Source organism: Brevundimonas vesicularis NBRC 12165, assembly GCF_001592205.1.
GTDB lineage: Bacteria > Pseudomonadota > Alphaproteobacteria > Caulobacterales > Caulobacteraceae > Brevundimonas > Brevundimonas vesicularis.
In genome coordinates this window covers 1-47,265 of sequence record NZ_BCWM01000024.1, presented here as the reverse complement: position 1 = coordinate 47,265, position 47,265 = coordinate 1, and the positions used below count along the sequence as shown (strand labels likewise).

General features: G+C 67.6%; 46 protein-coding genes. 25 read left to right on the top strand and 21 right to left on the bottom strand.

The features are described 5' to 3' along the window. Together BVE01S_RS17490 and BVE01S_RS15525 are read right to left on the bottom strand one after the other, a co-directional pair. Positions 1–95 (bottom strand): hypothetical protein (locus BVE01S_RS17490; RefSeq protein WP_370667879.1); only part of this gene is annotated, 95 nt, incomplete at its 3' end. 4 nt (positions 96–99) lie between these two features. Beyond that, a complete protein-coding gene (locus BVE01S_RS15525; protein ID WP_066629518.1) occupies positions 100–438 on the bottom strand; it encodes a DMT family transporter in 339 nt (112 codons plus the stop codon). A gap of 174 nt (positions 439–612) precedes the next feature. On the opposite strand from BVE01S_RS15525, the gene BVE01S_RS15520 reads away from it, so the two are divergent. The 3 genes from BVE01S_RS15520 to BVE01S_RS15510 all read left to right on the top strand — a co-directional run bounded on the left by BVE01S_RS15520 (position 613) and on the right by BVE01S_RS15510 (position 4,487). After that, positions 613–2,430, top strand: a complete 1,818-nt coding sequence (locus BVE01S_RS15520; RefSeq protein ID WP_066629508.1) for an ABC-F family ATP-binding cassette domain-containing protein — start codon at positions 613–615, stop codon at positions 2,428–2,430. 63 nt (positions 2,431–2,493) lie between these two features. Beyond that, entirely contained in the window at positions 2,494–3,384 is an 891-nt protein-coding gene (locus BVE01S_RS15515) for a hypothetical protein (RefSeq protein WP_066629497.1), read from the top strand. A gap of 134 nt (positions 3,385–3,518) precedes the next feature. Next, the gene (locus BVE01S_RS15510; protein WP_066629494.1) at positions 3,519–4,487 is read left to right on the top strand and encodes an alpha/beta hydrolase; all 969 of its coding nucleotides are present in this window, start codon (positions 3,519–3,521) and stop codon (positions 4,485–4,487) included. On the opposite strand, the gene BVE01S_RS15505 is transcribed toward BVE01S_RS15510, so the two are convergent. After that, a complete protein-coding gene (locus BVE01S_RS15505) occupies positions 4,484–7,381 on the bottom strand; it encodes a PAS domain S-box protein (RefSeq protein ID WP_218015936.1) in 2,898 nt (965 codons plus the stop codon). The two genes, BVE01S_RS15510 and BVE01S_RS15505, sit on opposite strands and share 4 nt — an antisense overlap. A 1,193-nt stretch (positions 7,382–8,574) precedes the next feature. Between BVE01S_RS15505 and BVE01S_RS15500 the strand changes: the two genes are divergently transcribed. The 3 genes from BVE01S_RS15500 (at position 8,575) to BVE01S_RS15490 (ending at position 11,710) form a co-directional block, all read left to right on the top strand. Continuing rightward, a complete protein-coding gene (locus BVE01S_RS15500) occupies positions 8,575–9,615 on the top strand; it encodes an ABC transporter substrate-binding protein (protein WP_066629491.1) in 1,041 nt (346 codons plus the stop codon). 95 nt (positions 9,616–9,710) lie between these two features. Then, complete coding sequence (locus BVE01S_RS15495) at positions 9,711–10,598, top strand: hypothetical protein (protein ID WP_066629488.1); 888 nt, start codon at positions 9,711–9,713, stop codon at positions 10,596–10,598. Then, positions 10,595–11,710 carry a DUF2336 domain-containing protein gene (locus BVE01S_RS15490; RefSeq protein ID WP_066629485.1) on the top strand — a complete coding sequence of 372 codons (1,116 nt, stop codon included), beginning with the start codon at positions 10,595–10,597 and terminating at the stop codon, positions 11,708–11,710. The genes BVE01S_RS15495 and BVE01S_RS15490 overlap by 4 nt, the downstream gene beginning before the upstream one ends. Before the next feature lie 255 nt (positions 11,711–11,965). On the opposite strand, the gene BVE01S_RS15485 is transcribed toward BVE01S_RS15490, so the two are convergent. The 7 genes from BVE01S_RS15485 to BVE01S_RS15455 all read right to left on the bottom strand — a co-directional run bounded on the left by BVE01S_RS15485 (position 11,966) and on the right by BVE01S_RS15455 (position 17,328). Beyond that, complete coding sequence (locus tag BVE01S_RS15485) at positions 11,966–12,400, bottom strand: Ros/MucR family transcriptional regulator (RefSeq protein ID WP_055753018.1); 435 nt, start codon at positions 12,398–12,400, stop codon at positions 11,966–11,968. A gap of 150 nt (positions 12,401–12,550) precedes the next feature. After that, a complete protein-coding gene (locus BVE01S_RS15480) occupies positions 12,551–13,768 on the bottom strand; it encodes a DUF2336 domain-containing protein (RefSeq protein ID WP_066629482.1) in 1,218 nt (405 codons plus the stop codon). 43 nt (positions 13,769–13,811) lie between these two features. Then, on the bottom strand, positions 13,812–14,069 hold the full coding sequence (locus BVE01S_RS15475; protein WP_066629479.1) for a zinc ribbon domain-containing protein: 258 nt from the start codon (positions 14,067–14,069) through the stop codon (positions 13,812–13,814). 2 nt (positions 14,070–14,071) lie between these two features. After that, entirely contained in the window at positions 14,072–14,719 is a 648-nt protein-coding gene (locus tag BVE01S_RS15470; RefSeq protein WP_084375454.1) for an OmpA family protein, read from the bottom strand. Then, positions 14,716–15,309 (bottom strand): hypothetical protein, encoded by a 594-nt coding sequence (locus BVE01S_RS15465; protein WP_066629473.1) that lies wholly within the window; start codon positions 15,307–15,309, stop codon positions 14,716–14,718. The genes BVE01S_RS15470 and BVE01S_RS15465 overlap by 4 nt, the downstream gene beginning before the upstream one ends. 170 nt (positions 15,310–15,479) lie before the next feature. Beyond that, positions 15,480–16,460: a cysteine synthase A gene (gene cysK / locus BVE01S_RS15460; protein ID WP_066629471.1), complete on the bottom strand. Its 981-nt coding sequence runs from the start codon at positions 16,458–16,460 to the stop codon at positions 15,480–15,482. Between the two features lie 106 nt (positions 16,461–16,566). Then, on the bottom strand, positions 16,567–17,328 hold the full coding sequence (locus BVE01S_RS15455; protein ID WP_066629469.1) for a LytTR family DNA-binding domain-containing protein: 762 nt from the start codon (positions 17,326–17,328) through the stop codon (positions 16,567–16,569). Between the two features lie 136 nt (positions 17,329–17,464). Here BVE01S_RS15455 and BVE01S_RS15450 point away from each other — a divergent pair, with 136 nt between their 5' ends. After that, positions 17,465–18,454, top strand: a complete 990-nt coding sequence (locus BVE01S_RS15450) for an alpha/beta hydrolase family protein (RefSeq protein WP_066629467.1) — start codon at positions 17,465–17,467, stop codon at positions 18,452–18,454. Positions 18,455–18,608: 154 nt separating this feature from the next. After that, positions 18,609–19,898 (top strand): sensor histidine kinase, encoded by a 1,290-nt coding sequence (locus BVE01S_RS15445; RefSeq protein WP_244878407.1) that lies wholly within the window; start codon positions 18,609–18,611, stop codon positions 19,896–19,898. Here BVE01S_RS15445 and BVE01S_RS15440 read toward each other — a convergent pair. Then, on the bottom strand, positions 19,895–20,377 hold the full coding sequence (locus BVE01S_RS15440; protein WP_066629457.1) for an Lrp/AsnC family transcriptional regulator: 483 nt from the start codon (positions 20,375–20,377) through the stop codon (positions 19,895–19,897). The two genes, BVE01S_RS15445 and BVE01S_RS15440, sit on opposite strands and share 4 nt — an antisense overlap. A gap of 84 nt (positions 20,378–20,461) precedes the next feature. Here BVE01S_RS15440 and BVE01S_RS15435 point away from each other — a divergent pair, with 84 nt between their 5' ends. Further along, complete coding sequence (locus BVE01S_RS15435) at positions 20,462–21,370, top strand: EamA family transporter (RefSeq protein WP_066629450.1); 909 nt, start codon at positions 20,462–20,464, stop codon at positions 21,368–21,370. Here the strand turns inward: BVE01S_RS15435 and BVE01S_RS15430 are convergent. Continuing rightward, positions 21,367–22,863: a methyl-accepting chemotaxis protein gene (locus tag BVE01S_RS15430; RefSeq protein ID WP_066629447.1), complete on the bottom strand. Its 1,497-nt coding sequence runs from the start codon at positions 22,861–22,863 to the stop codon at positions 21,367–21,369. The genes BVE01S_RS15435 and BVE01S_RS15430 overlap by 4 nt on opposite strands. 204 nt (positions 22,864–23,067) lie before the next feature. Between BVE01S_RS15430 and fliI the strand changes: the two genes are divergently transcribed. The 3 genes from fliI to BVE01S_RS15415 are packed head-to-tail and all read left to right on the top strand — an operon-like array spanning position 23,068 to position 25,941. Next, positions 23,068–24,411, top strand: a complete 1,344-nt coding sequence (gene fliI / locus BVE01S_RS15425; protein WP_066552424.1) for a flagellar protein export ATPase FliI — start codon at positions 23,068–23,070, stop codon at positions 24,409–24,411. Positions 24,412–24,419: 8 nt separating this feature from the next. Next, a complete protein-coding gene (locus tag BVE01S_RS15420; protein ID WP_055803572.1) occupies positions 24,420–24,830 on the top strand; it encodes a flagellar export protein FliJ in 411 nt (136 codons plus the stop codon). Positions 24,831–24,873: 43 nt separating this feature from the next. Then, positions 24,874–25,941 carry an endo-1,4-beta-xylanase gene (locus BVE01S_RS15415; RefSeq protein WP_066629446.1) on the top strand — a complete coding sequence of 356 codons (1,068 nt, stop codon included), beginning with the start codon at positions 24,874–24,876 and terminating at the stop codon, positions 25,939–25,941. A gap of 81 nt (positions 25,942–26,022) precedes the next feature. On the opposite strand, the gene BVE01S_RS16925 is transcribed toward BVE01S_RS15415, so the two are convergent. Both BVE01S_RS16925 and BVE01S_RS15405 read right to left on the bottom strand, forming a co-directional pair. Further along, positions 26,023–26,268 (bottom strand): hypothetical protein, encoded by a 246-nt coding sequence (locus BVE01S_RS16925; protein ID WP_066629443.1) that lies wholly within the window; start codon positions 26,266–26,268, stop codon positions 26,023–26,025. Positions 26,269–26,359: 91 nt separating this feature from the next. Next, complete coding sequence (locus BVE01S_RS15405; RefSeq protein WP_017505846.1) at positions 26,360–26,554, bottom strand: hypothetical protein; 195 nt, start codon at positions 26,552–26,554, stop codon at positions 26,360–26,362. 195 nt (positions 26,555–26,749) lie between these two features. On the opposite strand from BVE01S_RS15405, the gene BVE01S_RS15400 reads away from it, so the two are divergent. The 3 genes from BVE01S_RS15400 (at position 26,750) to BVE01S_RS15390 (ending at position 30,235) form a co-directional block, all read left to right on the top strand. Further along, a complete protein-coding gene (locus BVE01S_RS15400) occupies positions 26,750–27,466 on the top strand; it encodes a response regulator (protein ID WP_066629441.1) in 717 nt (238 codons plus the stop codon). After that, a complete protein-coding gene (locus tag BVE01S_RS15395) occupies positions 27,454–28,767 on the top strand; it encodes a sensor histidine kinase (protein ID WP_066629439.1) in 1,314 nt (437 codons plus the stop codon). Before BVE01S_RS15400 ends, BVE01S_RS15395 begins: the two co-directional genes overlap by 13 nt. A gap of 88 nt (positions 28,768–28,855) precedes the next feature. Next, entirely contained in the window at positions 28,856–30,235 is a 1,380-nt protein-coding gene (locus tag BVE01S_RS15390) for a serine hydrolase (protein ID WP_066629437.1), read from the top strand. A gap of 63 nt (positions 30,236–30,298) precedes the next feature. Here the strand turns inward: BVE01S_RS15390 and ctrA are convergent, their stop codons facing one another. Then, positions 30,299–31,000 carry a response regulator transcription factor CtrA gene (gene ctrA / locus BVE01S_RS15385; RefSeq protein WP_017505852.1) on the bottom strand — a complete coding sequence of 234 codons (702 nt, stop codon included), beginning with the start codon at positions 30,998–31,000 and terminating at the stop codon, positions 30,299–30,301. 362 nt (positions 31,001–31,362) lie between these two features. Between ctrA and BVE01S_RS15380 the strand changes: the two genes are divergently transcribed. The 3 genes from BVE01S_RS15380 to BVE01S_RS15370 all read left to right on the top strand — a co-directional run bounded on the left by BVE01S_RS15380 (position 31,363) and on the right by BVE01S_RS15370 (position 32,929). Continuing rightward, the gene (locus tag BVE01S_RS15380; protein WP_240612055.1) at positions 31,363–31,737 is read left to right on the top strand and encodes a chromosomal replication initiator DnaA; all 375 of its coding nucleotides are present in this window, start codon (positions 31,363–31,365) and stop codon (positions 31,735–31,737) included. Further along, positions 31,734–32,444 carry a DUF6456 domain-containing protein gene (locus BVE01S_RS15375; RefSeq protein ID WP_066629435.1) on the top strand — a complete coding sequence of 237 codons (711 nt, stop codon included), beginning with the start codon at positions 31,734–31,736 and terminating at the stop codon, positions 32,442–32,444. Before BVE01S_RS15380 ends, BVE01S_RS15375 begins: the two co-directional genes overlap by 4 nt. 104 nt (positions 32,445–32,548) lie before the next feature. Beyond that, on the top strand, positions 32,549–32,929 hold the full coding sequence (locus BVE01S_RS15370; protein WP_066629433.1) for a hypothetical protein: 381 nt from the start codon (positions 32,549–32,551) through the stop codon (positions 32,927–32,929). Positions 32,930–33,454: 525 nt separating this feature from the next. Here BVE01S_RS15370 and BVE01S_RS15365 read toward each other — a convergent pair. Both BVE01S_RS15365 and BVE01S_RS15360 read right to left on the bottom strand, forming a co-directional pair. Continuing rightward, positions 33,455–34,123 (bottom strand): hypothetical protein, encoded by a 669-nt coding sequence (locus BVE01S_RS15365; RefSeq protein WP_066629430.1) that lies wholly within the window; start codon positions 34,121–34,123, stop codon positions 33,455–33,457. Between the two features lie 61 nt (positions 34,124–34,184). Further along, positions 34,185–34,622, bottom strand: a complete 438-nt coding sequence (locus BVE01S_RS15360) for a SufE family protein (protein WP_066629427.1) — start codon at positions 34,620–34,622, stop codon at positions 34,185–34,187. A 164-nt stretch (positions 34,623–34,786) separates the two neighbouring features. On the opposite strand from BVE01S_RS15360, the gene BVE01S_RS15355 reads away from it, so the two are divergent. Then, positions 34,787–36,496, top strand: coding sequence for a sensor histidine kinase (locus tag BVE01S_RS15355; protein ID WP_066629424.1), 1,710 nt, complete (start codon positions 34,787–34,789; stop codon positions 36,494–36,496). 79 nt (positions 36,497–36,575) lie between these two features. Next, positions 36,576–36,839 carry a hypothetical protein gene (locus BVE01S_RS15350; RefSeq protein ID WP_066629421.1) on the top strand — a complete coding sequence of 88 codons (264 nt, stop codon included), beginning with the start codon at positions 36,576–36,578 and terminating at the stop codon, positions 36,837–36,839. Here BVE01S_RS15350 and BVE01S_RS15345 read toward each other — a convergent pair. After that, positions 36,836–37,696: a hypothetical protein gene (locus BVE01S_RS15345; RefSeq protein ID WP_066629418.1), complete on the bottom strand. Its 861-nt coding sequence runs from the start codon at positions 37,694–37,696 to the stop codon at positions 36,836–36,838. The two genes, BVE01S_RS15350 and BVE01S_RS15345, sit on opposite strands and share 4 nt — an antisense overlap. 55 nt (positions 37,697–37,751) lie before the next feature. Here BVE01S_RS15345 and BVE01S_RS15340 point away from each other — a divergent pair, with 55 nt between their 5' ends. After that, on the top strand, positions 37,752–38,081 hold the full coding sequence (locus tag BVE01S_RS15340) for a DUF1491 family protein (RefSeq protein WP_066629415.1): 330 nt from the start codon (positions 37,752–37,754) through the stop codon (positions 38,079–38,081). 84 nt (positions 38,082–38,165) lie between these two features. Beyond that, positions 38,166–39,110, top strand: coding sequence for a protein NO VEIN domain-containing protein (locus tag BVE01S_RS15335; protein WP_066629413.1), 945 nt, complete (start codon positions 38,166–38,168; stop codon positions 39,108–39,110). Between the two features lie 4 nt (positions 39,111–39,114). On the opposite strand, the gene BVE01S_RS15330 is transcribed toward BVE01S_RS15335, so the two are convergent. The 3 genes from BVE01S_RS15330 to lepA form a co-directional block, all read right to left on the bottom strand. Next, positions 39,115–39,297, bottom strand: a complete 183-nt coding sequence (locus tag BVE01S_RS15330) for a hypothetical protein (protein WP_066629411.1) — start codon at positions 39,295–39,297, stop codon at positions 39,115–39,117. Beyond that, positions 39,297–40,148, bottom strand: a complete 852-nt coding sequence (dinD, locus tag BVE01S_RS15325) for a DNA damage-inducible protein D (protein WP_066629405.1) — start codon at positions 40,146–40,148, stop codon at positions 39,297–39,299. The genes BVE01S_RS15330 and dinD overlap by 1 nt, the downstream gene beginning before the upstream one ends. A 74-nt stretch (positions 40,149–40,222) precedes the next feature. Beyond that, positions 40,223–42,031, bottom strand: coding sequence for a translation elongation factor 4 (lepA, locus tag BVE01S_RS15320; RefSeq protein ID WP_055754055.1), 1,809 nt, complete (start codon positions 42,029–42,031; stop codon positions 40,223–40,225). A gap of 169 nt (positions 42,032–42,200) precedes the next feature. Between lepA and BVE01S_RS15315 the strand changes: the two genes are divergently transcribed. The 3 genes from BVE01S_RS15315 to BVE01S_RS15305 all read left to right on the top strand — a co-directional run. Continuing rightward, positions 42,201–43,352, top strand: a complete 1,152-nt coding sequence (locus BVE01S_RS15315) for an efflux RND transporter periplasmic adaptor subunit (protein ID WP_066629510.1) — start codon at positions 42,201–42,203, stop codon at positions 43,350–43,352. A 10-nt stretch (positions 43,353–43,362) separates the two neighbouring features. Continuing rightward, on the top strand, positions 43,363–46,569 hold the full coding sequence (locus BVE01S_RS15310) for an efflux RND transporter permease subunit (protein ID WP_066629403.1): 3,207 nt from the start codon (positions 43,363–43,365) through the stop codon (positions 46,567–46,569). Between the two features lie 401 nt (positions 46,570–46,970). After that, on the top strand, positions 46,971–47,265 hold a 295-nt coding region (locus BVE01S_RS15305), incomplete at its 3' end, for a hypothetical protein (RefSeq protein WP_218015935.1).

The window sequence follows — 47,265 nt, the reverse complement described above, 5'->3', positions numbered from 1 at the left end:
GGAAACGGACTGGGTGTGAAAAGGGTCGATGCGGCTCGCGCCTTCGCCCCCTCCACCGCTTCGCGGTCCCCCTCCCCCGCTTCGCAGGGGAGGATTCAATCAATGCCCGACCGTCTTGGAGAACAGGTTTATCACCACCACTCCGCCGACGATCATCGCCAGCCCAACCATCGCCGGCAGGTCCAGCCGCTGGCGGAACACCACCGTTCCGATCACCGAGATGAGCACCACCCCCAGCCCGCTCCAGATCGCATAGGCGATCCCCACCGGCATCTGCCGCAAGGCGATCGACAGCAGATAGAAGGCCAGGCCGTAGCAGACCGCCATGCCCGCCGTCGGCCAGGCCCGCGTGAACTGCTGCGAGGACTGCAGCATCGTCGTGCCCGCCACCTCCAGCGCGATGGCGCCCAGCAGCGCGGCCCAGGTGATCATGCTCATGACAGGCCCATAGCCCGGCCCGACGCCCGGGCGCAAATCCACAGCCTGCGGCTCGTATCGCCTTTCCAGTGGCGAAATGGGCCTGAACCCCTTAGATCACACCCGTTTCCGCCCCCTCCGCCGCGCTGTGCGCGGTTTCCCTCTCCGGCGTCGCCCGAGAGGATCGAAAGTCACATGGCAGCCAGACCCCCTCTCGTCGCACTCAAGGACGTCCGTCTTCAAGACGGCCAGCGCCCCCTCTTCGACGGTGTCGACCTCGCGGTCGAACCGCGCAGCCGCGCCGCCCTGGTGGGGCGCAACGGCGCGGGCAAGTCCACCCTGATGAAGGTCGTCATGGGCCTGATCGAACCGGACAGCGGCGACCGCTCGATCCAGTCCGCCGTCCGCTTCGCCTATGTGCCGCAAGAGCCCGTGATCACCGGCGAGACCCTGCTGGACTATGCGTCATCGGGCGAGGCCGAGACCTGGACGGCCGAAAGCTGGCTGGAGACCTTCGGCCTGAACCCGACGAAGTCGACCCAAGGCCTGTCCGGCGGTGAAACCCGCCGCGCGGCGCTGGCCAAGGCCTTCGCCGAAGAACCCGACCTGCTGCTGCTGGACGAGCCGACCAACCACCTCGACATCCTGGCGATCGAACTGCTGGAGAACGAGCTGATCCAGGCCCGGTTCGCCCTGCTGGTCGTCAGCCACGACCGCGCCTTCCTGAACCGCGTCACCAACACCGTCCACTGGCTGGAAGGCCGTCGGGTCCGCACCCTGAACAAGGGCTTCGTCGAGTTCGACGAATGGTCTTCCAAGGTGCTGGAGGAAGAGGCCGAATCCCTGCGCCGCCTGACCAAGACCATCGAGCGCGAGACCGCCACCTTCTATTCCTCCATCACTGCCCGCCGTAGCCGCAACGAGGGCCGCGCCCGCTCGCTTCAGGCGCTGCGCGCCGAACGGGCCGAGAAGATGAAGGACGTGCCGCGCGAACTGTATCTCGGCGTCGATTCCGGTTCGACCTCGGGCAAGCTGGTCGCCGAGATCAAGCATGTCTCAAAGGGCTTCAACGGCCGCACCCTGTTCAAGGACCTGACCACGCGCATCATCCGCGGCGATCGTCTGGGCATCGTCGGTCCCAACGGCGCGGGCAAGACCACCCTGGTCAAGACCCTGCTGGGCGAACTGGCGCCCGACGAGGGCACGGTGCGCATGGGCGCGAACCTCGAGCCGGTCTATCTGGACCAGTCGCGCGAGGGGCTGAAGTCGGACATGACCCTGTGGGACGCCCTGACGCCGGGCGGCGGCGACAGCATTCTGGTGCGCGGCGTGTCCAAACACGTCGCCGCCTACGCCAAGGACTTCCTGTTCTCCGAGGCCCAGCTGCGCCAGCCGATCTCGACCCTGTCGGGCGGCGAGCGCAACCGCCTGCTGCTGGCCAGGGCGTTGGCCAAGCCGGCCAATATGCTGATCCTCGACGAACCGACCAACGACCTGGACATGGACACGTTGGACAAGCTGGAAGAGCTGCTGGAGGGCTATGACGGCACCCTGATCCTGGTCAGCCACGACCGCGACTTCATCGACCGGCTGTCCACCTCGACCCTGGCCCTGAACGGGCGCGGAGATATCGTCGAGACTCCCGGCGGCTGGACCGACTTCATCCGCCAGAACCCCGGCTTCCTCCAGCCCGGCTCGAACCCCCGCCCCCAGGACAAGGCCGCCGCCCAGCGCGCTGCCGAGGCGCCCCCGCCCGCCGTCGCCCCCAAGAAGACCGCCAAACTCTCCTTCAAGGACGCCCACCGCCTGAAGGAGCTGGAAGCCCTGATCGATGCGTTGCCCGCGACCATCGCGAAACACGACGCGACCCTGGCCGACCCCGGCCTCTACGCCCGCGACCCCAAAGCCTTCGACGCCGCCATGAAGGCTGCCGAAAAAGCCCGCGCCGAGCTGGAATCCGCCGAACTGGAATGGCTGGAACTGGAAGAGAAGAAGGCGGCCCTGGCGAGTTAGGCGTTATACTCTCTCCTTGGGGTTGCGGGCGCTTACGACAGCGCCGAATAGGCAGGGCTGAGCATGTTTGTTTTGCAATCGTTTTGGATGGGCGCCGCGACGGCCGTCCTCGCCCTTCAGGCGACTTCGGAGCCGATGGCCGTTCCTGTCGCAACCCTGCTACCGCAGCTGGCTCTCGAGGACTGCGCTGCGGCTTCGAGGCAGCAGGTCTCTGTTTATCGCACCCTGACGACCTCGGATGGCGCGGACGTCAAACTGACCTACGCCCCCGCTCACGAGCAGTGCAGTATCGAGCTGGATGCAGCCGGACTCGCCGCCATCCCCGCCCTCCTGCACACCTTGTCTGAAGAGGGATGGGAACGACTTCCGACCGCAGAATCGCAATGGGCTGTCGTGAACGCCATGTGGCGCAAGAGTGACCGCCTCATCGAGGTCAGTCGCTGGCGAGATTTGCCGGATGAAGACCCGTCGGGCTCCGTTTTCGTGATGTCCACGGGCGGTCCAGCCGGTCAAATGGGTCTTTCCCAGCGACAAAGGCAGCTGCGGCCTCTCTCTGAAGCGTTGATCCTGACCGTCTTTGATCTATGCCCACGACTGATGCGAGGGCGTGAAGCCGACTATGCGGAGGTGGTGCGCATAGAACCTGAAGCGATCCTTATTCAGGAAGTCCTGGCCGACCCAACCCAGGGCACGATAGATGTGCGAGGCGGCGACGAGTGCAGCATCCTCGTCAACGGACCCGCTACGCCCGACGCCATCGAATCCTTGGCCACGGCTGCACAGGCGCATGGTTTAAACCGCGACCCCACAGGCATGCTACGCGGCGGTGACCTTCAGATCCAAACTGAAGCGCGAGAACCGATCCCGCTCAACTGGCCGTCATGGGCCAGCTCGGATTATGCGAGCGTGTCCATTTCGGTCCGGTCAGCCCACAATCAAGACGCACGACAATAGGCCGTTCTGCGCAGGCTAAGCGTCTCCCAACCCCGCCCCCTAAACGCCCAGGAGACGACGTCATCCTAGGGTTTACGCGAAGGGTGACAGTCTGCCCTCTTGAAACCAAAGCCGCCGCTGCACACTCAAGCTTCATGACCCTGCGCAGCCATCTCGTCGAATTCGCCCCGCCCCAGCAGGCGGCGGTGCGGCGGATCAACGCCGTCCTCGCCCGCGCGCCCCGTCTGCGCACCGACGGCTGGCGGATCGATGCGGGCCAGCGGCTGTCGCTGTGGCTGGACGCGGCCGCCGGGCGGGTCACCACCCCGCGTCTCAAGAAACGGGGCGTGACGGTCGAGATCGTCCAGACGGACGGCGATCACCCCGTTCCTCTACGCATCCTGCATCCGACGGGCACGCCCCGCGCCGTCATCCTGGACATCCACGGCGGCGGCTGGGTGCTGGGCAGCGCCGGGCTGAACGACCGGCTGAACGCCCATCTGGCCCACCACGGCTTCTGCGTCGTCTCGGTGGATTATCGCCTGCTGTCCGAACGGCGTCAGATCTATATCGACGCCGCCATCGCCGACTGTCTGGCCGCCGCCTATTGGACGGTCACGAATGTCGATCGACTGGGCGCCTCGACCCTGTTTCTGGCGGGCGAATCCGCCGGCGGGCATTTGGCCGCCCTGACCGCGGTCGCCCTGCGCGACCAGGGGCTGATCGACCTGGTGAAGGGCTGCGTCTTCACCTACGGCGTCTTCGACTTGTCGGGCACCGAAAGCGTGCGCTCGGCCGGGCCGGAGACCCTGCTGTTCAACGGCCCGACGATGCAGGCCGATCTGGCGCGCCTGGCGCCGGATCGCGACGAGGCGGCCTTGCGCCAGCCCGACGTCTCGCCCCTATATGCCGACCTGACCGGCCTGCCGCCCGCCCTGTTCCTCGCCGGCGAGCAGGACCCTTTGTTCGAGGACAGTCTGTTGATGGCCACTCGCTGGGGCGAGGCTTCGGACGCCGACCTGATCCGCGTGCCCGAGACCCCGCACGGCTTCCTGCATTTCGGCGGCCCGGCCGCGCGCGGCGCGCGCAAGGCGATCCGCACCTGGCTGAACGCCCGGCTCTAGCTCGCCTCGATCAGTTCGCGGATCCGACTGCCCAGCGCCTCCATGGCGAAGGGCTTGGTCATGACGTGCATGCCGGGATCCAGGTGCCCGTTGCCGACCACCGCATTCTCGGCATAGCCGGTGATGAAAAGCACCTTCAGGTCCGGCCGATCGATCCGCGCCGCATCCGCCATCTGACGCCCGTTCATCCCGCCGGGCAGACCCACATCAGTCACGAGCAGGTCGATCCGCGCGCCCGATTGCAGCAACTTCAGCCCCGCCACGCCGTCCGACGCCTCGATGCACTGATAGCCCAGCTCATGCAGGATTTCGGCGACCAGCATCCGTACCGTCGGCTCGTCATCCACGACCATGACCGTCTCGCCGGCCTGGGCGCGCGGGGCCTGTTCGACCTCGGGGATCAGATCGGCGTCGTCCACCTCGCCGAAGTGGCGCGGCAGATACAGGCAGATCATCGCCCCCTCGCCCGCCTCGGAATAGATCCGCACCTGCCCGCCCGACTGGCGCACGAAGCCATAGATCATCGACAGGCCCAGGCCCGTCCCTTCGCCCAGCGGCTTGGTGGTGAAGAAGGGCTCGAACGCGCGCGCCGCCACCTCCGGCGCCATGCCCGTGCCGGTGTCGCTGACGCAGATGGAGACATATTGGCCCGGCTCCAGATCCTGGGCCTTGGCCGTACGCGCGTCGATCCAGCGGTTGCCGGTCTCGATCGTCAGACGCCCGCCGCTCGGCATGGCGTCGCGCGCATTGATGCACAGGTTCAGCACCGCGTTTTCCAGCTGGTGCGCGTCGATCAGCACGGGCCACAGGCCGGCGCCGGCGACCACCTCGACCTCGATGCCCGGCCCGGTCGTGCGCCGCACCAGATCCTCCATCCCGCGGATCAGGCGGTTGGGATCGGTCGGCTTGGGATCCAGGGTCTGACGCCGCGAGAAGGCCAGCAGCCGGTGCGTCAGGGCCGCCGCGCGTTTCGCCGCCCCCTGCGCCGCCACCGTGAACCGCTCCACCTCGGCATGACGCCCTTGCGCGATCCGGTTGGTGATCAGTTCCAGGCTGCCGCTGATGCCGGCCAGCAGGTTGTTGAAGTCGTGGGCGATGCCGCCGGTCAGCTGTCCGACCGCCTCCATCTTCTGGCTTTGGCGCAGCGCCTCCTCGGCCTGCATCAGGGCGCTGGTGCGTTCGGCGACCTGTTCTTCCAGCGTCTCGTTGAACCGCGCCAGTTCGGCCGATTGGCGGCGCAGGTCCTCGATGTCGGTGTTGGACCCGACCCAGCGCAGGATCCGCCCCTCTTCGTCATGGACGGGCTCGGCCCGCACCATGAAGGTGCGATAGACGCCGTCGTGGCGGCGGATGCGGAACTCGTTCTCATAGACCTGGCCGCTGGCCAGGGCCTGGACCCATCGCTCGGACGCCCAGTCCAGGTCGTCCGGATGAACGATGTTGCCCCACCCGGTCGTGCCGTCCAACGCGCCCTCTGCAAGGCCGGAGTAGGCATAGACCTGGGGGTTGAACCAATACAGCGACCCGTCCGCCCAACTGGCCCAGATCTGGATCGGCGTGGCCTGGGCGAAGACCCGGAACTGGGCCTCACTGTCGCGCAGGGCCGCCTCGCTTCGGGCGCGCTCGGTCGCCGTGCGAACCCGCTCGGCCACGTCGCGCATCAGGCGCAGATCGCTGTCGGTGTAATGGCGCGGCGTCGCATGGTTGACGAACACCATCGCCACGACCCGCCCCTGCTCCATCAGCGGCATGTTGACGAACGACCCGGCGCTGATGGCCCTCAGGGCCTCGGCTGTATCCGCCGTGCGGGGATCGTGGGCAACGTCGTCGATCGCCACCGTCTCGCCGCGTTTGATGTCCTCGATATAGGACCCGTAGTCGCGGAACGACAGGACGCCGGCGATGCTGCTCACCCCCGGCTGGTTGAAGTCGCGGGCGATGGTGATGGTCTCGGCGGCCGTGTCCACCGTGCCGTATCCGGCCCGGCTCACGCCCATGGTGCGGGCCAGAACCTGGGCGGAGGCCTGGGCGATGTCGCCGGCGTCGGTCAGGTCGCGGATCGCGTCGTTCAGCTCCAGCAGCGCGTTCTGACGCGTCTCGCTCTGTTTGCGCTCGGTGATGTTGTTGAACAGGATGGCGACCTGCCAAGCGCCCGGCTGGCCGATCCTCAGCGCCTGCACGTCATACCAGCGACCGAAGATGTCGGCCGGGTTCTCGAAACGGACCGGCTCGCCCGTCCGCGCCACCCCGCCGTAGAGATCGAACCAGTGCTGCTCCAGCCCCGGCGCGATCTCGCTGACCCATTTGCCGTAAGGGTCGACCAGGCCGGTCATCTCCTCGAAGGCCTTGTTGCCCTCGACGATCCTGTAATCGACCGGCCGATCCGCCGCGTCGAACTTCATCTCGATGACGCAGAACCCCGTCGCCATCGCCGCGAACAGGGCGCCGTATCGCGCTTCGCTCAGCGCCAGCGCCTGGTCCGCCCGGTGGCGATCCGACACGTCCATCCCCTGGATGAAAATGCCCCAGACCCGACCGTCTTCCTTCAGCGGCTGGAAGACGAAATCGACGTAACGGTCCACGACCTCGCCGCCCGGCTCGGCCTGAACGGCGTACAGGGCGCTGTCGGCCCGGTGCGCCTCGCCGCTGCGGTAAACTTGGTCCAGCAGATCCAGATAGCCTTGCGCCACCGCATCGGTCAGCACCTCGCCCACCGTGCGCCCGATCACCTCGCGGTGGCCGATCACCTTCTGGTAGTTGGGATTGGTCAGCTCGAACCGATGATCCGGCCCCGTGACCAGCGCCATGAACCCCGGCGCATGGGCGAACATCTGGGCCAGCTGGCTGCGATTGATGCCGATCGACAAGGCGTGGTCAGAGCCGGTGTTGGACAACGAATTCCCCCAAGGACTTTTGTCCGTTGATCACAGAACCCAAAGCGCGCCGCACGGTTGCAGCGCAATGTGTCCGACGCCGGACATAGGGCTCTATCGCCGCGTTTCTGTGGACAAGACAAGATGCTGATCCGCAATCGCGAATTTGATCCGTCCACCGATGTTCACAGGCTTGTCCACCGCCGCCGGGCCAGTCGTGCACACTGGGGCGAGTTCGGGCGCTTGCCTCATAGCCGGTTTCGTCCGAACGTCAACAGGCCAAGGGACACGGGGCTGCGGAAATCCAGGGAGACCTGGACCTCCAGCGAACCGGCCCGGCTCTCCGACCCGGCGCTTCGGGCGATCTTCGGATCGTAACGTGCGACAGGCGGGATCCAGGCTCCAGTCTTCGACGGTCTTCGGATCGACGGCAGACAGGAGAACCGGATCGGGATCGACGGACGACGCGGACGCAATGCCGTGGGACGCCGAAGACCAGGAGCGCGACAGGATACAGCCGACCGCCCTTTCGGGTTCGCCCGAAACGACGCTGACGCCAAGGTCCAGACCCGAACGGCCAAGTCCAACCCGGACTTGGCGAGGGGACGAAGCTGACGGGTCCGCCCGCACGCTTCGTCCCCTCGCTCAATTGGGGCGCCGATTTCACTTCAACCGCCGCCCGATTTTCTGATTAGTCGAAGGCCCCACGACGACCACATCGACTGGCATCAGTCCGTCACCCAACCAGCCCCCTCCGCGATGCCGTGCTGAAGCTCTGCATCAGCGATCTGACTACATTGTCGGGCGGACGCGCTTATTCTCTCACGATTGGCATCCCAAAGGCCGCTATCCGCGAGCTTCTGACCCCACCCCGGCGATCCGGCTTCCAGCCTTCCGATGTAGTAGGCCTGATGCCTTACAGCGACGCGTGTCGGCCCAAAGGATACAGCGCGGGTATACGCAACGAAGCAGTCAATGTCGCGGGAGTAAGTAGAATATTCGACGCCTTGGCTGCATGCGCTTAGCGAAACCGACGTCGCGGCAGCAGCAAACATCATCTTCCTCACGACTGGCTCCCTGAACGTTCTTTACGGTCGTATCTGGTACTCGCCGTTCAATGAAGGGCTTGTCGCTGTTCACAACGATTGATCGCAGGGCATGGCAAGCTGACGCCCCGCCTTCCCAAGGCCCCTATCGCCCCGTAAGTCAGGGGCATGAGCTTGTTGGGGAATCGCCTGCTGACCCGTCGCCGTGCGCTGATCGCGGGCGGGGCGGCTGTGGCGGCGGGGGCGATCGGGCTTAGGGCCTGCGGGCGGGCCGAGGCGCCGGTGGATGAACAGGGCCGGGTGCGTTTGCGTTTCGCCACCGACTGGCGCGCCCAGGCCGAACAGGGCGGCTTCTATCAGGCGCTCGCCAGCGGGGCCTATGAGAAGCGCGGGCTGAACGTCCAGATCGTCCAGGGCGGCCCCGGCGTGAACGTACCGCAACTGCTGGCCTCGGGCGCGGTCGAACTGGGCATGGGCTCCAACAGCTTCATCCCCCTGAATCTGGTCGCGTCCGGCGCGCCGGTGAAGGCGGTCGCCGCCTTCTTCCAGAAGGACCCGCAGGTCCTGATGGCCCATCCCGACGCGGCGCTGGAGACCATCGCCGATCTGGCCGGCCGACCCTTCCTGCTGTCCGAGGCCGGGATCAGCACCTTTTGGGTCTGGCTGAAGGCCAAATACGGCTTTACCGACGAGCAGCTGCGCCCCTTCGCCTATGACCCCGCCGCCTTCATCGCCAATGCGCGGGCGGTGCAGCAGGGCTATCTGACCAGCGATCTCTACGCCATCGAACAGGCGGCCGATTTCGATCCGCGCGTCTTTCTGCTGGCCGACGAGGGCTATCCCTCCTACGCCGCCATGGTCCTGGCGCCAAACGCCTTCGCCCGCGACAATGCGGCGGCGCTGCGCAGCTTCATCGCCGCCTCGGCGGAAGGGTGGCGCGACTATATTCGGGGCGACGCCTCGGCCGCCGACGCCCTGATCCGCAAGGACAACCCGGACATGACCCAGGCTGTGCTGGATCAGGCCCGCGAGCGCCTGCGCGACTACGCCATCGTCGATGGCGGCGACGCGGCGCTTTACGGCCTGGGCGCCCTGACCGAGGAACGCTGGCAGGCCTTCTTCGACGTGACCTCGAAAGCCGGGGTTTACGAGGCCGGTCTGAACTGGCGCGACGCCTTCACCGACAACTATCTGCCCGGTCGCGGCTGACACGCGGTCGTTGTCGAATCCTGGCTTCACATTAGCGCGGGATTAAGGGTCCGAGCTCTAGTGTGTGCGCTGGAATTCCTCTCCGGAGAGCCGCCGTGCGCCGCGCCCTCGCAGTTTCGATCGTCCTGACCGCCGTCAATCTGGCGGCCGGCGCCGCCGTGGCGCAACAGGCGCCGACCAACGCGTCGGGTCTGCGCTACCTGTCCTGGCCCGGCAAGCCGCCGGTCGCCGCCCGTGCGAACCCGACGCCCGCTATCATCCAGGCCGAGGCCCCCGCTCCGACCGTGACCGCCGCCAATCGCACCCTGCCCGGCGCCATCCCCCTGGCCCGCCTGTCGCCCGCCCCCTCGACCGCCACGCCGCGCAGCAACGGCCTGACGCCCGCCAGCGCCTGGATGCCCCAGCGTGCGCCGACGCCGGCCGAGCCCGCGCAGATCGCACCCGTAGAGGCCGCACCCGTCGAAACCGCCCCAGCGCAGGCGACGGCGACGCGCGTCGCGCCCTCGCCCTATGTTCCGGAGCCGCAAGCCTCCGCGCCTCAACCTCAGCCTGAACCTCAGAGGCAGGCCGAGCCTGTGTCCGTCCCGCAACAGGCCGCGCAGGCCGAGCCCCAGCCCGCGCCCCAGCCGGCGGTCGCCGACCCGATGGCCCCGCGCCGCGACGCCCCCATCTATCGCCTGCAACGGCCCCAGGCCGGCGCGCCGCTGGACGCCGCCGCCGTCGCCGCCAGCGGTCAGGCCGCCCCGACGCCCGCAGCCGGCGACAACAGCGCCCGCTACTATTCGGTCCACCGCCAGGCCGGCCGTCACCCCGACGCCATCCCTGCGCCGCAGCAGACCTATCTCGACGCCATGCCTGCCCAAATGGCCCAGACGCCGCAATCCAGCGACCTGGCCCAGCCGGACGGTCCGCCTGCCCTGATCCGCAACGCCAACGGCGCCCTGCGCGCCGTGCCCCAGACTGAAGCCGACAACCTGCCATGAGCGATCGCGCCGTGATCGAACCTGCCGAGATCAAGGGCTCGCGCCTACCCGAACTCATCGCCCTGGCCAGCGAGGAGTCCAGCGAGAAGCGTCGTCTGCTGCTGCGTGAACTGACGGCCCACTTCTTCGGCGCGCCTTCGCCCAACGCAAACGAAACCGCGCTCTACGGCACAGTGTTGGCCAAGTTGTCGGCCGAGATGGAGGTCGCGGTCCGCGCCGAACTGGCCGCCCGTTTCGCCCAGGCTCCCAACGCCCCCCACAGCCTGATCCGCCGTTTTGCCGACGACGAGATCGAGGTCGCCGAACAGGTTCTGCGCGCCTCCACCGTCCTGACCGACGAGGATCTGATCCAGGTTGTCCGCAAGCGCAGCCAGGGCCATCTGCGCGCCGTCTCGGGCCGCGCGACGGTGTCCGAGGCGGTTTCCGACGTCATCGTCGAGCACGGCGACGACGACACCTTGAACACCCTGCTGCGTAACGACGGCGCCCAGCTGTCGCGCGCCGCCTCCGAAACCGCCATCGAGCGCGCCAAGGCCAATCCGGCCCTGCACGCCGCCACGGTCGAGCGCCAGAGCCTGCCCGCCGACCTGCTGAACGAGATGTATTTCGTCGTCGAGGCCCGGCTGCGTCACCAGATCCTGGAACAGAACGCGCGCATGGACCCGGCCTTGCTGGAGGCGGCGCTCGCGGCCGGCCGCACCCGCGTCGCCACCGACGACGGCGCCCTGCCGGCCGACTATGCCGAGAACCTGGCCTATATCGACGAGCTTCAGGCCGCCGGCCAGCTGACGCCTCAGACCCTGATCCGCTTCCTGCGCTCCAACGGCCGCACGCCCTTCCTGATCGCCCTGTCGAAGCTGGCCGACATCGACTTCCACACCGCGCGCGGCATCGTCGAGCGCAAGGACCTGGACGCCCTGTCGGTGGTCTGCAAGGCGGCCGACATGGACCGCGCCGTCTATCTGACCTACGCCGTCGCCGTACTGGGGGCCGAGGACAACCCGATGGGCAAGGCCGCCGCCTATGGCCGCCTGTACGGCGAACTGACCCGCGACGCAGCCCTGCGCACCCTGCGCTTCTGGCGCATGCGCCGGACCGCCCAGGCGGCCTGAAGCAGTAATGATTTCTCCCTCCCCCCTGCGGGGGAGGGTGGTCGCGCAGCGACCGGGTGGGGGCGGCCCGGCACGGGCGCACTCATCAGATCAAAGACAAATCCGTGGGACGTCGCCCTGCCGTCCCCACCCGGCTGCGGCTGCGCCTCAACCACCCGCCCCGCTACGGGGAGGGAGAATGCTCGTGCGCCCCCAAAGCAAAAACGCCCGCCTCCTGATGGAAGCGGGCGTCTCGTTACCGAACACGGGTTCGGTTTATTTCTTCGCGCGGGTTCCGGCGGCGCGGGCGGGCTTGCGGCCGCCCTGGCCCAGGCCCATCGACTTGGCCAGTTCCGAACGCGCCTTGGCGTAGTTCGGGGCGACCATCGGATAGTCTTTCGGCAGACCCCATTTGGCGCGGTATTCTTCGGGGCTCATGTCGTATTTGGTGCGCAGGTGGCGCTTCAACGACTTGAACTTGCGGCCGTCTTCCAGGCAGATCAGGAAATCGGGCGCGATCGACTTGCGGATCGGCACCGCCGGTTCCTTGGGTTCAGGTTCGGCCTCGACCGGACCGTTCGACACACCCGACAGGGCGGCGTGAATATTGGCGATAAGCGCAGGCAGGGCCTCTGCCGAGACCGAGTTATTGCCGACATAGGCCGACACGATGTCTGCGGTCATCTCCAGCAGTTCGGGCTTATCTTCCATTATCGGCTTCGCTTTCCTGATTTATTGAGTTCGGCTGATTCTCCAACCGAACGACCCCAATAGCGTCATAGGGTTGTTTCGCCGCGAAAGCAAACACGCGTATAAGCGGTGCGATATGCACGTCTATGCATTCGGCTTTAGTGATCAGACCTATCGGCCGAAGTCTTCGGCCAGCACCATCATCGCCGCCCGCTCCGGCGCCGAATATTCATCGACGGCGTCATCCTCGCCGTCGCGAATGGCGCGCAACAGCGTGGGCGTCAGGGCCGAAGACAAAGACCAGTTCCAGTAACGCAGCACCGTCTGGGCGCGATCGACGGCCAGCATTTCATAGGTGATCTGCACACGCTCCCAGTCGGGATGGATCTTGCCGTCCGCCGTCGTCTCGGGCCGCCGCATCGAGCGCCACAGATTGGTCAGATCGAAGCGCGACATCCCCGTCGCCTTGCACAGGATCGCCAGCGGCTCGCCGCCGGGATCACCCAGAAGTTTGGCCCCCGTCAGCGGCTTGATCCCGGCCAGGAAGGCGATCTCGGACGCCGTCTCGCGCGTCAGGCCATCGCTGGCGGCGACCATGACGGCGTGTTCCAGATTGTCGAACGGGCTCTTTTCGATGGCGGCGCGATTGCGCTGGCGGCGCTCGATAAACTGAAGCGCCTTGCGCGCGACAGGATCGGACCAGCTTTCGTCATTGGCGATGGCGAAGACGTCCTCGGACGCCTCCTGCATGACTTCGCGCGACACGGCGAACCGTTGCAGAATGGTGCGGCGATCCTCGGGCGCGCACCACCAGAACATGACATAGGCGCCCGACGGCCTCAGCTCGGGCCGCTTCAGCAAGGGGCTGCACAAGCCCGGCGACTGGCGGCTCAGGCCCACCACCGTCTCGATGCCCAGCTGCGACAGGCGCGCAGTCGTGTTGTGCAGCACCGCCTCGATCACCTCCATCTCGCCGAAGGAGAACAGGGTCTCTGTCACGATCTCCGACAGGCCCCGGCGCACGGCCAGCAGCATCCGGTGTTCGAAACTGGCGTCGCGCGCACAGCCGACGATGTCCGCATCGCTCAGCGAAGCGCATTGTTCGATCAGCAGGCCGGCGATATCCGGATCGTCGCGCAACAGGATGCGCGCCACGCTGTTGGGCAGTTCGGCCAGCGGCGCCAGACGCGCCGCCACGCGCTTGCGCTCATCGTGCGAGGCCAGCCGCAGCATCTCGACCAGCAGGTCGCCCGTCACCGCCCGCTCAAAGGCGTTGATGCGGCTGGCGGGCAGGGACACGACGTCGGCCAGACGCTTCAGCAGCGCCCGGCGCGCACGCAGCGGCGGCGGCGTCGCCTCTTCCCCGATCATGGCTGCCAGATCGCCCATCCCCCCACCTTAGAAGCGAGCGGTTAACCGGGCGTGAGCCGGATCAGCTCTTGTTGACTACCACCACGATGGCCAGGATCACGAAGGCGATGACCGCCAGCACCCGCGCGATCCACGGCGCGGCGACGAAGACGCCCAGGACGGTGATCCCGCTCTTGACCGCATCGGGCCGCGTCAGGGCCTCCTTGAACGTGCCCGACGACCGCGTTGCGTCACCCGCGATCGGATGGCCGCAGTTTGGACAGGCGACCGCCGCCTCAGACACCTGACGCCCGCAGGCGGGGCAAGGGATCAAGGCCATGCTCAGCCTCCCGCGCGTGGCGTGATGCGGATCTCGACGCGGCGGTTCTTCTGACGCCCGTCGGGATCGTCGGAGCCGTCCGGCTTGACGTTGGAAGCCACGGGTCTCCGCTCGCCAAAGCCCTCGGCGCCCAGGGTGCGCCCGGCCTCGCGTTGCAGCCGCGCCGCCACCGCCCGCGCGCGGCGCAGCGACAGCCCTTCGTTATAGGCGTCGTCGCCCTTGGCGTCGGTATGGCCGCCGATGCTGACCGAGGCCTGCGGATAGCTTTTCAGCAGTTCGGCCGCCCGCGTCAGGGCCGGCTCGGCGTCCGCCCGGATCGTCGCCTTGTCGAAGTCGAACAGAACATCGGCCGGCAGGTCGATCACGATCACCCCGTCGGTGCGCCGCGCATTCAGCTCGCTCAGCAGGCTGCGGGTGGTCTCGACCCGTTCGGGCGCGACCTCGGACGAGACGAACACGCTTTCCAGCGCGCTGTCCGGCCCCGACTTGGCGAAGGTGGACCGGGGCGCGGCCATGTCCTTCTCAAAGGTTGAGCGCAGGCCGATGGCGCTGCCGCTCATCAGCCGCACCGTCAGCGCCGAGGCGACGCAGGGCGTCAGGCCCGCGGCCAACAGCGCCGCCGCCATGGCGGGCGCGTGTCGTCCCGTCATCCGGCCGCTCCGCTCGTCGGGTTCTGGGTTGTCGGGTTCTGGGCGGCCTGGGCGGTCAGCGGAATGGTCATGCGCAGGAACGGACCGATGATGCTGTCCGACGTCGAGCCTTCGTTGAACACGACCGAGATCTGGTTCACCCCGGCCGGCACCGCGCCCATGAAGACCAGGCGGCCATTCATGGTGTCGCCCTTGACGATATTCATGTTCGGATTGCCCTCGGGCGGCTTTAAACGCAGCTTCTGGCCGTTGGGCAGTTCGATATAGGTGGCGTTGGTCGCCATCTGCACATTGTTCGTCATGTCGCTTGCGAACGAGATGCTGACGTCCAGGATGGTCGCGTCCTCGGCCAGATCGACGTTCTTGACCCGAACCGTAGCGCCCACATCGGTCACGCCCTGCACATCCACGGGCACATTGCGGATCTGGCGCGGCTGGGCGGTGACGGGGGTGTTGGCGGCGGCTGCGGCCTGTTGCTCGGGCGACATCGACGGATCGACCGCCGCCTTGTCGTCGTTGTTGGAACAGGCGGCGAGCGCCAGGGCCGAGGCCCCGGCGACGGCGATCAGGCGAAGGGCGGCGACAGGCATGAAACGCTCCGGCGTTGTTGATCCGCCGCGCGCCGTCCCTCATCCCAAGCGGAGCCGCACGCGCGTCCGATATCGAACACGCGAACGGCCTAAAGGCTCCGCTTGGAGCGTGATCGTTTTTTGACGAAGCCGCGCGGCGGCGGCATCAAAAAGCGTGAATCATGCTCCCTTCAAAGCCCTTCGAAAAGCGCGGTCGAAAGATAGCGTTCGGCGAAGGACGGGATGATCACCACGATGGTCTTGCCCGCATTCTCCTCGCGCGCGGCGATGCGGAAGGCGGCCGTCAGGGCCGCGCCCGAGCTGATGCCGACGGGAATGCCCTCGACCCGCGCGGCCTTTCTGGCCATGTCGAAACTGTCGTCGTTGGACACCTGCTCGACCCCATCGACCACCGACGGATCATAGATGGCGGGCACGAAGCCGGCGCCGATGCCCTGGATCTTGTGTGGGCCGGGCGCGCCGCCGGACAGCACCGGAGAGGCCTCGGGCTCGACGGCGATGAACTGCACCGACGCCTTCTTCGCCTTCAGCGCCTGGCCCACGCCGGAGATGGTGCCGCCGGTGCCGACGCCGGCGACGACGATGTCCACCGCCCCGGCCGTGTCGTTCCAGATTTCCTCGGCCGTCGTGACGCGGTGAATGGCGGGATTGGCCAGGTTCTCGAACTGCGACGGGCTGACGGAGTTCGGCGTGGTCTCCAGCAGTTCCTGCGCCCGCGCGATCGCGCCCTTCATCCCCTTTTCGGCCGGCGTCAGCTCCAGCCGCGCGCCCAGCAGCGCCAGCATCTTGCGCCGCTCGATCGACATGCTTTCAGGCATGCACAGCGTCAACTTCAGCCCCTTGGCCGCCGCCACGAAGGCCAGGGCGATGCCGGTGTTGCCGCTGGTCGGCTCGATCAGCACCGTGTCCTGATCGATCTTGCCCGCTTCCTGCAGCGCCTCGACCATGGCCACGCCGATCCGGTCCTTCACCGAGGCGATCGGGTTGAAGAACTCCAGCTTGGCCAGCACCGTCGCCTTCGTATCGTACTCCGCCGACAGACGCGGCAGACGCACGATGGGGGTGTCGCCGATGGTGTCGACGATCGAGTCATAGACCTTGCCCCGGCCCTTCTTCAGGTGGCGGGACGCGTCATAGCTGAAGTCGGTCATGGAAAAGGTCTCCGTGAATCTGTGGCCCGCAACAGATAAGGCCTTGCCGCCCCACGCAAGGGGTGACGCGCGATGATTTCTGCGAACGATCGTCAGAACCCTTGACCTAAAGCCAGCCGGCGGCCCGCAGGTTGGCCACCCGCGCGCGCGACACCGGCGCTGTCAGACCGCCGGTCAGGGCCAGGCGAAGGTTCCGGCCGTCCTCGACGACCCCGACGATGGCCGCGCGCGCCACCCACCACGAGCGATGGGTCTGAAGCCCCTCGACGCCCTTCAATCCTGCCACGGCCTGCGACAGCGACATCAGCACAAGCTGCGACCCCCGCGTCGTGTGCACGCGCACATAATGGTCCTCCATCTGCAGGCAGATCAGGTCGCGACCCAACCCGGCGGGCAGGGTGCGCGCGAAGCCCGGATCGCCTTCACCCGCTCGCGTCGCCGCAGCGGACGTCCGCATCCGTAACAGGGCGTAAAGCGCCACATAGACGGCCCCGATCAGCAGAGCCTGTCCATACCATTCGATCCAGCCGACACGCTGGCGAATGCCGGGCCACAGGACCACGGCGATGATCCGGCTGATCAAGGCGGTCGGCCCGCTGGCGACGACGATCAGCATGGGCAGCCAGAACCGCATGGACACGCGTCTGCGGCGCATCCTGGGCCAGGCCCAGCGGATCGCAGCCCCGAACACCGCGCCGCTAATCACCAAAACCGCCGTCCAATAGCCGATCCGCACCGCCAGCCCGTCGTTGAAGAAGCTGCCGAAGGGACCGACCGCGCCCAACACCGCCCCCGTCAGGGCGCAGGCCGCCAGATCGACGGCCCAGGCGCGCGGCGTATTCAGTCTGTCAGCGGCGTTCTGCGTCATCGTCCCTTCCCTCGTCAGCCCACTATCGTCGAACCCTTCGCCCGTCCACGCACCCGTTCGCCCATTGGCGAAATGCGGCTGGCGCTCGCTCCGTCTTGCCCCGAACAGCGGGTCATCTCGACCAACGGAAACCGACATGCCCCATCGCTCGCCGCCCCAAAACCTGACCGCCGGCCTCAGCCTGGCCCTGATCCTTCTGGCCGGCGCCGCATCGCCCGTGCAGGCGACCGCGCCACAAGCCCAAGGCCCGGCGCGCGCCCAGACCGATCCGCAGGCGCCCGATCAGGTCTTCACCTTTTTCGGTGGACCGGACGGCGCGGTCGAGGCCGCAGTCTGGCTGCCGGCGCGTCCCGCCGATGGCCGGCCCGCGCCCCTGGTCGTCATCTCGCACGGCAACGGCGGCGGCTTGCGCAGCCATGCCGACACCGCCAGAGCCCTGGCCGACGCCGGCTTCGTGGTCGCCGCCCTGACCCATCCCGGCGACAACTATCGCGACATGAGCCGCTCCACCCAACTGACCAATCGCGCGCCCCAGCTCAGCCGCCTGATCGACTATATGACCGGCGACTGGCGCTCGCGGCCGGGCGGCGTCGCCGTCGATCCGAACCGCATCGGCGCCTTTGGTTTTTCGGCGGGCGGCTTCACGGTCACCTCGGCCATCGGCGGGGTCTCGGACGCGGCGGCCATCGGCGACCATTGCCAGGCCCATCCCGGCTTCTTCGCCTGCCGCTTGCTGGACGCGATGGGGATCGACCTGTCGACCTGGCGTCCGCGTGCGAAGGACGACCGGATCAAGGCCGCCGTCATCGCCGCCCCGGCCCTGGGCTTTTCCTTCACGTCCGACAGCCTCGCCGCCGTGCGCATTCCGGTTCAGCTGTGGCAGGCGGGCGCCGACGACATTCTGCCCGCGCCCTATAATGTAGAGCCGATCCGCGACCGGCTGGGCGCCGCGCCGGAGTATCACCGCGTCGAAGGCGCAGGTCATTACGACTTCCTGCCGCCCTGCTCGCCGGCCCTGGCGGCCGAGGCGCCGCAGATCTGCACGCCGACGCCACACTTCGACCGCGCTGATTTTCACAAGGATCTCAATCGCGAGATTGTCCTGTTTTTCCAGCGAACGCTTTAGCGCCGCAGGGACCGGACTGGCGCGAAACGGATACGGATGACCATGGCTCTTGCCGCCCCACGCAAGGGGTGACGCGCGATGATTTCTGCGCAAACCTTTCAGAGCGGCTATGTCAGCCTATATGTCGCCGTCGCGCGAACCGAGATTTCCGTCCTTGCCCCACACCCGCCCGCCCTCCGACCCCGGCCTGACCCCGGAGATCGCCGAACTGGTCGCCGAGGTGTGGGCCGACACGGCGGCACAGACCCAGATCCAGATGGACGATCCCGTCGCGCCCAAGGTCGAGGATGCGCCGACGCCCGAGACCCGTTCCATCGCCGACGAGCTGCGCTATCGCCTGAAGCAGCAATCGCTGTTGGCGCGTTTCGGCGAGGTGGCCCTGCGCGAACGCGATCGTCAGGCCCTGCTCGACGCCGCCTGCGTGGTCTGCGCCGACGGCCTGGAGACGCCCCTGTCCAAGGTGCTGATCCACAATGAAAGCCGCGACCGGCTGGTCTTGGTCGCCGGCGTGGGCTGGAGCGGCGAGGTCGAGGGTCACGCCTCGCTGGGCGTCGAGCTGGATTCGCCGGCCGGCTACGCCTTCCAGACCGGCAAGCCGCTGATCTCCAACCATCTGGAGAACGAACAGCGCTTCCATACGCCCAAGCTTCTGGCCGACCACGGCGTGCGGCGCGCCATCAACGTCCTGATCCGGCCCGAACTGGACGGCGAACCCTGGGGCGTGCTGGAGGTCGACAGCCCCGACGAGGGTCAGTTCGACGCCCGTGACGCCCTGTTCCTGGACGCCTTCGCCGCCGTCGTCGGCGCCGCCATCGCCCGCCAGCAGACCGAGCAGCGGCTTCTGGCCGCCATCGAACATCAGGCCCTTCTGACGCGAGAGGTCAGCCACCGGGTCAAGAACAGCCTGTCCCTGGTCTCCAGCCTGCTGTCGATGCAGGCGCGCGGCGCGGCCTCCGACGAGGTGCGCGCCGCTCTGGCCACGGCCGGATCGCGCATCCAGGCCATCAGCGAAGTCCATGATCAGCTGTGGCGCGGCGCCGACGTCCAGACCGTGATCCTGTCCGACTTCCTGTGCCAGCTGTGCGAGGCCATCGACGCCGGCAGCGACCGCCATGTCGTCACCTGCGAGGCGTCCGATGCGCCGCTGGGCGCCGACATCGCCATCCCGCTCGGTCTGATCGTGAACGAGCTGGTCACCAACGCCATCAAATACGCCTATGGCCCCGAGGGCGGCGGCGTCTCGGTCACAGGCCGCATCGCCGACGGACGCCTGACCGTCACCGTGGCGGACCAGGGCAAGGGCTTCGATGTGATCGCCGCCCGCAGCGACCGCAGCCTGGGCATGCGCGTCATCGACAGCCTGGTCCGCCAGATCGGCGGCACAATCGAAAACAAAACCCAGAGCGTCGGCGCGATCCTGGTGGTCGAGGCCCCGGCGACCTAGCGCTCCAGCACCGCGCGTCCGGGGTCGAAGCCGACGACCTCGCGGATGACGATCATGCTCTTGAAGCCGCGCACGCCCTTTTCGGGGACCAGTTCGCGGATGCCGAAGGCCTCGTAGTCCTGCATGGAGCGGACGGCGACGGTCAGCAGATAGTCGGTTTCGCCCGTCACGTCCCAGCAGCCCTGGACCTCGGGACTGGCCTTCATGGCGCGCTGGAAGGCGTCCATGACTTTACGATCTTGGGTGTTCATCTCGACCTGGACATGCAGGACGATGCGCGGCTCGACCCGGGCGGGATCAATGACGGCGACGTCGGCGGCGATGACGCCCTCGGCCCGCAGGCGACGCAAGCGGCGCAGGACGGCGGATTCCGACAAGCCCACCGCCTCGGCCGTTACCCGCGCCGGCTCCAGATTATTGCGCCGGACCCGCATCAGCAGCTTATGGTCGAAATCGTCGAGCGTGACGAAATTCGTCATTACGGAGCCTCCATTGACGATTTCCGTCGCATTCAAGCTGAAAATCGCCGGGAAGCGCAAGCGGCGTTACGCTAGCTTTACGCCATGACGTCGCTGGCCCTGAAAACCCATCTGAACTCGCCGCTGGCGGCGCGCCTGATCCCCTATCTGGCGCTGTTTGCGGGCATGGTGACGCTGGCGTGCGGCACCTCCTTCGCCAAGACGCTGTTTCCGGTCATCGGGGCGGAGGGGACCTCGGCCTATCGCGTCGGGATTTCTGCGGTTCTGCTGGTGGCCGTGTTCCGGCCCTGGCGGTTCCGTCTGGCCCGCGCGGACCTGGGCGCCATCGCGCTTTACGGCGTCGTGCTGGGGGCGATGAACCTCAGCTTCTACATGGCCCTGCGCACCATTCCGCTGGGTCTGGCCATCGCCATCGAGTTCATGGGGCCCCTGACCCTGGCCCTGATCCATTCGAGGAAGCCCATTCATTTCGCCTGCATTGGTCTGGCGGTCGTGGGTTTGGGCCTGCTGTTGCCGCTGAAGGCCGGGGCCGGCGCGCTGGATCCCATCGGCATGGCGCTGGCGGCCTTCGCCGGCCTGTGCTGGGCGCTGTACATCGTCTTCGGCAAGCGGCTGTCGCACCTGCACGCCGGTCAGTCGGTGGCGCTGGGCATGAGCGTGGCGGCCATGGTCGTCGTGCCGTTCGGCGTGGCCCATGCGGGCGCCGCCTTGCTGAACCCCGCCATCATCCTAGCCGGCGTGGCGGTGGCGATCTTCTCCAGCGCCCTGCCGTATTCGCTGGAAATGGTCGCCTTGCGCAGCATCCCTAAACGCACCTTCGGCGTGGTGCTCAGCGCCGAGCCGGCGGTCGGCGCCCTGGCCGGGCTTGTGATCCTGCACGAGCATCTGACCGGCCAGCAATGGCTCGCCATCGCCGCCATCGTCGCCGCCTCGGTCGGCGCCATCGCGACGACGCGGGAGGCGAAAATCGAGCTGGAGCCGAGCGCGCCCTAGAACTCTTCCCAGCCCGCGTTCGACGCCGCCGCAGCCGCGCCGCCGCTGGCGAAGGCCCGGATGCGGGCGCGTTCGCGGGCCAGGGGGACGGGGGCGGCGGCCTGCGACAGGTCATTGACGCGGGCCTGAGCCGGCGCCTCGCCAGTCTCAAACCGTTCGACCAGCAGGGCCAGCTGTTCGGTTTCGGACTTCAGGCTCATGGCGGCGGCGGTCGTCTCCTCGACCATGGCCGCGTTCTGCTGGGTCACCTGGTCCATCTGGTTGACGGCCGTATTGACCTGGCTCAGGCCCGTCGCCTGTTCCTGGGCCGAGGCGGCGATCTCGCTGACCAGGGCGTCCATCTCCGCCACCTTGACCGCAATCGCCGACAGGGCCGCGCCGGTCTCGTCGACCAGCTTGACCCCTTGCGCGACCTCTTGGCCCGAGGTGGTGATTAGGGTCTTGATCTCCTTCGCAGCTTCCGCCGAGCGCTGCGCCAGCGCCCGCACTTCGGAGGCGACGACGGCGAAGCCGCGTCCCGCCTCTCCCGCCCGCGCCGCCTCGACCCCGGCATTCAGGGCCAAGAGATTGGTCTGGAACGCGATCTCGTCGATCACGCCGATGATGTCGCTGATCTGGGTCGAGCTGCGCTTGATGCCGTCCATCGCCGCGATCGCCTGGCGCACGACCTCGCCCGACCGATCCGCCTCGGCGCGCGCGCCCAGGGCGGCGGCCGAAGCCTGTTTGGCGCCGTCCGCGCTGCGCTTCACCGTGGCGGTGATCTGGTCCAGCGCCGCCGCTGTTTCTTCCAGACTGGCGGCCTGCTGTTCGGTGCGGCGCGACAGGTCGTCGGACGCGCTGGAGATTTCGCCCACCCCGCCCCTCAGACCCGACACGGCCCGCAACGCTTGGCCCATCGTCTGGCGCAGGCTTTCAACCGCCGCATTATAGTCGTCGCGCACCCGCACATGGTCGCCTTTCACCGGCGCATCGATCCGCGCGGTCAGGTCGCCGGCCGACAGCTTGTTCAGCACCCCCGCCAGAGCGTCGACCAGCAGGGTCTGGGCGCTTTCCGCCTCGACCCGTTCGGCCTCGCGGCGCGCGGCCTCCTGCTCGTCGGCGGTGATGTCGATGGCCAGTTTGATGACCTTGGCCGGCCGCCCGTCAGGGCCGAACACAGGATTGTAGGAGGCCTGGAGCCAAACCTCGCGGCCGCCCTTGGCCAGGCGGCGGAACTTGCGCGCCAAGAACTGTCCCGCATTTAGCTCGCGCCAAAAGGCGGCGTAGTCGGGCGACGCCGCCTCGGCCGGGTCCATGAAGGTTCTGTGGTGGGCGCCCCGGATCTCGTCCAGACTATAGCCCATCGTGGTCAGAAGGTTCTGGTTGGCGTCGATGATGGTGCCGTCCAGGTTGAACTCGATCACCGCCTGCGACCGGCCGATGGCGGCCATCTTGCCGTCCAGATCGATCAGCCGGTCCTGCATGTCCGACGACTTCGGTTTACGCGCGAACATAGGTCACAACCTCTTTGCTGTCGGCCGGCCCCCGCCCGCCTCGGTTGCAAGATTAGCCGCCTAATTAGTTGAAAAACCGTTTCACGTTTGAGTTGCAATCGAGACGCAATAATCGCGGCCTTATCCCCCGCGTTGCAGCAGCGCTTCATCGGTCGTTAACCACGTTGCCGCATCTGTTGAGACCTGTTCCTGGGGTCTGATTTTTTGCGCAATCTCGTCGCCGCCGTCGAAGCGATCGATCCGCTGGTCGTGACCGGCAAGGTCGCGGGCGTGTCGGGCCTGCTGATCGAGTCGCGCGGCGGCCTGTCGCGCCTCGCCGTCGGCGCCCGGGCCGAGATCGGTCGACGCGGCCACGATCCCCTGCCCGCCGAGGTCGTCGGCTTTCGCGATTCCAAGGCCCTCCTGATGCCCTTCGGTCCGGTCGAGGGCGTGGCCCCCGGCGCCGACATCCGCATCATCGACCAGGCCGCCAGCGTGCGCCCGACGACCGCTTGGCTGGGCCGCATCATCGACGCCTTCGGCCAGCCGATCGACGGCAAGGGGCCGCTGCCCCAAGGCCCCGCCCCCTACCCCTTGCGCGCCCCGCCCCCGCCCGCCCATTCGCGCGGCCGGGTCGGCGAGCGGCTGGACCTGGGCGTGCGGGCCATGGACGTCTTCACCACCACCTGCCGGGGCCAGCGCCTGGGCATCTTCGCCGGGTCGGGCGTGGGCAAGTCGGTGCTGCTGTCCATGCTGGCCAAGGAGGCGACCTGCGACGCCGTGGTCGTCGGCCTGATCGGCGAACGAGGCCGCGAGGTGCGCGAGTTCGTGGAAGAGACCCTGGGCGAAGAGGGGCTGAAACGCGCCGTCGTCGTGGTCGCCACCTCGGACGAGCCAGCTCTGAAGCGCCGTCAGTCGGCCTATATGACCATGGCCATCGCCGAGTATCTGCGCGACCAGGACCTTGAAGTCCTGTGTCTGATGGACAGCGTCACCCGCTTCGCGATGGCCCAGCGCGAGATCGGGCTGGCCGCCGGCGAGCCCCCGACGACCAAGGGCTACACCCCCACCGTCTTCACCGAACTGCCCAAGCTGCTGGAGCGCGCTGGTCCCGGCCCGATCCGACCCGACGGCACGACGGCGGCGCCGATCACCGCCCTTTTCACCGTGCTGGTGGACGGCGGCGACCATGACGAGCCGATCGCCGACGCCGTACGCGGTATTCTGGACGGTCACATCGTCATGGATCGCAAGATCGCCGAGCGTGGGCGCTTCCCCGCCATCGACGTGTTGAAGTCCGTCAGCCGCACCTTGCCCGGCTGTCAGACCCCGCCCGAGCGCGAGTTGAACAAGCGCGCCCGCCAGTGCCTGAGCGCCTATGCCAATATGGAAGAGCTGATCAAGATCGGCGCCTACCGCACCGGCGCCGACCCCATCGTGGACCGGGCCATCGCGCTGAACCCGGCCCTCGAAGATTTTCTGGGACAGGACAAGGACGATGCGACGCGTCTTTCCGATTCCTTTACCCGGCTGGAAGCAATCCTGAACCAAGGCATGATCAGGGAGTGATGATTTAGATGACCGCTTGGGCCCAATCCCTGATCCGCATCTCCAACTATGAGGTCGAGACCCTGCAGAAGCGTCTGGCCGAGATCGCCGAGCGCCGCGCCGGCGCCGAACTTCGCATCGCCGTGCTGGACGCCGAGGCCGAGGGCGAACGCAACCGCGCCCGCATGGACGCCGAGGCCGGCATGATGCTGGGCGCCTATCTGAACGGCTGGAAATCAAGGAAGGCCGCCGCCGAAGGCGACCTGTCGGTGCTGGACGCCGAGGAAGCCGGCGCCCGCGACGCCCTGACCGGCGCCTTCGAAGAGCTGAAGAAGTTCGAACACGTCGCCGAGACCACCCGCCTGAACCAGCTGATCGCCCTCGCCAAGCGCGAAACCGCCGCCTTCGACGAGCTGGGCCTGCGGAAGCGTGCGGTCTGACGACCCGCAGCCTTCTAGGTCTGCCTTCGCTGGAGGGAGACGCATGACGCCCACCCGCCGCGCTATCCTCGCCGTCCCGTTCGCGCTCGCCGCCTGCGACCGCTTCGCCTCGGCGGAGCCGTCGCCGCCCAACGTCCCCCCGCTGAAGTCCATCGCCCCCGCCCCCTTCGGCACGGCGATCAAGGCCAGCCAGATCGACGACCCGGACTGGATCGCGCTGGCCCGCGCCAACGTCTCCCAACTCACGCCTGAGTGGGAGATGAAGATGGAGTACATCCTGGCCGACGGCCTGGACCGCCCCAACTTCGACCGGTCGGACCGCATCGCCGCCTTCGCCCGGGCTGAGGGCATGGCGATGCACGGCCACACCCTGATCTGGTACGTGCAGGGCAAGGAGGCGTTCGCCGGCCTGTCGGGCGCCGCCTTCGACCGCGCCTTCGACGGCTATATCGCCACGGTCGCCGGCCGCTATCGCGGCAAGATCCGCAGCTGGGACGTGGTCAATGAGCCGATCCTGGACGACGGCTCGGGCATGCGCGACTGTCACTGGTCGGCGCGATACGGCCACGACGGCTATATCCTGCGCGCCTTCGAAAAGGCCAGGATCGCGGATCCTGACGCCGTCCTGTTCCTCAACGAATACAATCAGGAAAGCGTGCCGGCCAAGGGCGCGCAGTTCCTGAAACTGGTCGAGCGGCTGCTGAAGGCCGGCTGTCCGCTGCAAGGCCTGGGCCTGCAATCCCACCTGTGGATCGACATCCCCGAGGGCGTCATCGCCGCCTATATGCGCGAGATCAGCCAGTTCGGCCTGCCGATCCATGTGTCCGAGCTGGACTGCACCCTGCGCACCGAAAACCGGCTGGACCTCCGCAGCCAGGCCGACCGGATCGCGGCCCAGGGCGCGCGCGTCACCGAACTGGCCTCGGCCTTTGCGGCCCTGCCCAGGGCTCAGCAGTTCGCCTTCACCGTCTGGGGCCTGCGCGACACCGACAGCTGGTATCGCCAGGGCGACAAGGACGATGGCCGCGACAAGCCCCTGCCCTTCGACAGCTTCGGCCGCCCGAATCCGATGGCGGCCGCCCTCGCGGCAGGCTTCAAGACCCCGGCCTGACGACAGGCCTCTGAATACGGAGACGCCCGGCCGTCTTGCGACAGCCGGGCGTTCCTGTGCGAACCGGAGGGGGCGGCCGGTTTACTTCTTCTTGGCGGTCGCGGCGGCCGGCGCCTGGACCGAGGTCTGGGCCTGGGCTTGATGACCCCGGCGATGCGCACGCGGGGCGCGGGCCGTCGGCGCGGGCGTCGTCGCCGAAGCGGTCGCGGCCGGACGAGCGGTCATGGCGGTCGAGGGCGCCGGAGTCGTGCCGGCGAAGGCGGCGCCGCTGGTCAGGGCGACGAAGGCGACGGCCGAAACGGCGGCGGCGGTGCGGAAGGATTTCATGTCGATGTCTTTCGTTTGAAGGTCGAAGTCTCAGGCGTGTCGGGGGTCCTGCCGGCCGGGGACGGCGGCAGGACCAGCAAGGCGTCGGGCCTTACTTCTTCTTGGCGGGCGTCACGGCGCGGTGGGTGCGGGCGTGGCTGACCCGATGATGCGCACGGGCGGAGGCGGCGGGGCGGGCATGAGCGCCCGACGACGGGGCCGAAGGGGTGCCGGCGAAGGCTGCGCCGCTGGTCAGGATCACCAGTGCGGCGGCGCCGAAAGCGGCGGTTGAACGGAAGGACTTCATGGCGGGTCTTTCTGTGTGTTTGGCGTCCGGCCTCGTGTCGGACAGTCACTGTTTCGGACCCGCGTCCGGCCGGTTCGGGGCCGGTCGATGTCGCCGCGTATCGTCGGCGAAGAGAATTGTGTCCGACTGTATCCGCCGCGCTTTGGCCATGAGACAGGACGACAGATCGCGCTTCTTCCCGCTCGCCGAACGCCAATGTCCCAGACCTCCGCCGCCCCCGTCCTTCTGGTCGTCGACGACGACCGCGAGATCCGAAACCTGTTGTCCGACCATCTGGAACAGCACGGGTTTCGCACGGTGAAGGCCGCCGACGGCCGGGCCATGAAGGCGGCGCTGGAGGCCGGGCCGGTCGATCTGGTGGTGCTGGACCTGAACCTGCCGGACGAGGACGGCCTGTCGTTGTGTCGCGCCATCCGCGCGGCGTCCAAGACCCCCGTCATCATCCTGACGGCGCGGGGCGATCCCATCGACCGGATCGTGGGGCTGGAGATGGGCGCCGACGACTATATGGCCAAGCCGTTCGAGCCGCGCGAGCTGGTGGCCCGCATCCGCACCGTCCTGCGCCGCACGGGCGGCGAGGCGACGACGAACGAGGGTCGACACGCCGACTTCTCCGGCTGGTCGCTGGACATCGCCGCGCGGGCGCTGACCGCGCCGGACGGGCGGCTGGCCCCGCTGTCGGGCGCCGACTTCGACCTGCTGCACGCCCTGGTCAGGAACGGCGGCAAGCCCCTGTCGCGCGAGCGGATCCGCGCCCTGTCCACGGTCGCCGACGCCGACGACCGCGCCATCGACCTGAGGGTCAGCCGCCTGCGCCAGAAGCTGGGCGACGACGCCAAGGCCCCGGCCCTGATCCGGACGGTGCGCAGCCTGGGCTATATGCTGGCGGGGCCTGTGACATGGCGCGCGTGAGCACCCGCCACGGCCGGGCCGAGGCCGAAACCACGCGGCTGTTCCTTCTGCTGCTGGTCGGCGCCCTGCTGGCGGCGGGCGTGACCTTCGCCGCCCTGGGCCTCAATCATCGTCACCGCCTGTCGCAGGCCCATGACTTCACCACCGCCGAAAGGATCGTGGATCTGGCCGGCTCCAGCGACGATCCCGCCGCCGGCCTGACCGACGGCCTGCCCGATGCGGCCGGTCAGAGGCTGGGCGCGCCCGATCCGTCCCTGACCCATGCGGTCGCCGAGGCCCTGAAACGGCGGGGCGTGGATGGGGTTTCGGTCAAGGCGTTCGAGGCCTCGGCCGGGGCGTGCGGCGCGGCGACCGATCGTCTGAGATGCCGCATCCTGGTCCTGCGGCCGGTCAATGGCGCGCCGGTTCCGGTGGCGATCAGCCTGCCGCCCGCCCCGCGCCCCTGGACGCTCAGCCGCGAGGCCGCCGCCCTGCTGTTTGCCGGGCTCGCCGCCGTGCTGCTGACCGGCTGGATGGCGTCGCGTCTGGCCGCCGGGCCGCTGAACCGCCTGTCCCAAGGCGCCGTCGCCCTCAGTCACGATCTGGACCGCCCGCCCTTGGTCGAGGAGGGCGCGCGCGAGGTCCGCGAGGCCGCCGCCGCCCTGAACGCCATGCAGACCCGGCTGAAGGCCCTGATCGAGGATCGCACGCGCGTGCTGGCCGCCGTCGCCCACGACCTGCAGACGCCCCTGACCCGGATGCGGCTGCGCGTCGAAAAGATCGAGGACGAGACGCTGCGCGCCCAGTTCATCAGCGACCTGGCCGGCATGCAGCATCTGGTCCGCGAAGGGTTGGACCTGGCCCGGATCGAAACCACGGTCGAGGCCGTGACCCCCGTCGATCTGGACGCGCTACTGTCCGCCATCTGCGAGGACGCGGCCGAGGCGGGCCAGCCGGTTGTCTTCACCCAAGGCTGCAACGCCGTCGTGCCGACCCGGCCCCAGGCCCTGCGCCGCTGCCTGACCAATCTGGTCGACAACGCCGTCCGCCACGGCGGCGATGCGGCCGTCTGCGCCGTGCGCGACGACCATACGGTACGCCTGATCGTGCGCGACCACGGTCCCGGCGTGGCGCCCGACCAGTTGGAGAAACTGTTCGAGCCCTTCTACCGCCTCGATCCGTCCCGCTCGCGCGACAGCGGCGGCTCCGGCCTGGGCCTGACCATCGCGCGCCGCATGGCCGAACGCGCCGGCGCCCATTTGACGCTCGCCAACGCCGACGGCGGCGGGCTGGAGGCGACCCTGACCTTTCCACAGCCCTGACAAAAAGGGACGCGGCGCCTGCATCCAAACGCCGCTCTCGCCGCCTCTCTCTGAAAGCGTTAGCGTGACGCGTTCAGGAGACCGCCCCTTGCCTCATTCGTCCCTCGCCCGCCGTCGTCCGGCCATTCTGCTGCTGGCCGCCAGCGCCCTGGCCCTCACGCTCAGCCCGCTGGCCAGCCGCCCGGCCGCCGCCCAGGATGCGGCGCGCATGGATCAGGTGATCCGCGCCTCCAGCGACGCCGACGCCTTCTCCGGCGCGGTCCTGGTCGCCCGCGACGGTCGCATCCTTCTGGATCAGGGCTACGGCCTGGCCAATCGCGAGTGGAACATCCCCAACGACGGTGATGTGAAGTTCCGCCTGGGCTCGCTGTCGAAACAGTTCACCGCCGTCGCGGTCATGCTGCTGAACCAGCAGGGCAAGCTGGATCTGGATGCGCCGATCAAGACCTGGCTGCCCGACGCCCCGGCCGCCTGGGACACGATCACCCCGCGCCATCTGCTCAGCCACACGGCGGGCGTGCCCAACTTCACCGCCTTTTCCGATTTCGAGGCCCAGAAAACCCGGCCCGCGACGCTGCCGCAGTTGATCGCCCGGTTCCGCGACCGGCCGCTGGATTTCGCGCCGGGCTCCCGGTTCGCCTATTCCAACTCGGGCTATGTGCTGCTCAGCGCCATCATCGAGGCGGCCAGCGGCCAGACCTACGCCGATTTCGTCACTGCCAATCTGTTCCAGCCGCTGGGCATGAGCGACAGCGGTTACGACCGCCACGACGTGATCCTGCCCCGCCGGGCCTCGGGCTATGCGCCGGGCGCCGACGGCGTCGTCAACGCCGACTATGTGGACATGACCATCCCGACCGGGGCCGGCGCCCTGTATTCGACCACCCACGACCTGCTGAAGTGGGAACAGGGCCTGTTCAGCGGCCGACTGCTGAACGCCCAGTCGATGACCGCCCTGACCACGCCGGTCCGCAACGGCTACGCCATGGGGCTGATGGTGTCCGAGGCCGACGGCAAGCGTCTGGTCTGGCACAACGGCGCCATCGAGGGCTTCAACACCTATATGGCCTATGATCCGGGCGACCGGACCGCCGTCATCGTCCTGGGCAATCTGAACGGCGAGGCGCCCGACAAACTGGGCGCGGCTTTGGTCACCCTGGCGCGCGGCGGGACCGTGACCCTGCCCAGCGAACGCCGCGCCGTCGCCCTCTCGCCCGACGTGCTGAAGGCTTATGAGGGGGTCTATAATCTGGCCCCGACCTTCGCCCTGACGATCTCGGTCGTGGACGGCAAGCTGATGGCCCAGGCCACCGGCCAGCCCGCCTTCGAACTGACGGCGGAGGCTGAAGACGCCTTCTACCTGACCGCCGTCGACGCCCAGATCACCTTCACCCGCAACGCCGACGGCGCCGTCGATGGGCTGATCCTGCACCAGGGCGGCCGCGACATGCCGGCCAAGCGTCAGTAGGCTCCCAACGCAAAACGCCCGCCGTCACCGGCGGGCGTTTCGAACTGGTGGATCGAAGGTCGATCAGGCGGCGACGGTGACGACGCCCTCGGCCGGGTCGCGCAGGACATAGCCGCGTCCCCAGACGGTTTCGATATAGTGTTTGCCGTCGGCGGCGGTGGCCAGCTTCTTGCGCAGCTTGCAGATGAAGACGTCGATGATCTTCAGCTCGGGCTCGTCCATGCCGCCGTACAGGTGGTTCAGGAACATTTCCTTGGTCAGGGTGGTGCCCTTGCGGAGCGAGAGCAGCTCCAGCATCTGGTATTCCTTGCCCGTCAGGTGGACACGGTGACCGTTCACCTCGACCGTCTTGGCGTCCAGGTTCACGGCGATCTCGCCGGTGTGGATGATCGCCTGGGCGTGACCCTTGGAGCGGCGGACCACGGCGTGGGTGCGCGCGATTAGCTCGTCCTTGTGGAAGGGCTTGGTCATATAGTCGTCGGCGCCGCCGCCGAAGGTCTTGACCTTGGTTTCGATCTCGTGGCTGCCCGACAGGATCATGACCGGGGTGTTGACCTTGCCGACGCGCAGCTGGCGCAGCACTTCCAGGCCGCTCATGTCCGGCAGGTTCAGGTCAAGAAGAATGAGGTCGTAGTCATAGATCTTGCCCAGATCGATGCCTTCCTCGCCCAGGTCCGTCGTATAGACGTTGAAGCCTTCCGACTTCAGCATCAGTTCGATGCTTTGGGCGGTTGCGTGATCGTCTTCAATCAACAGGACGCGCATACGTGCCCCTCCAGGCAAAAGCTTTGCGGTAACCACCCTGACACACGGCCGGGTAACCTTGTTCGCAAGTTAAGACGTGAAAACCTTAAGAAGGGTTAACGCCATCCAATTGAGGCGAATCTAGGCTGATTTGCGAATCGGCGTCGAGGGGCTGGAGTCAACGATTCGAAATTTATTAACCATGTTCAACCTGCGCCCCCGTGTTTCGGCCGACATACCGCCCGTCCTCTCACCTCCCTCACGCACGACGTGCTGCCCGCAACCTCAAGGCGGTTAAGCCGCCACGACCGATTTTGGCGCACAGTAGGATGATATTCCTATCGCGACGTCGCGGCCACCTATGATGCCGGCGTCGAGAGTTCGTGAGAGGGAAACGTTTCGTGCTGGAGGAATACAGGGTGCCGGTCACCGAGGAGGATCAGGTCAAGGCCGGGCTGGCCATTCATCTGATCGCGGCGCGCACCGGCGCCCATCCGTCGCAGATGACCGGTCGGGGCCGGATGAACCCGCGCGCGGCCCGCCCGCGCTGGCTGGCCATGTACCTATCGCACGTCGCCTATGGCTGGACGATGGAGCGGGTCGGCCACGTCTTCGGCGTCAATCGCGCCAGCGTCGGCGCCGCCTGCCGCTGGGTCGAGGACGAGCGCGAACAGCGCAGCCTCGACGAGCTGATGAACGACCTCGAAGGCTGCATTCAGGGTCTGTATCAGTCGCCCCGCCTGGAGCTGCCGCAATGAGCCGGCTTCTGGAACGCGCGCGCGATCTGATGGCCAAGCCCGGCGCCTGGCTGTCGGCCGAGGGCGGGGCCTATGCCTTGCGCTTGTCGCCCGATCGCCGCAGCCGCATCAGCCTGACCCTGACCGAGACCGAGTTTCGCGCCCTGATCGACCAGCCCGGCCTGCGCGTGCGGCCAGGCGGCGGCTGGTCGGGACGCGCCCAGCCGGACCCGACGCCATCCCCTGCCCCCGGCCGTCCCGGCTTCGTGGCGGGCCAGCGCGACCTGATGCAGCCGGATGGCCGCATGGTCCGCGCGCGGGCCAATCTGGGCGAAAGCCCCATCGCCTGGCTGGCGCGGCGCAAGGATGCGTCCGGCCGCCCCTGGCTGACCCCGGCCGAGACCGCCGCCGGCGAACGGCTGCGGCGCGAGGCGGAACAGGCGACGAAGGGCGCGTCGGTCACCATGCGCTGGGACGCCCTGCCGACCTCCGGCTCGGGAACCGCCGCGCGGATGGAGCCGACCGACCGCGCCCTGTCCGCCGCCCGCCGCGTCGAACAGGCGCTGACCGCCGTCGGCCCGCGCCTTCGCCCCATCCTCACCTGCATCTGCATCCACGGCGACAGCCTGCAACTGGCCGAAACGGGCCTCGGCCTACGCCGCCGCCAGGGCAAGACCGTCCTGAAACAGGCGCTGCAGGCCCTGGCGGATCACTATGGGATCGGGTGAGGTTCACAGATCGCACTGAATTTTTACTGCGGGAAACGGACGCGGCAAATGTCGGCTTTGGGTGGGAAGGCGACATTGGCGTCTTGCGGGGTTAGACTTCAAATATGTCGACATCCGCAGCCGGTCTCGCTCGCCTGATAGCCGGTGAGCTATCAGTCCTCACAGAGGACAGCGTTAAGCTGGCCGTTCTTAACGGGCTTGTCGATCCGCGCCCGATCACCCTCGACTGGGAATACGGAACCCCCGACCAGCAGTTTGAGGGTTGGGTCGTGTTCGACCACGAAGCGCAGTCAGATACCCTGATCGTCTACTGCGAGCACGGGTTCGGCCCCCTGTCGCCTTGGGGCTTGGTGTTCGCCACCCCCCGTCAGGGAAGCCGGTCGATGGGGATGGACAGCGGATGGTTTCGTTCATTCATGGAGGCGTTCTGGGACTCCCACGCCGCCACACTGCTCGCCGAAAGCGGACAGGCTGAAAGTCGCTAACGGGTCGGACCACGACATCGGCACTAGGCCGGAAACCGGGCATTCGGCCCAAGGCCCGGAAGCAGACCTTCCGAACCACCGTGTGGGGTGGGAAGCGGACCTCGGCGACCCTTGCCGTGAGCGAACGTTCTAAACATCGGCTAGGGGTGGACAGCGTAAGTTACGCATCATTATCTTCAACGCAGGGTGGAGAGCCAATGGTTGATCTGCAGGAAGGTCGAGGACCTAAACCGAATGGCGTAGCGCGGGCCGTGACCTGGGGAGGGCTGGTGTTACTAGCCGCTCGATTGCCAGCGGAGATGCTTGGCGCCGCTCCCATAATACAGGACGCCCTCTTTCTCGTAGGCCTACTCGCTGTCTTCGGCGGCGTCGCTTGGCAGGAGCGATCAGCGCGCAAGGCGAAGCGCTAACGAACGTCAGCAACGGGTCGAAATCCGCAATGGCCATCGCGCCGGCAAGCAGACCTTCGCTTAGATTTCGCGATGCGCTGACAAGAGCACCCTCATTGCACCCTGTCATGCCCGATCAGATCAGGGCGATGGGGATCAGGATAGCCAGGAGGTAGATCAGCGCCCGGATCAGGGCCAGCACCGCGATGACGGCGCCGCGCCCCTTTGACACATTCAGCCGCCGGGCGAACCAGCGGGACTGCACGATGACGAACCAGGCCGCGCCGAGGATCATGATCGCAGCGCCGACCGCATTGGGCAGTTCGGGCCGCTGAAAGATGGTCCCGCCCGCCGAGACGAAGGCGGCGCAGACGGCGGCGAGATAGGATTGCGCATAGAAGGGCGCGCGCAGGGTTTCGCGGCTGATGCGCTTCTTCTCATGGCGCAGCAGGGTGACGGCGGCGACCAGCGGGATCAGGCTGAAGGCGAGCGAGCGGAACAGGACCAGGTTCTGCTGGGACGCATAGACCATGCGGCTGAGGTCGGTCGCCTCGGCCGGCGGCGGCACATGCAGCGCCATCGACAGCAGATTGGTCAGGACGATGGTGGCCAACAGGAACAGCGGCGGGCTGAGCGCGTCGTCGTAGCGACGCTCCTCGCTGTCGCTCTGCTCGCGGTCCGAATAGTCCATCGCCGCCAACGGTCCGCGCAGGATGCGCCACAGGGTCAGGGGATAAAAGACCAGCCAACTGACCGCCTCGAAGAGAAACTCCTCGAAACTGCGCAGGATCTTCAGCAGGTCCATTCGCGCCCCCGGTTACGACCCCGCGATCGTGGGTCGCCGGGCCGGCGGTTGCAACCCCCGACTACTGAACCGCCAGCGCCGCCTCGCGGATGCGGCCGACCATGCTGTTCAAGCCATTGGCGCGTTGGCGGGTCAGGGCCGAGGGCAGGCCCAGCCGATCCAGCGCCGCGCGGGCGTCGAAGGCGGCGATCTCCTGCGGCGTGCGGCCGGAATAGAGTTTCAGCAGCAGGGCGATATTGCCCTTGGACAGGGCGCTGTCGCTGTCGGCGGCGAACCACAGCCGCCCGTCGTCCTGCGTCGTCGCCAGCCAGACCTGGGCGGCGCAGCCCGGCACCTTGTTGGCCTCGATCCGGTCGGCCTCGTCCAGAGGAGCCAGCCCCTTGCCCAGTTCGATGACGTATTCGATCCGTTGCTCCCAATCGCCCAGCAGGTCGAAATCCTCGGCCAGTTCGGCCAGGGTCTGGTCCAGGGTGTCGGTCGGCGGCGTGCGGTCGGTCATGCGCCGCCAGATAGGCCGCGCGGCTGTTAACGACAACCGGCCGTTTTGTCCCCCGATATTCATGGTGAACGCCGCAATGGGGTTCGCCTCAGGGGGGAGCGGCCTCGCACCGACTCAGCCGCAGCCCTAGTCTGGGCGCAGACGAAAACCATGGCCCGCCCTTCTTGAAACCCGACGCCCACGCCAGATTCGAGGACGACCCGACGCACGACGCGGCGTTGGGCGCCCCGCTGGTCGCCTTATGGCATGCCATCTGGGCGGTGGCGGTGGCCCTGACGGCGCTGGCGGCCCAGATGATGGACGGGCTGAAGGACGCGCCACTGGCCGCCCTGCTGCTGATGGCCTTCCCCGGCGTGTTCGGCGTCGTGCTGATGGTGCGCGACAGCGTGGGGCTGCGGCTGGCGGTCATGGGCGGCTGGATCCTGGCCGCCACCGCCTCGGCCGGCCTGACCGGCGGCGTGACCGGCGCCCTGCCCGGCCTGATCCTGACGCCGCTGGCGGCGGGGATCGCCCTAGATCACGGCGTGCATCATGCCCGCGTCGGCGCCGATCGTCTGACCCGGATGGGCGCCTTTGCGGTGGCCCTGCCGCTGCTGGCGGGGCTGATCTCGACCTGGCTGAACGGGGCGGAGGCGCAAGGCCCCTTGCTGGCCGCCGTCTCGGGCCTGCTGGCCATGGGCGCGATCATCGCCGCCATGCGACTGACCTGGAGCGCGCGCCAGCGTCGCCTGGCCGAAGCCGAGGACGAGGCCGCCCGGATCGCCGCTTTGCTGGAGGATCAGCCGGCCCTGACCCTGCTGCTCGATCCGTCGGGCCGCGCGGTCGCGACCTGGGGAACGCCGCCGCCCGCCCTGTCGGTGCTGGCGCTGACCGAACAGGGCCTGATCTCGGCCGTGCATGCGCCAGACCGCCCGGCCGTGTCCGCAGCGTTGGCCCGCGCCCTGTCGGGCCAGTCGGTCGAGGTCCAGTTCACGCCGCGCATCGCCCTGGACCGCCGTGTCGTCATGATCTTGGGCCCGTTCCAGCACGAGACGGACCGCCCGCACCTGATCGCCCAGGCGTTCGACGGCACGGCCCAGTTCGCCCGCGAGCTGGGGCTGGAGACCGCCCGCGTGGAGGCCGAGGCCCAGTCGGCCGGCAAGACACGCTTCCTGGCCAATATGAGCCACGAGCTGCGTACCCCCCTGAACGCCGTGCTCGGCTTTGCGGACATCATGCGCCAGAAGCTGTTCGGCCCCCTGCCCGAACGCTACGCCGGATACGCCGACGCCATCCATCAGGCGGGCGGCCACCTGCTGGACCTGATCAACGACGTCCTGGACCTGTCCAAGATCGAGGCCGAACGCTACCAGCTGGCGATGGAGACCTTCGACGCCCGCGACGCCGTGTCCGCCGCCGTCGCCCTGGTCCGGCTTCAGGCCGACGACAAGGGGGTCGAGCTGGCCGCCGTCCTGCCGTCCGAGCCGATCAAGGTCCGCGCCGACGCCCGCGCCCTGAAGCAGATGGCGCTGAACCTGCTGTCCAATGCGGTCAAGTTCACGCCGGCGGGCGGCTCGGTCACCATCACCCTGGACGCCGACGGGTCGGACCTGGATTTGGCCGTCTCCGACACCGGCGTCGGCATCGCGCCGCAGGACCTGCAACGCCTGGGCCGCCCCTTCGAACAGGCCGGCGGCGCCGATCAGAAGGCGCAAGGGACCGGCCTGGGCCTGTCCCTTGTCCGCAGCCTGACCGAACTGCACGGCGGCCGCATGACCATCGACAGCACCCTGGGCGAAGGCGCGGCGGTGATGATCCGGCTGCCGGTGATGGTGACGGCAGGGTCGCTGGATCCGCAACCGAGCGAAGCGCCGCCTGCGACGGTTGAGGCCTGAGCGTCAGCTTAGGGTTGTGAGAAAACGCGCGTATCTCTAGCAATCTATGCAGAATGCCACTCTGTCTTGAGGCCCTGATATGCGCACAAAGCTGAAGCTTGCCATGCCGCTCGGCCTGACGGTGGGGCTGTTTGGACTGCTGTTGACGACTGCGCCAAGCCTGATCGGATCTGCCGCAACCCTGTTCGGTTGGGCGCGGTGCCCCGAGGAACTCAGCCTTGTCGTCGTCGCGCTCGGGCTGGTGCTGGCGCTGTTCGGCCTCGCCCTCACCCTGCGTGGCCTCCTGAAGGCGGCAAAAGCGGATACGTCCAGCGAAGCCGATCCGACGCGTCGCGCCCCCTAAACCTGCCCCATCGCCAGGAAGGCCCGGCCCGCCGCGAAGTCGCCGGCTTCGAAGGTGGAGCGGGCGATGCTGCCGTCGCGGAACAGGAACTCGACGGTGAAGACCTCGCGCGGGTCCAGGGCCGAGAGGGCGTCGGCGGCGGCGGCGGGGAACAGCCAGGCCTGACCGGCCGGGCGGCCTTCGGGCAACAGCATCGTATCGGCGCTGGTCACGCCGGCGGCCCAAAAGGCGCGGCGTTGCGCCGCCGGCGGCAGATCGTGCGACAGCCAAGGACGCGGCGCCACCGTGTGGTCGCGCATCACCACCCGCACCCCGGTCGGCCGCGAGCGCCCCTGCCAGGACACGACGGCGGCCAGTTGATCGGGCCGGTCCATGCCGCCCACCACGCCGAACCGCACGGGCGAGGCGCCGGTCACGGTCGCCTGCATCAGCCGCCAGGTTGGGCGCGCATAGGCCGCGCGGTCCGCGCTCCACTTTCGGCGATCGCCGGGAAACTCCATCCGCGACGTGCGCGACCAGCCGGAAAAGGCGGTCTGGACCCTACCCTGAACCGTCTTCAGATCGGGGGATCCGCACGGCGTCGTGTTCGCCCGCGCCCGCGCCCGCTGGGCCGTCTCGGCTAGTTGCCGGTCGTTGGATCCGGCGCGCAGGGCTGCGCCCCGCGCCTGATAGGCCGCAGCCGTCAGGGCGGCGGTCAGCTGCGGCTCGAACAAGCCGCAGCGGTCGTTGGCGGCCAGCACGAAGCTGCGCTCATAGAAGCGGTCTTGCGGCGCGGCGAAGGCCGCGACGGGTGTCGCGGCGATCAGCACGGCCGACAGGAAACCTCTGGCTTGCCGGGGGGAAAGGCCTATCCTCATGCCCCGACCCTAGCGCGCCAGGGTTGGGGTTCCGTGTTCGAGCAGGGTTAGCGAGTTGCTTCTTTCCAGCGAGCTGTGGGTCAGCGCCCTGATCCGCCGCGCCCAGATCGAGGGCGCCTATGCGACCGTGGTCAAAAAGGGCGACGCCCGCGCCGGCTCGGTCATCGTCAAGGCCTACGACACCTCCACCCGCACCGCCCGCCTGTTCACCGAAGCCTTCGGCACCGACGGCGACCGCCTGTGGATCCAGCCCGTCACGTCCGACAGCGAAAGCGAACTGGACGCCTATATCGCCCGCCAGCGGGGGTATGACCCGGACCTGTGGGTGGTCGAGATCGAGGACCGCCAAGGCCGGCACTTCATCACGGAGACGGTGCAGGGGTAGATGCGCCGTTCGTCGTTCCAAGAAGCGAACTTGAGCCCTAGCATTCCCGGTGAACCCGTCTGGCTTCGACCCCAGGGAGAGCCTGTGGCTGACGCAAGCAAGACCGGAACGGATTGGAAGGACGACGAGCTCGACGCCATCGTCGCTGACTATTTCTCCATGCTTGCCCTCGACGCGGCGGGCGAGCCGTTCGTCAAAGCGCATCGCGCTCGTGCACTGATGGAGCGAACCGGCCGAAGTCACCGCTCGGTCGAGTTCAAGCACATGAACATTTCGGCCGTCGCAGCCGAGCTGGGCTTGCCCCATGTGCGCGGTTACCGCCCCATGGCCAACTACCAAGCCGCCATCTTCGACGCCATCGACCGCCACCTAGACGCCCATCCCGAAATCCTAAATGACAATGCTTTTTCTTTCCTCCCCGTTGTGCAGACATGGGGCGGTGGATCGGCGCTCTTTCGCGCCGAGACGGAGGGAACGACTGGGTCTGAGCGAGGCGTCGCCGAATCCGCGTCAAGGTTTGACGACGCAGGTGCAAGCCATCTGCCCCTCACCCTCACCGAAAGCCCTCCCCCCGGCCCGGCCCGCACCCCGCGCCCGGAAGGGCTCGCCCGCCTCGTCCGCAAGTACGACCCAGCAGCCCGCGATCACCGGAACCGGTCCCTCGGCTTGCTGGGCGAAGAGCGCGTCTTCCATCACGAGCGCGCGCGTCTCATCGCGCACGACCGCCCCGACCTCGCGCGTCGCATCGAATGGACCAGCCAAGAACGCGGCGACGGCGCCGGCTATGGCATCCGTAGTTTCGACCCTACCGGCGCCGAGCGCCTGATCGAGGTGAAGGCCACCCGAGGTGGCCGCACGACGCCCTTTTACCTGACCCGCACCGAGCGCGAGGTTTCGCAGGAACGCCCCGACCACTGGCGGCTCTACCGCCTCCACGACCTTTCAGCCGCGGCAGGGCTCTTCATCCTGCCGCCGCCGCTGGAAGCGTCGGTCACGTTAGAGGCCGAGGCTTGGAAAGCCCACTTCTGACCGGTCAAGGTTCGAACCGGATCAGGTCATACTTCTCCGCGAAGCACGCCACGAACGCCGCCGGGTCTTCTTCATTCCGCCAAGCGCACGCCAGCTGATCCTCGCCAATCCCTGCGTCGGCCACTGATAAACGCCAGTCGCGCAGCAACAGCCGATCCACCGTCTGAACCCACTGCGCGCGATCCATCACTCGACCTCGCCCGAAGGCCCCTTTAGCGCCTTGGCTTTGGCCCGTTCCAACTGACCGATACTGGTTTCCGGCGTCGGCAGACGCTCGGGCATCACGCCGCCCAATTCCGAGATGGTCTGGCGCACCTTCTTGCCGACGGCGTGGTGGATGTCGTTGGCCTGCGCCTTGGTGCTCGCCCCGTCTCGCCTCAGCTTGTCCTCGGCCTGAGTGGCGCGGAACAGGTTCGCGGCAAGTTCCGTCGAACCCATGTGATCCAGTATCTTCTGGCTCTTCTTCAGCCCCTTTAGCGCGTGGATGTCTCGCATGGTCCGGCCGCCATAAAGGCCGCGATAGCCGTGGTCCTGAAACACCGCATAATCCAGTCCGGTCTCAACCCCCGCCTGCCTCGCGGCGGAGGCCAGCGCGGTATTGTGTTGCGCCATCTCGCGCCTCAGCATCAATCGCTTGTCGTCCTCCGACAGGCCGCCAAACGCTGGGTCGTCCGCAATCTCCTGACGCCGCGTCTGGACGGCGAAATAGGTCTGCCCCACCGCGATCACAGGCTTGGACGGGTCACCGTTCTGGACGATCAGGTAACAGGCGTAACGAGACAACCGCACATCGGCGACCTCGCGTTGCGCGCCAGAGCCCAGATCGACCATTTTGGTGACGTCACCGAAATGGTCCGCCGGATCGAGCCCCGCCGCAGCCGCCGACACACGCGCCTTCTCAATCACGGACAGGAAGTTGCGGTAATCCTGATAGCCGAGAACGGGGGCAAGCTGCCTCGCCAGCCAATACTCAACCCCTTCGTCCTCATGGCGAATGGACTCGAACGACTGGCGATGCGGAGGAGCGATGTCGGTCATCTGGTGACTATCACGCCAACAGAACAAAAAGGCAACTCGGTTGTCGGTATGCTAGCGCTCCCCCGGTCGGCCCCTCAATCCTCGTCCATCTTCAGGGCGGCGATGAAGGCTTCCTGCGGGATTTCGACCTTGCCGAACTGGCGCATGCGCTTCTTGCCGGCCTTCTGCTTTTCCAAGAGCTTCTTCTTGCGGGTGGCGTCGCCGCCGTAGCATTTCGAGGTCACGTCCTTGCGCAGGGCGCGGACGGTCTCGCGGGCGATGATCTTGCCGCCGATGGCCGCCTGGATCGGGATCTGGAACAGGTGGGGCGGGATCAGTTCCTTCATCTTCTCGACCATGCCCCGGCCGCGCGTCTCGGCGCGGGCGCGGTGGACCAGCATGGACAGGGCGTCGACCGGCTCGGCGTTGACCAGGATGGACATCTTCACCAGGTCGCCGACCTTGTATTCGGTGATCTCGTAGTCGAACGAGGCATAGCCTTTCGAGATCGACTTCAGCCGGTCGTAGAAGTCGAACACCACCTCGTTCAGCGGCAGCTCATAGACCACCATGGCGCGGTTGCCGACGTAGGACAGTTCGATCTGCTGGCCGCGACGGTCCTGGCACAGCTTGATGACGCCGCCGAGGTATTCGTCCGGCGTCAGGATGGTGGCCTTGATCCAGGGCTCGGCGATGGTCTCGATCTGCATCACGTCGGGCAGGTCGGCCGGGTTGTGCAGGTCCATTTCGGAGCCGTCGCGCAGGCCGATCTTGTAGACGACGGACGGCGCCGTGGCGATCAGGTCGAGGTTGAACTCGCGGCTCAGGCGCTCCTGGATGATCTCCAGGTGCAGCAAACCCAAAAAGCCGCAGCGGAAGCCGAAGCCCAGCGCCGCCGAGCTTTCCATCTCATAGGTGAAGGAGGCGTCGTTCAGGCGCAGCTTGCCGATCGCGGCGCGCAGGTCCTCGAAGTCGGCGGCGTCCACCGGGAACAGGCCGCAGAAGACGACCGACTGGACTTCCTTGAACCCCTTCAGCGGCTCGGCGGTCGGCTTCTTCTCGTCAGTGATGGTGTCGCCGACGGCGGCGTGGGCCACTTCCTTGATCTGGGCGGTGATGAAGCCGACCTCGCCGGGGCCGAGCTGATCCACGGGCGTGTTCTTGGGCAGGAAGACGCCGACCCGGTCGATCAGGTGGGTCGAGCCGTTGCGCATCATCTTGACCCGCATGCCGGTCTTCAGCACGCCGTCGAAGACCCGCACCAGCACGACGACGCCGAGGTATGGGTCGTACCAGGCGTCGACCAGCATGGCCTTCAGCGGCGCATTCACATCGCCCTTGGGCGCCGGCAGCTTGGTGACGATAGCCTCCAGCACCTCCTCGATGCCGATGCCGGACTTGGCGCTGGCCAGGACGGCTTCGGAGGCGTCGATGCCGATCACGTCCTCGATCTGGGCGCGCACGCGGTCCGGCTCGGCGGCCGGCAGATCGACCTTGTTCAGGACCGGGACGATCTCGTGGTTGTTGTCGATGGCCTGATAGACATTGGCCAGGGTCTGAGCCTCGACCCCTTGCGAGGCGTCCACGACCAGCAGCGAGCCTTCGCAGGCGGCTAGGGACCGGCTGACCTCATAGGCGAAGTCCACGTGGCCCGGCGTGTCCATCAGGTTCAGGATATAGTCCTGCCCGTCCTTGGCCCGATAGGTCAGGCGTACGGTCTGGGCCTTGATGGTGATGCCCCGTTCCTTCTCGATCTCCATATTGTCGAGCACCTGCTCGGACATCTCGCGCGCGGTCAGGCCGCCGGTATGCTGGATCAGGCGGTCGGACAGGGTCGACTTGCCATGGTCGATGTGCGCGACCACGCTGAAGTTGCGAATGTTCGAGATCGGGGGAGTCGTCATCCGCGCGCCCCTATCACGCGCGGGCGCCGGGGACCAGACGCGGCACGATCCGCCGCCAGCACGGCCGCGTATTACAGCTTGGCAATGATGGCGTTTGTCTTTGAGCGCGGCCCTTGGACGCTATAAGGGAAACAGCCATCGCCTGATCGCTCTTCAAGGACGTTTTTCCGTGCTCCAGACGACCCGACCCACACTTCTGGCCGGTGCGGCCGTTCTGGCCGTCCTGGTGCTGGCCGGCTGCGGCGGCGGAGACGACAAGAAGGCCGACGGCAAGGAGGCGGCCGGCGCGCGCCAGACCGTGACCGCCGCGACCGTGACCCAGATCAACCTGGCCCGCACCGTCAACGCCTCGGGCTCCGTCTCCGCCTGGGAAGAGGTGCCGGTGGCGGCCGAGACCGGCGGACTGACCGCCGTCGCCGTCTATGTGGACGAAGGCTCCTACGTGCGTCAGGGCCAGCCACTAGTGCAGATGAACGACGTCCTGCTGCGCGCCCAGTTGCGCCAGCAGCAGGCCCAGGTGCAGCTGGCCGAGGCCAATGTGGCGCGCGACAACGCGGCGCTTGATCGCGCGCAGCAGCTGAAGGAACGCGGCTTCCTCAGCCAGGCGTCGCTGGATACGGCCCTGGCGAACCAGCGCAGCTCGAACGCCAATCTTGCCGCCGCCCGCGCGGCCCTCAGCCAGACCCAGACCCAGTTGTCGCAGGCGACCATCCGCGCGCCGGTCAGCGGCCTGATCATCAGCCGCAGCGTCACCAAGGGCCAGATCATCGCCGCCGGGACCGAGCTGTTCCGCATGGTGCGCGACGGCCGGCTTGAGCTGGACGCCCAAGTGCCGGAGACCGAACTGTCGCTGGTCCGCGCCGGTCAGTCCGCGATCGTGACCTCCAGCGAGGCCGGCCAGACCACCGGCTCGGTCCGCATCGTCACGCCCGAGGTCAATGCGCAGACCCGCCTGGGCCTGGCCCGCATCTCCCTGGCGCCCGGCGCCCAGCTGCGGCCCGGCATGTTCGCCCGCGCCGAAATCGCCGTCGGCGATCAGCCCGCCCTGGTCGTGCCGGCCTCGGCGGTCGTCTATCGCGAGGCCAAGGCCGGGGTCTATGTCGTGGGTCAGGGCGATGTCGTCCGCTTCGTCCCGGTCACGACCGGCGTTCGCAGCGGCGACCGCGTCGCGGTCACGGGAGTCCAGGCCGGTCAGCGCGTCGTGGTCCAGGGCGCAGGCTTCCTGGGCGAAGGCGACCATGTGACGGTGGCCCCGGCGACCGCGGCGCCCCAGCCGGCGACGCCCGCCGCCCCTGCCCCCGCCGCTGCAGCCGCGCGCTAGGATCGGACCGATGGGCTTTCAGAACATCTCGTCCTGGTCGATCAGGAACCCGATCCCCATCGTCCTGCTGTTCGTCGTCCTGACGATCGCGGGGACGATGAGCTATTTCAAGCTCAGGACAAACAACTTCCCCGACGTGGATCTGCCGGTCGTCGCCGTCACGGTGGTCCAGGCCGGCGCCGCCCCGACCGAGATGGAGACGCAGGTCACCCGCCTGGTCGAGGATGCGGTGGCGGGCCTGGGCTCGGTCAAGCACATCACCTCGGTCGTCAACGAGGGGGTGTCGACCACCTCCATCGAATTCCAGCTGGGCGTGAACCTGGAGAAGGTCACCAACGACGTCCGCAACGCCGTCAGCGGCATCCGCCAGAACCTGCCCGCCGACGTGCAGGAACCGATCGTCCAGCGCATCGAATTCACCGCCATCCCCTTCGCCAACTATGTGGTGCGGGCCCCGGGCATGAGCCCCGAGGAGCTGAGCTGGTTCGTCGACAACACCGTGGCCAAACGCCTGCTGTCGGTGCGCGGCGTCAGCCAGATCAGCCGTGACGGCGGCGTCAGCCGTGAAATCCGCATCAAGCTGGACCCCGCGCGGCTCGCCGCCTCGGGCGTGACGGCCGCCCAGGTGTCGAACCAGCTGCGCGCCTCCAACATCAACCTGCCGGGCGGCCGCGGCGAGATCGCGGGCGAGGAGCAGGCCATCCGCACCGTCGGTTCGGCCAAGTCGGTCGAACAGCTCCGCGAGACCCTGATCCCCATCGGCAGCCGCAGCGTGCGCCTGGGCGACCTGGGCCAGATCACCGACGAATGGTCCGAGCCGCGCGGCCGCGCCCGCTTCAACGGCCAGGAAGTCGTCGGCTTCGGCGTCTCGCGCGCCATCGGCTCGTCCGAGGTGGACGTCTATGACCGCGTCAAGGCCGAGATCGAGAAGCTGGACCAGGAACGCGGCGACGTCGCTATCGAGGAGGTGGCCAACACCACCGAGGACGTCGTCAACAACTTCCACGCCTCTGTCGAGACCCTGGTGCTGGGCGCCCTCCTGGCGATCGCGGTCGTCTTTATCTTCCTGCGGGACTGGCGCGCGACCCTGATCGCGGCGGTGGCCATGCCGCTGTCGCTGATCCCGACCTTCTGGGTGATGGACCTGACGAACCAGTCGCTGAACGTCGTGACGCTGCTGGCCCTGTCGCTGACCATCGGCATCCTCGTGGACGACGCCATCGTGGAGATCGAGAACATCGTCCGCCACATCCGAGACGGCAAGGCCCCCTACCCCGCCGCCATCGAGGCGGCCGACGAAATCGGCCTGGCGGTCATGGCGACGACGGCGACCCTGATTGCCGTGTTCGCCCCCACCGGCTTCATGCCCGGCGTCGTGGGTCAGTTCTTCAAGAGCTTCGCCATCGCCACCTGCGTCAGCGTTCTGTTCTCGCTGCTCGTGGCGCGAACCCTGACGCCCCTGATGGGCGCCTATTTGCTGAAGCGCGACCAGGGCAAGGAGCACAAGGAGCCGTTTTGGATGGGGCCCTATCTGAAGGCCCTGAACTGGGCGCTGGGCGACGACTGGCGCAAGCGCCGGGCCGACCACCATCCGCGCGCCAGCTGGTTCCGCCGCAAGGTCGCAGACCGGATGTTCGATCACCGGCTTTGGGTGCTGGGGATGGGGATCCTGTTCTTCTTCCTGTCGATCTTCATGGCGACGAAGCTGCCGGGCGAGTTCATTCCGGTCGAAGACATCTCGCGCTCCACCGTGACGGTGCAGTTGCCGCCGGGCGCGACCCTGGCGGAGACGGATTCCGCCGTGCAGCGCATCAACCGCGAACTGATGAAACGGCCCGAGGTCGCGTCGGTCTATTCGTCCGTCGGTTCGGCGACGACCAGCTTCGGCCCCGGCGGCGGTGGATCGGCCGGCGAGGTGCGCAGCGCGAACCTGACCGTCAATCTGGTCGGGCGCTGGGATCGCAAGCTGAACCAGCAGGAGTTCGAGCGCGACATGGGACCGGTGCTGCGCCAGATCCCCGGCGCGCGGATTCAGTTCGGCGCCTCGGGCGGCGGCGGCGGGTCCAGCCTTCTGACCATCGCCCTGGTCGGGGACGAAGCGAACGTGCTTGAGCCCGCGGCCGCCAAGGTCGAGCGCGAGATGCGCAGCATTCCCGGCCTGTCCAATGTGGTGTCCTCGGCCTCGCTCGTGCGGCCGGAAATCCTGGTCACGCCGCGCGCCGATGTCGCCGCCCTGCAAGGGGTGTCGACCCAGGACATCAGCCAGGTGGCGCGCGTCGCCACCCTGGGCGACGCCGATCAGCTTTTGCCCAAGTTCAACCTGGGCGACCGCCAGGTGCCGATCCGCGTCATGCTGACGGAACAGGCGCGTTCGGATCTGGGCGTGCTGGAGAACCTTCAGGTGCCCACGGCATCGGGCGCGACGGTGCCCCTGTCGGCGGTGGCGGACATCACCTTCGGCGCAGGCCCCAACCAGATCAATCGTCTGGACCGACTGCGGGTCGCCAACATCACCGCCGAACTGACCGGCCTGACCCTGAGCCAGGGGACGCAGGCGGTGAACGATCTGTCGGCGATCAAGTCGCTGCCGCAGGGGGTCAGCCAGAAGCCATCGGGGGACGCCGAAAGCTTCCAGGAACTGGGCATGGGCTTCGCCTTCGCCATCGTGACCGGCATCCTGCTGATGTATGTCGTGCTGGTCCTGCTGTTCAAAAGCTTCTTCCACCCGATCACCATCCTGGCGGCGCTTCCGGTATCGTTCGGCGGGGCCTTCTTCCTGCTGCTGGTGACGGGCAAGTCGCTGTCCATGCCGGCCCTGATCGGCATCATCATGCTGACCGGGATCGCGGCGAAGAACTCCATCCTGCTGGTCGACTACGCCATCATGGCGATCGACAAGGGGATGAACCGCCACGACGCCCTGATGGACGCGGCCCACAAGCGGGCGCGGCCGATCATCATGACGACCATGGCGATGGGGCTGGGGATGCTGCCGATCGCGGCGGCGTTCGGCGAAGGCACCGCCTTCCGCTCGCCCATGGCCATCGCGGTCATCGGGGGGCTGATTACCTCGACCGCCCTGTCGCTGCTGTTCGTGCCGGTGGTGTTCAGCCTGATCGACGGGGTCAAGCGCCGCCTGGAAGGCCGACTTGACAAGATGTTCCACGGCCAGCACGGACATGAGGAGCCGGCGGCGACAGAGGATCGTCGGGCCTGATCCCCCCACGATGAGTGACCGACAAAGGCCCGGCGGAGCGATCCGACCGGGCTTTTTTTTCGACAGCGTAGAACTGGGCACGTTCAAACGGGCAGCTTCTCGTTGACGTCCGGGAAATCGCGTCCGGCTGTAGCGACCCTTATGTGCCATTTCGGCACCCGCGAAGCTTCGAACAGCACAGACCGGTGTTGCGCGAATGCCGTTCGCGTCCTACAGCCGAATGGTTAATCGACGTTAGCCAAGTCATTGATTCGTCCCGGTCTGGGACGGCACGCATCTTGGATAGCGAAGGTTGGCAGGGCGGGTGAAAGACCCGGTCTGGTCAATGCTGGGGGGAGCTTGGAGGCCAAGCGACCGCTGAACACACAACGGCGAAAATCATTCGCTTGGAGAGAATACGCATGAAACTCGCTTCCCTTATGGCTGGCGCTGCGGCGCTGGCGCTCGTCGCCGCTCCGGCGATGGCCGGAACTGTCAATCAAGGCGCTGCTGTCGGCGGCTTCTCGAAGGGCATGTACGGCGCGTACACGTCGGCCAACGGCACGACCGACATGAACTTCATCGACTTCGTCAAGACCAATGGCCTCGGCGGTCAAGACAGCGGCATCTCGGTCTTCACCGCGACCGGCAGCTCGGCTGCCAACAATGGCACGGCGTCGAACAATGATGGCGCGACGTTCACCCTGAAGGGCGCTG

Coding starts and splice junctions, on each gene's coding strand:
- lepA (WP_055754055.1), bottom strand. CDS start 42,031: ATGACGACTCCCCCGATCTCGAACATTCGCAACTTCAGCGTGGTCGCG.
- BVE01S_RS15370 (WP_066629433.1), top strand. CDS start 32,549: ATGTCGACATCCGCAGCCGGTCTCGCTCGCCTGATAGCCGGTGAGCTA.
- BVE01S_RS15400 (WP_066629441.1), top strand. CDS start 26,750: ATGTCCCAGACCTCCGCCGCCCCCGTCCTTCTGGTCGTCGACGACGAC.
- BVE01S_RS15490 (WP_066629485.1), top strand. CDS start 10,595: ATGAGCGATCGCGCCGTGATCGAACCTGCCGAGATCAAGGGCTCGCGC.
- BVE01S_RS15500 (WP_066629491.1), top strand. CDS start 8,575: ATGAGCTTGTTGGGGAATCGCCTGCTGACCCGTCGCCGTGCGCTGATC.
- BVE01S_RS15515 (WP_066629497.1), top strand. CDS start 2,494: ATGTTTGTTTTGCAATCGTTTTGGATGGGCGCCGCGACGGCCGTCCTC.
- BVE01S_RS15350 (WP_066629421.1), top strand. CDS start 36,576: ATGCGCACAAAGCTGAAGCTTGCCATGCCGCTCGGCCTGACGGTGGGG.
- BVE01S_RS15365 (WP_066629430.1), bottom strand. CDS start 34,123: ATGGACCTGCTGAAGATCCTGCGCAGTTTCGAGGAGTTTCTCTTCGAG.
- BVE01S_RS15360 (WP_066629427.1), bottom strand. CDS start 34,622: ATGACCGACCGCACGCCGCCGACCGACACCCTGGACCAGACCCTGGCC.
- BVE01S_RS15510 (WP_066629494.1), top strand. CDS start 3,519: ATGACCCTGCGCAGCCATCTCGTCGAATTCGCCCCGCCCCAGCAGGCG.
- BVE01S_RS15415 (WP_066629446.1), top strand. CDS start 24,874: ATGACGCCCACCCGCCGCGCTATCCTCGCCGTCCCGTTCGCGCTCGCC.
- BVE01S_RS15525 (WP_066629518.1), bottom strand. CDS start 438: ATGAGCATGATCACCTGGGCCGCGCTGCTGGGCGCCATCGCGCTGGAG.
- BVE01S_RS15435 (WP_066629450.1), top strand. CDS start 20,462: ATGACGTCGCTGGCCCTGAAAACCCATCTGAACTCGCCGCTGGCGGCG.
- BVE01S_RS15395 (WP_066629439.1), top strand. CDS start 27,454: ATGGCGCGCGTGAGCACCCGCCACGGCCGGGCCGAGGCCGAAACCACG.
- BVE01S_RS15430 (WP_066629447.1), bottom strand. CDS start 22,863: ATGTTCGCGCGTAAACCGAAGTCGTCGGACATGCAGGACCGGCTGATC.
- cysK (WP_066629471.1), bottom strand. CDS start 16,460: ATGACCGACTTCAGCTATGACGCGTCCCGCCACCTGAAGAAGGGCCGG.
- BVE01S_RS15330 (WP_066629411.1), bottom strand. CDS start 39,297: ATGGATCGCGCGCAGTGGGTTCAGACGGTGGATCGGCTGTTGCTGCGC.
- BVE01S_RS15375 (WP_066629435.1), top strand. CDS start 31,734: ATGAGCCGGCTTCTGGAACGCGCGCGCGATCTGATGGCCAAGCCCGGC.
- BVE01S_RS15465 (WP_066629473.1), bottom strand. CDS start 15,309: ATGCCTGTCGCCGCCCTTCGCCTGATCGCCGTCGCCGGGGCCTCGGCC.
- ctrA (WP_017505852.1), bottom strand. CDS start 31,000: ATGCGCGTCCTGTTGATTGAAGACGATCACGCAACCGCCCAAAGCATC.
- BVE01S_RS15440 (WP_066629457.1), bottom strand. CDS start 20,377: ATGACGAATTTCGTCACGCTCGACGATTTCGACCATAAGCTGCTGATG.
- BVE01S_RS15310 (WP_066629403.1), top strand. CDS start 43,363: ATGGGCTTTCAGAACATCTCGTCCTGGTCGATCAGGAACCCGATCCCC.
- BVE01S_RS15475 (WP_066629479.1), bottom strand. CDS start 14,069: ATGGCCTTGATCCCTTGCCCCGCCTGCGGGCGTCAGGTGTCTGAGGCG.
- BVE01S_RS15455 (WP_066629469.1), bottom strand. CDS start 17,328: ATGACGCAGAACGCCGCTGACAGACTGAATACGCCGCGCGCCTGGGCC.
- BVE01S_RS15485 (WP_055753018.1), bottom strand. CDS start 12,400: ATGGAAGATAAGCCCGAACTGCTGGAGATGACCGCAGACATCGTGTCG.
- BVE01S_RS15345 (WP_066629418.1), bottom strand. CDS start 37,696: ATGAGGATAGGCCTTTCCCCCCGGCAAGCCAGAGGTTTCCTGTCGGCC.
- BVE01S_RS15520 (WP_066629508.1), top strand. CDS start 613: ATGGCAGCCAGACCCCCTCTCGTCGCACTCAAGGACGTCCGTCTTCAA.
- BVE01S_RS15420 (WP_055803572.1), top strand. CDS start 24,420: ATGACCGCTTGGGCCCAATCCCTGATCCGCATCTCCAACTATGAGGTC.
- BVE01S_RS15405 (WP_017505846.1), bottom strand. CDS start 26,554: ATGAAGTCCTTCCGTTCAACCGCCGCTTTCGGCGCCGCCGCACTGGTG.
- BVE01S_RS16925 (WP_066629443.1), bottom strand. CDS start 26,268: ATGAAATCCTTCCGCACCGCCGCCGCCGTTTCGGCCGTCGCCTTCGTC.
- BVE01S_RS15470 (WP_084375454.1), bottom strand. CDS start 14,719: ATGACGGGACGACACGCGCCCGCCATGGCGGCGGCGCTGTTGGCCGCG.
- BVE01S_RS15450 (WP_066629467.1), top strand. CDS start 17,465: ATGCCCCATCGCTCGCCGCCCCAAAACCTGACCGCCGGCCTCAGCCTG.
- dinD (WP_066629405.1), bottom strand. CDS start 40,148: ATGACCGACATCGCTCCTCCGCATCGCCAGTCGTTCGAGTCCATTCGC.
- BVE01S_RS15480 (WP_066629482.1), bottom strand. CDS start 13,768: ATGGGCGATCTGGCAGCCATGATCGGGGAAGAGGCGACGCCGCCGCCG.